Annotated in this window: 54 protein-coding genes and 4 tRNA genes; 57 read left to right on the top strand and 1 reads right to left on the bottom strand. The window is 61.7% G+C overall.

What is annotated here, in order from left to right; genetic code table 11:
* The first annotated feature begins 222 nt into the window (after positions 1-222).
* The 49 genes from birA (at position 223) to OGL92_RS19515 (ending at position 36262) form a co-directional block, all read left to right on the top strand.
* Positions 223-1179: a bifunctional biotin--[acetyl-CoA-carboxylase] ligase/biotin operon repressor BirA gene (gene birA, locus OGL92_RS19755; RefSeq protein ID WP_263146972.1), complete on the top strand. Its 957-nt coding sequence runs from the start codon at positions 223-225 to the stop codon at positions 1177-1179.
* Entirely contained in the window at positions 1169-1918 is a 750-nt protein-coding gene (locus OGL92_RS19750) for a pantothenate kinase (protein ID WP_263146969.1), read from the top strand. Before birA ends, OGL92_RS19750 begins: the two co-directional genes overlap by 11 nt.
* 7 nt (positions 1919-1925) lie before the next feature.
* Positions 1926-2600 carry an SPOR domain-containing protein gene (locus tag OGL92_RS19745; protein ID WP_263146967.1) on the top strand — a complete coding sequence of 225 codons (675 nt, stop codon included), beginning with the start codon at positions 1926-1928 and terminating at the stop codon, positions 2598-2600.
* Positions 2601-2742: 142 nt separating this feature from the next.
* Positions 2743-2827, top strand: a tRNA-Tyr gene (locus OGL92_RS19740).
* 26 nt (positions 2828-2853) lie between these two features.
* Positions 2854-2927, top strand: a tRNA-Gly gene (locus OGL92_RS19735).
* Positions 2928-2953: 26 nt separating this feature from the next.
* A tRNA-Thr gene (locus OGL92_RS19730) sits at positions 2954-3029 on the top strand.
* 86 nt (positions 3030-3115) lie between these two features.
* On the top strand, positions 3116-4309 hold the full coding sequence (tuf, locus tag OGL92_RS19725) for an elongation factor Tu (protein ID WP_263146937.1): 1194 nt from the start codon (positions 3116-3118) through the stop codon (positions 4307-4309).
* 54 nt (positions 4310-4363) lie between these two features.
* Positions 4364-4439, top strand: a tRNA-Trp gene (locus OGL92_RS19720).
* A gap of 49 nt (positions 4440-4488) precedes the next feature.
* Positions 4489-4860, top strand: coding sequence for a preprotein translocase subunit SecE (gene secE, locus OGL92_RS19715; RefSeq protein ID WP_263146964.1), 372 nt, complete (start codon positions 4489-4491; stop codon positions 4858-4860).
* A gap of 7 nt (positions 4861-4867) precedes the next feature.
* A complete protein-coding gene (gene nusG, locus OGL92_RS19710) occupies positions 4868-5401 on the top strand; it encodes a transcription termination/antitermination protein NusG (protein WP_263146960.1) in 534 nt (177 codons plus the stop codon).
* Between the two features lie 117 nt (positions 5402-5518).
* On the top strand, positions 5519-5950 hold the full coding sequence (gene rplK / locus OGL92_RS19705; RefSeq protein ID WP_263146957.1) for a 50S ribosomal protein L11: 432 nt from the start codon (positions 5519-5521) through the stop codon (positions 5948-5950).
* A complete protein-coding gene (gene rplA, locus OGL92_RS19700; RefSeq protein ID WP_263146955.1) occupies positions 5951-6646 on the top strand; it encodes a 50S ribosomal protein L1 in 696 nt (231 codons plus the stop codon).
* A gap of 193 nt (positions 6647-6839) precedes the next feature.
* Positions 6840-7340: a 50S ribosomal protein L10 gene (gene rplJ / locus OGL92_RS19695; protein WP_263146953.1), complete on the top strand. Its 501-nt coding sequence runs from the start codon at positions 6840-6842 to the stop codon at positions 7338-7340.
* 72 nt (positions 7341-7412) lie between these two features.
* A complete protein-coding gene (rplL, locus tag OGL92_RS19690) occupies positions 7413-7781 on the top strand; it encodes a 50S ribosomal protein L7/L12 (RefSeq protein WP_263146950.1) in 369 nt (122 codons plus the stop codon).
* 221 nt (positions 7782-8002) lie between these two features.
* A complete protein-coding gene (rpoB, locus tag OGL92_RS19685; RefSeq protein ID WP_263146947.1) occupies positions 8003-12076 on the top strand; it encodes a DNA-directed RNA polymerase subunit beta in 4074 nt (1357 codons plus the stop codon).
* Between the two features lie 62 nt (positions 12077-12138).
* Positions 12139-16338 carry a DNA-directed RNA polymerase subunit beta' gene (rpoC, locus tag OGL92_RS19680; RefSeq protein WP_263146945.1) on the top strand — a complete coding sequence of 1400 codons (4200 nt, stop codon included), beginning with the start codon at positions 12139-12141 and terminating at the stop codon, positions 16336-16338.
* 157 nt (positions 16339-16495) lie between these two features.
* Positions 16496-16867, top strand: coding sequence for a 30S ribosomal protein S12 (gene rpsL / locus OGL92_RS19675; RefSeq protein ID WP_143490117.1), 372 nt, complete (start codon positions 16496-16498; stop codon positions 16865-16867).
* Positions 16868-16967: 100 nt separating this feature from the next.
* Positions 16968-17438, top strand: a complete 471-nt coding sequence (gene rpsG / locus OGL92_RS19670) for a 30S ribosomal protein S7 (protein ID WP_143490118.1) — start codon at positions 16968-16970, stop codon at positions 17436-17438.
* A 31-nt stretch (positions 17439-17469) separates the two neighbouring features.
* Positions 17470-19572, top strand: coding sequence for an elongation factor G (gene fusA, locus OGL92_RS19665; RefSeq protein ID WP_263146940.1), 2103 nt, complete (start codon positions 17470-17472; stop codon positions 19570-19572).
* A 30-nt stretch (positions 19573-19602) separates the two neighbouring features.
* Positions 19603-20796, top strand: a complete 1194-nt coding sequence (gene tuf, locus OGL92_RS19660) for an elongation factor Tu (protein WP_263146937.1) — start codon at positions 19603-19605, stop codon at positions 20794-20796.
* 146 nt (positions 20797-20942) lie between these two features.
* Positions 20943-21254, top strand: a complete 312-nt coding sequence (gene rpsJ, locus OGL92_RS19655) for a 30S ribosomal protein S10 (RefSeq protein WP_263146935.1) — start codon at positions 20943-20945, stop codon at positions 21252-21254.
* 85 nt (positions 21255-21339) lie between these two features.
* Positions 21340-21975 carry a 50S ribosomal protein L3 gene (gene rplC, locus OGL92_RS19650; RefSeq protein WP_263146934.1) on the top strand — a complete coding sequence of 212 codons (636 nt, stop codon included), beginning with the start codon at positions 21340-21342 and terminating at the stop codon, positions 21973-21975.
* 14 nt (positions 21976-21989) lie between these two features.
* Positions 21990-22592, top strand: coding sequence for a 50S ribosomal protein L4 (rplD, locus tag OGL92_RS19645; RefSeq protein WP_263146932.1), 603 nt, complete (start codon positions 21990-21992; stop codon positions 22590-22592).
* Positions 22589-22888, top strand: coding sequence for a 50S ribosomal protein L23 (gene rplW / locus OGL92_RS19640; RefSeq protein WP_143490122.1), 300 nt, complete (start codon positions 22589-22591; stop codon positions 22886-22888). Before rplD ends, rplW begins: the two co-directional genes overlap by 4 nt.
* A gap of 11 nt (positions 22889-22899) precedes the next feature.
* Positions 22900-23721 (top strand): 50S ribosomal protein L2, encoded by an 822-nt coding sequence (rplB, locus tag OGL92_RS19635; RefSeq protein WP_263146928.1) that lies wholly within the window; start codon positions 22900-22902, stop codon positions 23719-23721.
* A gap of 16 nt (positions 23722-23737) precedes the next feature.
* A complete protein-coding gene (gene rpsS, locus OGL92_RS19630; protein ID WP_263146921.1) occupies positions 23738-24013 on the top strand; it encodes a 30S ribosomal protein S19 in 276 nt (91 codons plus the stop codon).
* A gap of 13 nt (positions 24014-24026) precedes the next feature.
* Positions 24027-24359, top strand: coding sequence for a 50S ribosomal protein L22 (gene rplV, locus OGL92_RS19625; RefSeq protein WP_003103908.1), 333 nt, complete (start codon positions 24027-24029; stop codon positions 24357-24359).
* A 13-nt stretch (positions 24360-24372) separates the two neighbouring features.
* Positions 24373-25059, top strand: a complete 687-nt coding sequence (rpsC, locus tag OGL92_RS19620) for a 30S ribosomal protein S3 (RefSeq protein ID WP_143490125.1) — start codon at positions 24373-24375, stop codon at positions 25057-25059.
* Positions 25060-25070: 11 nt separating this feature from the next.
* On the top strand, positions 25071-25484 hold the full coding sequence (rplP, locus tag OGL92_RS19615) for a 50S ribosomal protein L16 (protein WP_111261956.1): 414 nt from the start codon (positions 25071-25073) through the stop codon (positions 25482-25484).
* Positions 25484-25675 carry a 50S ribosomal protein L29 gene (gene rpmC / locus OGL92_RS19610; protein ID WP_057433756.1) on the top strand — a complete coding sequence of 64 codons (192 nt, stop codon included), beginning with the start codon at positions 25484-25486 and terminating at the stop codon, positions 25673-25675. Before rplP ends, rpmC begins: the two co-directional genes overlap by 1 nt.
* A gap of 2 nt (positions 25676-25677) precedes the next feature.
* Positions 25678-25944 (top strand): 30S ribosomal protein S17, encoded by a 267-nt coding sequence (gene rpsQ / locus OGL92_RS19605; RefSeq protein WP_263146911.1) that lies wholly within the window; start codon positions 25678-25680, stop codon positions 25942-25944.
* Between the two features lie 11 nt (positions 25945-25955).
* Positions 25956-26324: a 50S ribosomal protein L14 gene (gene rplN / locus OGL92_RS19600; RefSeq protein WP_016490539.1), complete on the top strand. Its 369-nt coding sequence runs from the start codon at positions 25956-25958 to the stop codon at positions 26322-26324.
* 12 nt (positions 26325-26336) lie between these two features.
* Positions 26337-26651 carry a 50S ribosomal protein L24 gene (gene rplX / locus OGL92_RS19595; protein ID WP_263146908.1) on the top strand — a complete coding sequence of 105 codons (315 nt, stop codon included), beginning with the start codon at positions 26337-26339 and terminating at the stop codon, positions 26649-26651.
* A gap of 20 nt (positions 26652-26671) precedes the next feature.
* The gene (rplE, locus tag OGL92_RS19590) at positions 26672-27211 is read left to right on the top strand and encodes a 50S ribosomal protein L5 (RefSeq protein WP_263146906.1); all 540 of its coding nucleotides are present in this window, start codon (positions 26672-26674) and stop codon (positions 27209-27211) included.
* A 13-nt stretch (positions 27212-27224) separates the two neighbouring features.
* Entirely contained in the window at positions 27225-27530 is a 306-nt protein-coding gene (gene rpsN / locus OGL92_RS19585; protein ID WP_263146904.1) for a 30S ribosomal protein S14, read from the top strand.
* Between the two features lie 180 nt (positions 27531-27710).
* Positions 27711-28103 carry a 30S ribosomal protein S8 gene (gene rpsH / locus OGL92_RS19580; RefSeq protein WP_263146901.1) on the top strand — a complete coding sequence of 131 codons (393 nt, stop codon included), beginning with the start codon at positions 27711-27713 and terminating at the stop codon, positions 28101-28103.
* A 12-nt stretch (positions 28104-28115) separates the two neighbouring features.
* A complete protein-coding gene (gene rplF / locus OGL92_RS19575) occupies positions 28116-28649 on the top strand; it encodes a 50S ribosomal protein L6 (protein WP_263146900.1) in 534 nt (177 codons plus the stop codon).
* Between the two features lie 10 nt (positions 28650-28659).
* A complete protein-coding gene (gene rplR / locus OGL92_RS19570) occupies positions 28660-29010 on the top strand; it encodes a 50S ribosomal protein L18 (protein ID WP_263146898.1) in 351 nt (116 codons plus the stop codon).
* Positions 29011-29013: 3 nt separating this feature from the next.
* Positions 29014-29544 (top strand): 30S ribosomal protein S5, encoded by a 531-nt coding sequence (gene rpsE, locus OGL92_RS19565; RefSeq protein ID WP_263146896.1) that lies wholly within the window; start codon positions 29014-29016, stop codon positions 29542-29544.
* 2 nt (positions 29545-29546) lie between these two features.
* Positions 29547-29729, top strand: coding sequence for a 50S ribosomal protein L30 (rpmD, locus tag OGL92_RS19560; protein ID WP_263146893.1), 183 nt, complete (start codon positions 29547-29549; stop codon positions 29727-29729).
* A gap of 3 nt (positions 29730-29732) precedes the next feature.
* Entirely contained in the window at positions 29733-30167 is a 435-nt protein-coding gene (gene rplO / locus OGL92_RS19555; protein WP_263146890.1) for a 50S ribosomal protein L15, read from the top strand.
* A complete protein-coding gene (gene secY, locus OGL92_RS19550; RefSeq protein ID WP_263146887.1) occupies positions 30168-31496 on the top strand; it encodes a preprotein translocase subunit SecY in 1329 nt (442 codons plus the stop codon).
* A gap of 28 nt (positions 31497-31524) precedes the next feature.
* Entirely contained in the window at positions 31525-31641 is a 117-nt protein-coding gene (rpmJ, locus tag OGL92_RS19545; RefSeq protein ID WP_003281814.1) for a 50S ribosomal protein L36, read from the top strand.
* A gap of 132 nt (positions 31642-31773) precedes the next feature.
* Positions 31774-32130 (top strand): 30S ribosomal protein S13, encoded by a 357-nt coding sequence (rpsM, locus tag OGL92_RS19540; RefSeq protein ID WP_263146878.1) that lies wholly within the window; start codon positions 31774-31776, stop codon positions 32128-32130.
* Positions 32131-32160: 30 nt separating this feature from the next.
* The gene (gene rpsK, locus OGL92_RS19535; protein WP_003093689.1) at positions 32161-32550 is read left to right on the top strand and encodes a 30S ribosomal protein S11; all 390 of its coding nucleotides are present in this window, start codon (positions 32161-32163) and stop codon (positions 32548-32550) included.
* Between the two features lie 17 nt (positions 32551-32567).
* Positions 32568-33188 carry a 30S ribosomal protein S4 gene (gene rpsD, locus OGL92_RS19530; protein ID WP_263146876.1) on the top strand — a complete coding sequence of 207 codons (621 nt, stop codon included), beginning with the start codon at positions 32568-32570 and terminating at the stop codon, positions 33186-33188.
* A 22-nt stretch (positions 33189-33210) separates the two neighbouring features.
* A complete protein-coding gene (gene rpoA, locus OGL92_RS19525; RefSeq protein WP_263146874.1) occupies positions 33211-34212 on the top strand; it encodes a DNA-directed RNA polymerase subunit alpha in 1002 nt (333 codons plus the stop codon).
* A 44-nt stretch (positions 34213-34256) separates the two neighbouring features.
* Positions 34257-34643, top strand: coding sequence for a 50S ribosomal protein L17 (gene rplQ, locus OGL92_RS19520; RefSeq protein WP_263146871.1), 387 nt, complete (start codon positions 34257-34259; stop codon positions 34641-34643).
* Positions 34644-34804: 161 nt separating this feature from the next.
* Positions 34805-36262 (top strand): catalase, encoded by a 1458-nt coding sequence (locus OGL92_RS19515; protein ID WP_263146869.1) that lies wholly within the window; start codon positions 34805-34807, stop codon positions 36260-36262.
* A 65-nt stretch (positions 36263-36327) separates the two neighbouring features.
* On the opposite strand, the gene uvrA is transcribed toward OGL92_RS19515, so the two are convergent.
* Positions 36328-39162 (bottom strand): excinuclease ABC subunit UvrA, encoded by a 2835-nt coding sequence (gene uvrA, locus OGL92_RS19510; RefSeq protein ID WP_263146866.1) that lies wholly within the window; start codon positions 39160-39162, stop codon positions 36328-36330.
* A 131-nt stretch (positions 39163-39293) separates the two neighbouring features.
* Here uvrA and OGL92_RS19505 point away from each other — a divergent pair, with 131 nt between their 5' ends.
* The 8 genes from OGL92_RS19505 (at position 39294) to OGL92_RS19470 (ending at position 49089) form a co-directional block, all read left to right on the top strand.
* Positions 39294-40679 (top strand): MFS transporter, encoded by a 1386-nt coding sequence (locus OGL92_RS19505; protein WP_263146865.1) that lies wholly within the window; start codon positions 39294-39296, stop codon positions 40677-40679.
* A 160-nt stretch (positions 40680-40839) separates the two neighbouring features.
* Entirely contained in the window at positions 40840-41337 is a 498-nt protein-coding gene (locus tag OGL92_RS19500; RefSeq protein ID WP_263146864.1) for a single-stranded DNA-binding protein, read from the top strand.
* A gap of 118 nt (positions 41338-41455) precedes the next feature.
* The gene (locus OGL92_RS19495) at positions 41456-41992 is read left to right on the top strand and encodes a sigma-70 family RNA polymerase sigma factor (RefSeq protein WP_263146860.1); all 537 of its coding nucleotides are present in this window, start codon (positions 41456-41458) and stop codon (positions 41990-41992) included.
* The gene (locus OGL92_RS19490; RefSeq protein ID WP_263146859.1) at positions 41989-42990 is read left to right on the top strand and encodes a FecR family protein; all 1002 of its coding nucleotides are present in this window, start codon (positions 41989-41991) and stop codon (positions 42988-42990) included. The genes OGL92_RS19495 and OGL92_RS19490 overlap by 4 nt, the downstream gene beginning before the upstream one ends.
* Positions 42991-43074: 84 nt before the next feature.
* Entirely contained in the window at positions 43075-45534 is a 2460-nt protein-coding gene (locus OGL92_RS19485) for a TonB-dependent siderophore receptor (protein WP_263146857.1), read from the top strand.
* Positions 45531-47099, top strand: a complete 1569-nt coding sequence (locus tag OGL92_RS19480) for an alpha/beta hydrolase-fold protein (RefSeq protein ID WP_263146854.1) — start codon at positions 45531-45533, stop codon at positions 47097-47099. The genes OGL92_RS19485 and OGL92_RS19480 overlap by 4 nt, the downstream gene beginning before the upstream one ends.
* A gap of 183 nt (positions 47100-47282) precedes the next feature.
* On the top strand, positions 47283-48167 hold the full coding sequence (locus tag OGL92_RS19475; protein WP_263146851.1) for an NAD(P)-dependent oxidoreductase: 885 nt from the start codon (positions 47283-47285) through the stop codon (positions 48165-48167).
* Entirely contained in the window at positions 48160-49089 is a 930-nt protein-coding gene (locus OGL92_RS19470; RefSeq protein WP_263146847.1) for an NAD-dependent epimerase/dehydratase family protein, read from the top strand. The genes OGL92_RS19475 and OGL92_RS19470 overlap by 8 nt, the downstream gene beginning before the upstream one ends.
* Positions 49090-49232: the final 143 nt, after the last annotated feature.

Below are 49232 nucleotides of genomic sequence, written 5' to 3'. Positions count from 1 at the left end.
CGGGTCTGCTTACTAGGCTAACGCTGGTTGTGCCGCTGGCAGTGTTCCAGGGTCTGCGCTGACAATCGGTTCTGTAGAATAGCTCTTGTTGTTTGCATGCTGTGGCTAGGAATTGACCTAGACCGCGGACCAAATATTCCGGGTGTTTGAAGGTCTGCCGCTATATAGGCATCGAGCGTTTGCACCGATATCATGCAGCCTCTCTATATCGCGAGCCTGCATATGCTGTCGCTCTTAAAGCTTCTTGAAGATGGTCATTTCCATTCAGGGCAAGCGCTCGGTTCTCTGTTGGGAGTCAGCCGTACCGCCGTCTGGAAGCGAGTGCAGCAAGTGGAGGAGGAACTGGGCATCAGCCTCCACAAGGTGAAAGGGAAGGGCTATCGCCTTCCTTCCCCTTTGAGTTTGCTCAGCGAGGCTCTCCTGTCCGAACGGTTGAAACCTTGGCCCGTGACGGTACTGACCGAAGTCGATTCAACCAATGCCGAGGTGATGCGTCATCTGGAAAGGTCCGCCCAGCCGCCATTCTTGATTCTGGCGGAGCGTCAGACGGCAGGCCGGGGGCGCCGAGGGCGCAAATGGATCAGCCCCTTCGCAGAAAACCTCTACTACAGCCTGGCTATCCCCGTGGTGGGCGGCGCCCGCCAATTGGAAGGGTTGAGTCTGGTTGTAGGGTTGGCGGTGCTCAGGATCCTGCATGAGTGTGGGATTCGGAGAGCGGGCTTGAAGTGGCCCAATGACATCCTGGTCGCCGATAAGAAAATAGCGGGGATATTGCTTGAGCTGACTGGCGATCCGGCCGACGTCTGCAATGTCATCATCGGCATAGGCATCAACGTGAACATGGTGGCGTCCGCCGAAGCGATTGGACAACCTTGGACCTCCATGCGCGAGGAACTGGGTCAGCTCGTCTCTCGGGATCAATTGGCGTTGAAATTGAGCGAGTCCCTGCAGGGGCTATTGGAGCAGTTGAGAACTCAAGGCTTCGAGTCGCTGCGCCCTGAGTGGGAGCGACACCACCTGTGGCAACACAAGCAGGTCGATCTGGTCGCAGGTGAAAATCGAATCAATGGCGTTGCCCTCGGTATCGACGAGCGAGGCGCGCTACGCTTGGAGACCCCTCAAGGCATTTATCATTATAGTGCGGGTGAGCTGAGTCTGAGGCTGCGTGATGATTCTTGAGCTCGACTGCGGTAACAGTTTGATCAAATGGCGGGCCATCGAGGCGGTCGATGGTAGCGTCCACATGGAAGGCATCGCGGGTTCGGAGGACGAGTTATTCCACGCCCTCTCGAGCACCCGGGAGCTTCGTATTCGTCATTGCCGTCTGGTGAGTGTGCGCTCGGATGAGGAAGCTACCCAATTGGTGGCACGTCTGAAGGAGCGATTCGGTGTGGATGCCATATTGGCCTGCCCGGCAAAAGTACAGGCCGGTGTCACCAATGGCTACGAGGAGTATCAGAAGCTGGGGCTCGACCGCTGGTTGGCGATCCTGGGGGGCTATCATCTGGCAAAGCGAGCCTGCCTGGTGCTCGATCTCGGAACGGCTGTCACTTCGGATCTGGTCAATGCGCAGGGAGAGCATCTCGGCGGGTTCATCTGTCCAGGGATATTGATGATGCGCAATCAGTTGCGTACCCATACCCGGCGTATCCGCTACGACGATCGGGCGGCGGAACGCGCTCAACAGGCCTTGTCGCCTGGTCGGTCCACGGTTGAGGCGGTGGAGCGGGGCTGCTTGTTGATGTTGAGAGGTTTCGTGACTACCCAGGTGGAGTCGGCGAAGCAAATGTTTGGTGGCGAATTCGACATCTTCTTGACGGGAGGTGATGCGGTGTTGGCAAAGGAAATCCTGCCTCAGGCAAAGGTGTTGCCGGATTTAGTGTTCACAGGGCTTGCGATTGCATGTCCTCTGCCTTGAGGGTTTTATGCGCTGGTCCTTCCTGCTTCTCCTGGTTTTGAATCTTTTCTATTACGTCTGGCACCAACAGCAGGCGCCCTTGCGTACCAAGGACGTGGAATCGCTTTCCGCTCATAAAGACGCGAAGCAAGACATTCGCCTGCTCAGCGAGTCGACCCATCCAACGCGAAGAGAGGCGTCGACCGCCGAGGGTGCGGCGGAACAAGTGTGTCTGTTTTTGGGCGGCTTCGAGCGGGAGGAGGAGGCGCGCGAGGTCGAGCAGCGCCTACTCAGCCTGGATGTGCAGTCCAGGGTCCAGACAGTCGATGCGGCCGCGGGAATGGACTACTGGGTCTACCTCGCGCCTTTGGCCTCCCGGCAGGCTTCATTGCGCCAGTTGAGGGAGCTGCAAGCACGAAAGATCGACAGTTACATCATCACCCAAGGAGATCTGGCGAACGGCATCTCTCTGGGCATCTTTCCTCGTAGCGACTCGGCTGAGAGCGTCATGCAGCGTTTGCACGATGCAGGTTACGAGCCACTGATGCGCGAACTGTCGCGGGCGCATCGTAGTTTCTGGGTCAGAGTGGCTCCAGAGAGCCGTCGTTTGGCGGATGATGCGCTGCTCGGGCAATTGACCCAGCAATTCAAAGATTTGCAGCATCAATTAATGCCATGCGAAAGCGTTGCATCCTCTCGCTAGTTTGACTAGAATGGCGCCCGCTTCGCGGTACTGCTGATTTTCGTAGTTTTGTGAGGCGGCTGTCAAAATAGCTAAGCTCAGGTTTTTAATGAGAAAATGCTTGACAGTAGGGTGGCATGAAATGAAAATGCCGCCTCCTTTTGGAGGGATTCCCGAGTGGCCAAAGGGATCAGACTGTAAATCTGACGTCATAGACTTCGAAGGTTCGAATCCTTCTCCCTCCACCAGTTTAAAAGCGTGAGCTTCGGGCTCCGCGGGTATAGTTCAGTGGTAGAACCTCAGCCTTCCAAGCTGATGATGCGGGTTCGATTCCCGCTACCCGCTCCAAGTTCGATGTTCGGGCAATAGGTTTCGCTCATGTAGCTCAGTTGGTAGAGCACACCCTTGGTAAGGGTGAGGTCAGCGGTTCAAATCCGCTCATGAGCTCCATTACACGCAAAGGCAGATATGAAGATATCTGCCTTTGTTTTAATGGTGGCGTGACTCGCTCAATTCCATGATGGGGGACGGTCTCGATGGCAAAGGAAAAGTTTGAACGTAACAAGCCGCACGTCAACGTTGGCACCATCGGTCACGTCGACCATGGCAAAACCACGCTGACCGCTGCGCTGACCAAAGTGTGTTCCGAGACCTGGGGCGGCGCCGCTCGTGCGTTCGACCAGATCGACAATGCACCGGAAGAGAAGGCGCGCGGTATCACCATCAACACCTCCCACGTTGAGTACGATTCCGCCACTCGCCACTACGCGCACGTTGATTGCCCGGGCCACGCTGACTATGTGAAGAACATGATCACCGGTGCTGCCCAGATGGACGGTGCGATCCTGGTTTGCTCCGCTGCCGACGGCCCGATGCCGCAGACTCGCGAGCACATCTTGCTGTCCCGTCAGGTAGGTGTTCCCTTCATCGTCGTGTTCCTGAACAAGGCCGACATGGTGGATGACGCCGAACTGCTGGAACTGGTCGAGATGGAAGTTCGCGACCTGCTGAACACTTACGACTTCCCGGGCGACGACACGCCGATCGTGATCGGTTCCGCGCTGATGGCGTTGAACGGTCAGGACGACAACGAAATGGGCGTCAGCGCCGTTCGTAAGCTGGTTGAGACCCTGGACAGCTACATCCCGCAACCGGAGCGCGCGATCGACAAGCCGTTCCTGATGCCGATCGAAGATGTGTTCTCGATCTCGGGTCGTGGCACCGTGGTGACCGGTCGTGTCGAGCGCGGCATCGTCAAGATCCAGGAAGAAGTGGAGATCGTCGGTATCAAGGCGACCACCAAGACTACCTGCACTGGCGTCGAGATGTTCCGCAAGCTGCTCGACGAAGGTCGTGCCGGCGAGAACGTGGGTGTGCTGCTGCGCGGTACCAAGCGTGAAGACGTCGAGCGTGGCCAGGTTCTGGCCAAGCCGGGCACCATCAAGCCGCACACCAAGTTCGAATGCGAAGTGTACGTGCTGAGCAAGGAAGAAGGCGGTCGTCACACTCCGTTCTTCAAAGGCTATCGCCCGCAGTTCTACTTCCGGACCACCGACGTGACCGGTAACTGCGAGCTGCCCGAAGGCGTGGAAATGGTGATGCCGGGCGACAACATCAAGATGGTTGTCACCCTGATCGCTCCGATCGCGATGGAAGAAGGTCTGCGCTTCGCGATTCGCGAAGGCGGCCGTACCGTCGGCGCCGGCGTGGTTGCCAAGATCGTCGAGTAATCGATTGATCTTGATTCGTCGGGCCGGCATAATGGCCGGCCTGACTTCAGTTACAGGCCAGTAGCTCAATTGGCAGAGCGGCGGTCTCCAAAACCGCAGGTTGGGGGTTCGATTCCCTCCTGGCCTGCCAGATTTCAGGTCAAGTGAAGTCTGGCATTTCTCCAACAGGATCCATGCTGATGAATGCCAAGGCTGAAGCCAAAAATACCCGCTTCGATGCGCTGAAGTGGCTCGCGGTGGTTGTTCTTGTCGCGGTCGGCGTGGTCGGTAATCAGTATTTTTCTGCTGAGCCGATCCTGTATCGCGTCCTTGCTCTTCTGGTCTTGGCTTTGATTGCAGGCTTCATCGTTCTGCAAACGGCGAAAGGTCAGGCGTTTTTCGTGTTGGCCAAAGAGGCCCGCACCGAGATTCGCAAAGTAGTCTGGCCCACTCGCCAAGAAACCACGCAGACCACGCTGATCGTCGTGGCTGTTGTTTTGGTCATGTCGCTGCTGTTGTGGGGTTTAGATTCCCTGCTCGGTTGGCTTGTTTCGTTGATTGTTGGTCGATAGGTGCGCCGTGGCTAAGCGTTGGTACGTTGTGCATGCTTACTCGGGTTATGAGAAGCATGTCATGCGCTCGTTGATTGAGCGCGTCAAGCTTGCCGGAATGGAAGATGGGTTCGGCGAAATTCTGGTCCCCACTGAAGAAGTGGTGGAGATGCGTAACGGTCAGAAGCGCAAAAGCGAGCGCAAGTTCTTCCCCGGCTACGTGCTGGTGCAGATGGAGATGAACGAGGGGACTTGGCACTTGGTCAAGGATACGCCTCGCGTCATGGGTTTCATTGGTGGTACGGCCGACAAGCCTGCGCCTATCACTGATAAAGAAGCCGACGCCATTCTTCGTCGTGTCGCCGACAGTGGTGACAAGCCGAAGCCGAAGACGTTGTTCGAGCCGGGCGAAACCGTTCGAGTCATCGATGGGCCGTTCGCGGACTTCAACGGCGTGGTCGAAGAAGTCAATTACGAAAAGAGCCGGATCCAGGTGGCTGTGCTCATTTTCGGTCGCTCCACCCCGGTGGAGCTGGAGTTCAGCCAGGTCGAGAAGGCATAGCTGACAAAAGCATCTCATACCCCGCAGCCGCTGGTTGCGGGGTTTTTGCGTCATTGGGATAAACGCGAAAGCAACCGGGGAGCCGTCAGGCGTCCGTACCCGTAACTGGAGTAGCAAATGGCTAAGAAGATTCAGGCTTACATCAAGCTGCAAGTGAAGGCCGCTCAGGCCAACCCGTCGCCGCCGGTCGGCCCTGCTTTGGGTCAGCACGGCGTGAACATCATGGAGTTCTGCAAGGCGTTCAACGCCAGGACCCAAGGCATGGAGCCGGGCCTGCCGACTCCGGTGATCATCACCGTTTACAGCGACCGCAGCTTCACGTTCGAAACCAAAAGTACCCCCGCCTCCGTTCTGTTGAAGAAGGCTGCTGGTATCCAAAGCGGTTCGGCGCGCCCGAATACCCAGAAAGTCGGCACCGTGACCCGTGCTCAGCTGGAAGAGATCGCCAAGACCAAGAATGCCGATCTGACCGCCGCTGATCTCGACGCGGCCGTGCGTACCATCGCCGGCTCCGCGCGGAGCATGGGCCTGACCGTGGAGGGTGTGTAAATGGCTAAGTTGACCAAGCGCCAGAAGGCGATCGCCGAGAAGATCGAGGCGGGCAAGCAATACGGTTTCGAGGATGCCGCCAAGCTGTTGGCCGAGCTCTCGACCATCAAGTTCAAGGAATCGGTCGATATTTCGATCAACCTGGGCGTCGATCCGCGTAAATCCGACCAGGTCGTGCGTGGCGCCACCGTGCTGCCGAACGGCACCGGCAAAAGCGTTCGCGTCGCTGTGTTCACCCAGGGTCCTGGTGCCGAAGCCGCTCTCGCTGCGGGCGCCGATCGCGTTGGCATGGACGAGCTGGCTGCCGAGATGAAAGGCGGCGATCTGAGCTATGACGTCGTCATCGCTTCCCCGGACGCCATGCGCGTCGTCGGTCAGTTGGGTCAGATCCTCGGTCCGCGCGGCCTGATGCCCAACCCGAAGGTCGGTACCGTCACTCCCGACGTGGCCACTGCCGTGAAGAACGCCAAGGCCGGTCAGGTGCGTTTCCGTACCGACAAGAACGGCATCATCCACGCTTCCGTCGGCAAGATCGATTTCGAACCGGTCAAGCTGAAGCAGAACGTCGAAGCCTTGCTTTCCGACCTGAAGCGTCTGAAGCCTTCCACTTCGAAAGGCATCTATGTGCAGCGCGTGACCCTGAGCAGCACCATGGGTCCGGGCCTGCAGATCGATCAGGCTTCGCTGGACGCGTAACGAATCTGGCGTAGCGCACTCCGCTACGCCGCACTATTGGGGTCCCTGCCTGGCGGGGGCTATCCAAGACCGTAGGCGGCGCGAGCCTTAAAAGACAAGCCTACGCAGATGGTGCTCCCGATTCGTTATCGAATCAGACACCAAAGCCGTCCGGCTCCGGCTGGACGAAACGGTAACATCCAGGAGTAAACCCGTGGCAATTAAACTCGAAGACAAGAAGGCCATCGTCGCTGAAGTCAACGAGGCTGCCCAGGCTGCCCTTTCCGCTGTCGTGGCCGATGCCCGTGGCGTGACTGTGGGCGCCATGACCGGACTCCGTAAAGAGGCCCGTGCGGCCGGTGTGTACGTGCGAGTCGTGCGTAACACCCTGCTGCGCCGCGCCGTTGAAGGCACTTCCTATGAAGTGCTCAACGACGTGTTCAAAGGCCCGACCCTGATCGCCTTTTCCACCGAGCATCCCGGCGCCGCCGCCCGGATCTTCAAGGATTTCGCCAAGGGTCAGGATAAGTTCGAGATCAAGGCAGCCGCGTTCGAGGGCAAACTGATCGCAGCCAACCAAATCGACGTACTGGCTACCCTGCCGACCTACGACGAAGCGGTTTCTCAGCTGATGAGTGTGATCCAAGGCGCGACCAGCAAGCTGGCACGCACCCTCGCCGCCATTCGCGACCAGAAGGAAGCCGCTGCCGCCTGAGGCGCTCGGTAAGTTCTGTTCACATCAATTCAGGCGGCCCGCGGGCTGCCAAACGTACAGGAAATTAGAGTCATGGCTCTGAGCAACGAAGACATCATCAACGCCGTATCCGAAATGTCCGTCATGCAAGTGGTGGAACTGATCAAGGCGATGGAAGAGAAATTCGGCGTGACCGCCGCTGCTGCTGCCGCCGCTGGCCCGGCTGCCGCCGCTGCCGTCGTCGAAGAGCAAACCGAGTTCACCATCATGTTGACCGAAGCCGGCGACAAGAAAGTGAACGTGATCAAGGTCGTGCGCGAGCTGACCGGTCTGGGCCTGAAAGAAGCCAAGGCAGTGGTCGACGGTGCACCGGGCGTGGTCAAGGAAGGCGTCTCGAAAGAAGAAGCCGAATCCGCGAAGAAAGCCCTGGAAGAAGCTGGCGCCAAAGTCGAGCTCAAGTAAGCGACGACCTTGCGTCTACAGCCTGAGCGTCACGCGAAAGGCTGATGGCTGGTGGCTCATGCCACCGGCCTTTTTCCGTTATAGGCAAGCCGACGAAACGGCTTGCCTATAACGGAATCACCACCTCTAAGGGGTGGCGCAAACCAAGGGGTTTGCACGATTTTCTGGCTGCTTCCGTCGGGAGGAGCCAAACAAGCAGGTGACCAAGCTGGGGAACGCTGATGGCTTACTCATACACTGAGAAAAAACGTATCCGCAAAGACTTTAGCAAGTTGCCGGATGTCATGGATGTGCCCTACCTCCTGGCCATCCAGCTGGATTCGTATCGCGAATTCCTGCAGGCGGGGGCGAGCAAAGATCAGTTCCGCGACATCGGCCTGCATGCGGCCTTCAAATCTGTTTTCCCGATCATCAGCTACTCCGGCAACGCCGCTCTGGAATATGTCGGTTATCGCCTCGGCGAGCCGGCATTCGATGTCAAGGAGTGCGTGCTGCGCGGTGTGACCTTCGCCGTGCCGCTGCGGGTCAAGGTGCGCCTGATCATTTTCGACAAAGAATCGTCGAACAAAGCGATCAAGGACATCAAGGAGCAGGAAGTCTACATGGGGGAAATTCCCCTGATGACCGAGAACGGTACCTTCATCATCAACGGTACCGAGCGCGTCATCGTTTCCCAGCTGCACCGCTCGCCGGGCGTGTTCTTCGACCACGACCGCGGCAAGACCCACAGCTCCGGCAAACTGCTGTACTCGGCGCGGATCATTCCCTACCGCGGGTCCTGGCTCGACTTCGAGTTCGATCCGAAGGACGCGGTATTCGTCCGTATCGACCGTCGCCGCAAATTGCCGGCGTCCGTGTTGCTGCGCGCGTTGGGCTATAGCACCGAGGAAGTGCTCAACGCCTTCTATGCGACCAACGTTTTCCATGTCAAAGGCGAGTCCCTGAGCCTGGAGCTGGTGCCCCAGCGCCTGCGCGGCGAGATCGCGGTCTTCGACATCAAGGACGAGAAAGGCAAGGTCATCGTTGAGCAGGGCCGCCGTATCACCGCGCGCCACATCAACCAGCTCGACAAGTCCGGCATCAAAGAGCTGGAAGTTCCGCTCGACTACCTGCTGGGTCGCACCACGGCCAAGGCCATCGTGCACCCGGCGACCGGCGAGATCATCGCGGAGTGCAACACCGAGCTGACCACCGAGCTGCTGGCCAAGGTCGCCAAGTCGCAGGTCGTGCGCATCGAGACGCTGTACACCAACGACATCGATTGCGGTCCGTTCATCTCCGACACGCTGAAGATCGATTCGACCAGCAACCAGCTGGAAGCCCTGGTCGAGATCTACCGGATGATGCGTCCCGGCGAGCCGCCGACCAAGGAAGCCGCCGAGACCCTGTTCAACAACCTGTTCTTCAGCGCCGAACGCTACGACCTGTCCGCCGTGGGCCGGATGAAGTTCAACCGGCGTATCGGGCGCACCGAGATCGAAGGTTCGGGTGTGCTGAGCAAAGAGGACATCGTCGAGGTGCTGAAGACCCTCGTCGACATCCGTAACGGCAAGGGCATCGTCGACGACATCGACCACCTGGGTAACCGCCGCGTGCGTTGCGTCGGCGAGATGGCCGAAAACCAGTTCCGCGTGGGCCTGGTGCGTGTCGAACGCGCGGTCAAGGAACGCCTGTCGATGGCGGAAAGCGAAGGCCTGATGCCTCAGGACCTGATCAACGCCAAGCCAGTGGCCGCGGCGATCAAGGAGTTCTTCGGCTCCAGCCAGCTTTCGCAGTTCATGGACCAGAACAACCCGCTGTCCGAGATCACCCACAAGCGCCGTGTCTCCGCACTTGGCCCAGGTGGCTTGACCCGTGAGCGCGCCGGCTTCGAAGTCCGCGACGTACACCCGACCCACTACGGTCGCGTGTGCCCGATCGAAACGCCGGAAGGTCCGAACATCGGCCTGATCAACTCCCTGGCCGCCTATGCCCGCACCAACCAGTACGGCTTCCTGGAAAGCCCGTACCGCGTGGTGAAAGACGGCAAGGTGACCGACGAAATCGTCTTCCTCTCGGCGATCGAAGAGGCCGATCACGTGATCGCCCAGGCTTCGGCGACCCTCAACGAGAAAGGCGAGCTGATCGACGAGCTGGTGGCCGTACGTCACCTGAACGAGTTCACCGTCAAGGCGCCGGAAGACGTCACCCTGATGGACGTGTCGCCGAAGCAGGTCGTCTCGGTCGCCGCTTCGTTGATCCCGTTCCTCGAGCACGACGACGCCAACCGTGCGTTAATGGGCTCGAACATGCAGCGCCAGGCGGTTCCGACCCTGCGTTCGGACAAGCCGCTGGTGGGTACCGGCATGGAGCGCAACGTGGCGCGCGACTCCGGCGTCTGCGTCGTGGCTCGCCGTGGCGGCGTGATCGACTCGGTGGATGCCGGGCGGATCGTGGTGCGCGTGGTGGATGCGGAAGTCGAGACCGGTGAAGCCGGCGTCGACATCTACAACCTGACCAAGTACACCCGCTCCAACCAGAACACCTGCATCAACCAGCGTCCCCTGGTGCAGAAGGGCGACAAGGTGTCCCGTGGCGACATCCTGGCCGATGGTCCTTCCACCGACATGGGTGAGCTGGCCCTGGGCCAGAACATGCGCGTCGCGTTCATGCCCTGGAACGGCTACAACTTCGAAGACTCCATCCTCCTCTCGGAGCGTGTGGTCCAGGAAGATCGCTTCACCACCATCCACATCCAGGAACTGACCTGTGTGGCCCGGGACACCAAGCTCGGCCCAGAGGAAATCACCGCGGATATCCCCAACGTTGGCGAAGCCGCGTTGAACAAGCTGGACGAGGCGGGCATCGTGTATGTCGGCGCCGAAGTCCTGGCGGGCGACATCCTGGTCGGCAAGGTCACCCCGAAAGGAGAGACCCAACTGACGCCGGAAGAGAAACTGCTGCGTGCGATCTTCGGTGAGAAGGCGTCCGACGTTAAGGACACCTCCCTGCGCGTGCCGACTGGCACCAAGGGCACCGTCATCGACGTACAGGTCTTCACTCGCGATGGCGTCGAGCGCGACTCCCGTGCCCTGTCCATCGAGAAGATGCAACTCGACGAGATCCGCAAGGACCTCAATGAAGAGTTCCGCATCGTCGAGGGCGCCACCTTCGAGCGTCTGCGTTCCGCTCTGGTCGGAGCCAAGGCAGAAGGCGGCGTCGGCCTGAAGAAAGGCACCGAGATCGACGATGCTTTCCTCGACGGCCTCGAGCACGGCCAGTGGTTCAAGCTGCGCATGAGCGACGACGCCCTGAACGAGCAGTTGGAGAAGGCCCAGGCCTACCTCTCCGATCGCCGTCAGCTGCTCGACGACAAGTTCGAAGACAAGAAGCGCAAGCTGCAGCAGGGCGACGACCTGGCACCGGGCGTGCTGAAGATCGTCAAGGTCTACCTCGCCATCAAGCGCCGCATCCAGCCGGGCGACAAGATGGCCGGTCGCCACGGTAACAAGGGTGTGGTCTCGGTGATCATGCCGGTCGAAGACATGCCGCACGATGCCAATGGCACGCCGGTCGACATCGTCCTCAACCCGCTGGGCGTGCCTTCGCGGATGAACGTCGGGCAGATCCTCGAAACCCACCTGGGCCTCGCGGCCAAGGGGCTGGGCGAGAAGATCAACCGCATGCTCGAGGAGCAGCGCAAGGTCGCGGAACTGCGCAAGTTCCTGCACCAGATCTATAACGAAGTGGGTGGCCGCCAGGAGAGCCTGGACGACCTGAGCGATCAGGAAATCCTCGCCCTGGCGAACAACTTGCGCGCGGGCGTCCCCATGGCCACCCCGGTGTTCGACGGTGCCAAGGAACGCGAGATCAAGGCCATGCTGAAACTGGCGGACCTGCCGGAAAGCGGCCAGATGCGCCTGTTCGACGGCCGTACCGGCAACCAGTTCGAGCGCCCGACCACGGTCGGCTATATGTACATGCTCAAGCTGAACCACTTGGTCGACGACAAGATGCACGCCCGCTCCACCGGCTCCTACAGCCTGGTTACCCAGCAACCGCTGGGCGGCAAGGCGCAGTTCGGGGGTCAGCGCTTCGGGGAGATGGAGGTGTGGGCGCTGGAAGCCTACGGCGCCGCCTATACCCTGCAGGAAATGCTGACCGTGAAGTCGGACGACGTGAACGGCCGGACCAAGATGTACAAGAACATCGTGGACGGCGATCACCGCATGGAGGCCGGCATGCCGGAGTCCTTCAACGTGCTGATCAAAGAGATCCGCTCGCTCGGCATCGACATCGAACTGGAAACCGAATAACACGTGACCCCACGGGCCCGGCCGCTGCTGCGGTCGGGCCTGGTCCGTGAGGAGGAAAGGCCTTGAAAGACTTGCTGAATCTGTTGAAAAACCAGGGTCAACTCGAAGAGTTCGATGCCATCCGTATCGGTCTGGCCTCGCCCGAGATGATCCGCTCCTGGTCCTTCGGTGAAGTGAAGAAGCCGGAGACCATCAACTACCGTACCTTCAAGCCGGAGCGCGATGGCCTGTTCTGCGCCAAGATCTTCGGCCCGGTGAAGGACTACGAATGCCTGTGCGGTAAGTACAAGCGCCTCAAGCACCGCGGCGTGATCTGCGAGAAGTGCGGCGTCGAAGTCGCCCTGGCCAAGGTGCGCCGCGAGCGCATGGGCCACATCGAGCTGGCTTCGCCGGTCGCCCACATCTGGTTCCTCAAGTCGCTGCCGTCGCGTATCGGCCTGCTGCTGGACATGACCCTGCGTGACATCGAGCGCGTGCTCTATTTCGAGAGCTACGTCGTGATCGATCCGGGCATGACCACCCTGGAAAAAGGCCAGCTGCTGAACGACGAACAGTACTTCGAGGCCCTCGAAGAATTCGGCGACGATTTCGACGCGCGCATGGGCGCCGAAGCCGTGCGCGAGCTGCTCAACGCGATCGACCTGGAGCACGAGATCGGCCGCCTGCGCGAAGAGATTCCGCAGACCAACTCGGAAACCAAGATCAAGAAGCTGTCCAAGCGACTCAAACTCATGGAGGCCTTCCAGGGTTCCGGCAACCATCCCGAGTGGATGGTGCTGACCGTGCTGCCGGTGCTGCCGCCGGACTTGCGTCCGCTGGTGCCGCTGGACGGTGGCCGTTTCGCCACCTCCGACCTGAACGACCTGTATCGTCGGGTGATCAACCGTAACAACCGCTTGAAGCGCCTGCTGGACCTGGCCGCGCCGGACATCATCGTGCGCAACGAGAAGCGCATGTTGCAGGAAGCGGTCGACGCCCTGCTGGACAACGGTCGCCGTGGTCGCGCCATCACCGGCTCGAACAAGCGTCCGTTGAAGTCCCTGGCCGACATGATCAAGGGCAAGCAAGGTCGTTTCCGTCAGAACCTGCTCGGTAAGCGCGTGGACTACTCCGGTCGTTCCGTGATCACCGTGGGCCCGACTCTGCGCCTGCATCAGTGCGGTCTGCCGAAGAAGATGGCCCTGGAGCTGTTCAAGCCGTTCATCTTCGGCAAGCTGGAAATGCGTGGTCTGGCGACCACCATCAAGGCCGCCAAGAAGATGGTCGAGCGCGAGCTGCCGGAAGTCTGGGACGTGCTCGCCGAAGTGATTCGCGAACATCCCGTGCTGCTCAACCGTGCGCCGACCCTCCACCGTCTGGGTATCCAGGCGTTCGAGCCGGTGCTGATCGAAGGCAAGGCCATCCAGCTGCACCCGCTGGTCTGCGCCGCGTACAACGCCGACTTCGACGGCGACCAGATGGCCGTTCACGTGCCACTGACGCTGGAAGCCCAGCTCGAAGCGCGCGCGCTGATGATGTCGACCAACAACATCCTCTCGCCGGCCAACGGTGAGCCGATCATCGTGCCGTCCCAGGACGTGGTCCTGGGTCTGTACTACATGACCCGCGAGGCGATCAACGCCAAGGGTGAAGGTCGCGTGTTCGCCGACCTGCAGGAAGTCGACCGCGTGTTCCGCGCCGGCGAGGCGTCCCTGCACGCCCGCGTGAAAGTGCGGATCAACGAGACCATCAACGAGAAGGACGGCAGCGTCACCAAGAACACCCGCATCGTCGACACCACTGTCGGCCGCGCGCTGTTGTTCCAGGTGGTTCCGGCCGGCCTGCCGTACGACGTGGTCAACCAGCCGATGAAGAAAAAGGCGATCTCCAAGCTGATCAACCACTGCTACCGCGTGGTGGGTCTGAAGGACACCGTCATCTTCGCCGACCAGCTGATGTACACCGGTTTCGCCTACTCGACGATTTCCGGCGTGTCCATCGGGGTGAACGACTTCGTGATCCCGGACGAGAAGGCGCGGATCATCGACGCCGCCACCGAGGAAGTGAAGGAGATCGAGAGCCAGTACGCCTCCGGCCTGGTCACCCAGGGCGAGAAGTACAACAAGGTGATCGACCTTTGGTCCAAGGCCAACGACGAAGTGTCCAAGGCGATGATGGCCAACCTCTCGAAAGAGAAGGTCATCGACCGCGACGGCAAGGAAGTCGATCAGGAGTCCTTCAACTCCATGTACATGATGGCCGACTCCGGTGCCCGGGGTTCCGCCGCCCAGATCCGTCAGCTCGCCGGTATGCGTGGCCTGATGGCCAAGCCGGACGGCTCGATCATCGAGACGCCGATCACCGCGAACTTCCGTGAAGGCCTGAACGTACTCCAGTACTTCATCTCCACCCACGGTGCGCGTAAGGGTTTGGCGGATACCGCGTTGAAGACCGCGAACTCCGGTTACCTGACCCGTCGCCTGGTCGACGTGGCCCAGGACCTGGTCGTGACTGAGATCGACTGCGGCACCGAACATGGCCTGCTGATGACCCCGCACATCGAAGGCGGCGACGTGGTCGAGCCTCTCGGCGAGCGCGTGCTCGGCCGTGTGATCGCCCGCGACGTGTTCAAGCCGGGCAGCGACGAAGTCATCGTTCCGGCCGGTACCCTGGTCGACGAGCAGTGGGTCGAGTTCATCGAGCGCAACACCATCGACGAAGTGATCGTGCGGTCGCCGATCAGCTGCGAAACCCGCTATGGCATCTGCGCCAAGTGCTACGGCCGCGATCTGGCCCGTGGGCACCAGGTGAACATCGGTGAAGCGGTCGGCGTCATCGCCGCCCAGTCCATCGGTGAGCCGGGTACCCAGCTGACCATGCGGACCTTCCACATCGGTGGTGCCGCCAGCCGGACCTCCGCGGCGGACAACGTCCAGGTCAAGAACGGTGGCGTGATCCGCCTGCACAACCTGAAGCACGTCGAGCGTCTGGACGGCAACCTGGTGGCGGTCTCCCGCTCCGGCGAGCTGGCGATCGCCGACGACTTCGGTCGCGAGCGCGAGCGCTACAAGCTGCCCTATGGTGCGGTGATCTCGGTCAAGGAAGGCGACAAGGTCGAAGCGGGCGCCATCGTTGCCAAGTGGGATCCGCACACCCACCCGATCGTGACCGAAATGAAGGGTATCGTGACCTTCGTCGGCATGGAGGAGGGCATCACCATCAAGCGCCAGACCGACGAACTGACCGGTCTGACCAACATCGAAGTGCTGGATCCGAAGGACCGCCCGGCCGCCGGCAAGGACATCCGTCCGGCCGTGAAGATGGTCGACGCGAGCGGCAAGGAACTGCTGCTGCCGGGCACCGACGTGCCGGCGCAGTACTTCCTGCCGGCGAACGCCCTGGTCGGCGTGGCCGACGGCGTCGAGGTGGGTGTGGGTGACGTCATCGCGCGTATCCCGCAGGAAACCTCGAAGACCCGTGACATCACCGGTGGTCTGCCGCGCGTGGCCGACCTGTTCGAAGCGCGTCGTCCGAAGGAGCCGTCGATCCTGGCGGAAATCAGCGGCACGATTTCCTTCGGCAAGGAAACCAAGGGCAAGCGTCGCCTGGTGATCACGCCGACCGATGGCAGCGATCCGTACGAGGAGCTGATTCCGAAGTGGCGCCACCTCAACGTCTTCGAAGGCGAACAGGTGAACCGCGGCGAAGTGATTTCCGATGGTCCGAGCAACCCGCACGACATCCTGCGTTTGCTGGGCGTCAGCGCGCTGGCCAAGTACATCGTCAACGAGATCCAGGACGTGTACCGCCTGCAGGGCGTGAAGATCAACGACAAGCACATCGAGACCATCCTGCGGCAGATGCTGCGCAAGGTCGAAGTGACCGAGTCCGGGGATTCCAGCTTCATCAAGGGCGACCAGATGGAACTGACCCAGGTGCTGGAAGAGAACGAGCGTCTCAGCGGCGACGATCGCTTTATCGCGAAGTTCGACCGCGTGTTGCTCGGCATCACCAAGGCCTCGCTGTCGACCGAGTCGTTCATCTCCGCGGCGTCCTTCCAGGAGACCACTCGCGTCCTCACCGAGGCGGCGGTCACCGGCAAGCGCGACTACCTGCGTGGCCTGAAGGAAAACGTGGTGGTGGGTCGCTTGATCCCGGCCGGTACCGGTCTGGCCTATCACAGCGAGCGCAAGCGTCGCCGTGAAGTCGACAAGCCGGTGCGCGTCAGCGCCAGCGAAGTCGAAGCGGCGCTCACCGAGGCGTTGAACTCCAGCGGTAATTGAGTGCGAGGCCCGGGCGACTTTCGCCCGGGCCTCGCCTTGACTGGGCGCTACAGTCTCTTTAGACTCATGCACCCCTAAATTTGGCAGGGCATAACGCTCTGCCATTTTGCTTTCCTTGTAAGGCAATAGCGTCGAAAGACAACAGTGGAGCGTATAGATGGCAACGATCAACCAGCTGGTACGTCAGCCGCGCAAGCGTGTCGTCGAGAAATCCGACGTCCCCGCGCTGCAGAACTGCCCGCAACGTCGTGGCGTGTGCACCCGTGTGTACACCACCACGCCGAAGAAACCGAACTCGGCACTGCGTAAAGTCTGCCGCGTACGTTTGACCAACGGCTTCGAAGTCACTTCCTACATCGGCGGTGAAGGCCATAACCTGCAAGAGCACAGCGTCGTGCTGATCCGTGGCGGTCGTGTAAAAGACCTTCCCGGCGTGCGCTACCACACTGTGCGCGGTTCGCTGGACACCTCGGGTGTCAAAGGCCGTAACCAGGGCCGTTCGAAGTACGGTACCAAGCGTCCGAAGTAATACGTTGCATCCTATTTATTTGAGTCGATAAGAGTAAGGTCGGGCATGGCCGTAGCGTCAGCGTCCCGAGCTACCTGAAGACCGTTTTGAGGGCTTATCAATGCCAAGACGTCGTGTAGCAGCCAAGCGCGAGATCCTTGACGATCCGAAGTACGGAAGTCTGATCCTCGCCAAATTCATGAACCACGTGATGGAAAGCGGCAAGAAGGCCGTGGCCGAGCGCATCGTTTACGGTGCTCTGGACAAGGTCAAGGAACGCAAGAACAGCGATCCCCTGGAACTCTTCGAGAAAGCTCTCGACGCCATCGCTCCGCTGGTCGAAGTGAAGTCCCGCCGCGTAGGTGGTGCGACTTACCAGGTTCCGGTCGAAGTTCGTCCGTCCCGCCGCAATGCCCTGGCCATGCGTTGGTTGGTTGACTCGGCGCGCAAGCGCGGCGAGAAATCCATGGCTCTGCGTCTCGCTGGCGAACTGCTGGATGCCGCGGAAGGCAAGGGCGCCGCCGTGAAGAAGCGTGAAGACGTGCACCGCATGGCCGAAGCCAACAAGGCCTTCTCGCACTACCGTTTCTAAGTCCGGCGTTCCATAACTTTGCGAGGGCTTTATGGCTCGTACTACACCGATTAACCGCTACCGTAACATCGGTATCGTCGCCCACGTGGATGCTGGCAAGACCACTACCACCGAGCGCGTCCTTTTTTACACTGGCGTAAACCACAAAATGGGCGAGGTGCATGATGGCGCCGCGACCATGGACTGGATGGTGCAGGAGCAGGAGCGTGGTATCACCATCACCTCCGCTGCCACCACGGCCTTCTGGGCCGGCTCCGAGAAGCAGTTCGAAAAACACCGCTTCAACATCATCGACACCCCCGGCCACGTTGACTTCACCATCGAAGTAGAGCGTTCGCTGCGCGTGCTCGACGGTGCCGTCGTCGTGTTCTGCGGTACTTCGGGCGTCGAGCCCCAGTCGGAAACCGTATGGCGTCAAGCCAACAAATACGGCGTCCCACGTCTCGTCTACGTCAACAAGATGGACCGTGCCGGTGCGAACTTCCTCCGGGTCGTCGGTCAGATCAAGCAGCGCCTGGGTCACACCCCGGTGCCGATCCAGTTGGCCATCGGCGCAGAAGATAACTTCCAGGGTCAGATCGATCTGATCAAGATGAAGGCTATCTACTGGAACGACGACGACAAGGGCATGACCTTCCGCGAGGAAGAGATTCCTGCCGAGCTCCAAGAGCTCGCCGAAGAGTGGCGCAGCAACATGGTCGAGGCGGCCGCCGAGGCCACCGAAGAGCTGATGAACAAGTATCTCGAGGGTGAAGAACTCACCGTTGCCGAGATCAAGTCCGCTCTGCGTCAGCGCACCATCGCCGGCGAAATCGTGCTGGCCGTCTGCGGTTCTTCCTTCAAGAACAAGGGCGTGCCCCTGGTTCTCGATGCCGTCATCGATTACCTGCCTGCTCCGGTCGACATTCCAGCGATCAAGGGCACTGACATCGACGACGAGACCGTCGAGATGGAGCGTCACGCCGACGACGCCGAGCCCTTCTCCGCGCTCGCGTTCAAGATCGCTACCGATCCGTTCGTGGGTACTCTGACCTTCGCCCGCGTGTATTCCGGCGTCCTGAACTCCGGCGACGGCGTTCTGAACTCGGTCAAGGGCAAGAAGGAGCGCGTTGGTCGTATGGTGCAGATGCATGCGAACAGCCGCGAAGAGATCAAGGAAGTTCGTGCTGGCGACATCGCCGCCCTGATCGGCATGAAGGACGTCACCACCGGTGACACCCTGTGCTCTCAGGAAAAGCCGATCATCCTGGTTCGGATGGATTTCCCGGAGCCGGTTATCTCGGTGGCTGTCGAGCCGAAAACCAAGGACGACCAGGAAAAGATGGGCATCGCCCTGGGCAAGCTCGCTCAGGAAGATCCCTCGTTCCGCGTCAAGACCGACGAAGAGACCGGCCAGACCATCATCTCCGGCATGGGCGAGTTGCACCTGGACATCCTGGTCGACCGCATGCGTCGCGAGTTCAACGTCGAAGCCAACATCGGCAAGCCGCAGGTTTCTTATCGTGAGAAAATCACGAAGTCTTGCGAGATCGAAGGCAAGTTCGTTCGCCAGTCCGGCGGTCGTGGTCAGTTCGGTCATTGCTGGGTCCGCTTCGCGCCTGCTGACGAAGGCCAGGAAGGTCTGCAGTTCGTCAACGAAGTCGTGGGTGGTGTGATTCCGAAGGAATACATTCCGGCCATCCAGAAGGGCATCGAAGAGCAGATGAAGAACGGCGTCGTTGCCGGTTATCCGCTCATCGGCCTGAAGGCGACCGTGTTCGACGGTTCCTACCACGACGTCGACTCCAACGAGATGGCGTTCAAGGTAGCCGCTTCCATGGCGACCAAGCAGCTCTCCCAGAAGGGTGGTGCTGTAGTGCTCGAGCCGATCATGAAGGTCGAGGTGGTGACGCCTGAGGATTACATGGGCGACGTGATGGGTGACCTGAACCGTCGTCGCGGTCTGATCCAGGGTATGGAAGATACGGTTTCCGGTAAGGTGATTCGTGCCGAGGTCCCGTTGGGTGAGATGTTCGGTTATGCGACCGATGTCCGCTCCATGTCCCAGGGTCGCGCGAGCTACTCCATGGAATTCTCGAAGTACTCCGAGGCGCCGACGAACATCGTCGAAGCCATTGTCAAAAAACAAGGTTGATTCAGCCCTTTAAGTAAGAGGTTTACTGTCGTGGCTAAAGAGAAATTTGAACGTAACAAGCCGCACGTCAACGTTGGCACCATCGGTCACGTCGACCATGGCAAAACCACGCTGACCGCTGCGCTGACCAAAGTGTGTTCCGAGACCTGGGGCGGCGCCGCTCGTGCGTTCGACCAGATCGACAACGCACCGGAAGAGAAGGCGCGCGGTATCACCATCAACACCTCCCACGTTGAGTACGATTCCGCCACTCGCCACTACGCGCACGTCGATTGCCCGGGCCACGCTGACTATGTGAAGAACATGATCACCGGTGCTGCCCAGATGGACGGTGCGATCCTGGTTTGCTCCGCTGCCGACGGCCCGATGCCGCAGACTCGCGAGCACATCCTGCTGTCCCGTCAGGTAGGTGTTCCCTTCATCGTCGTGTTCCTGAACAAGGCCGACATGGTGGACGACGCCGAACTGCTGGAGCTGGTCGAGATGGAAGTTCGCGACCTGCTGAACACCTACGACTTCCCGGGCGACGACACGCCGATCGTGATCGGTTCCGCGCTGATGGCGTTGAACGGTCAGGATGACAACGAAATGGGCGTCAGCGCCGTTCGTAAGCTGGTTGAGACCCTGGACAGCTACATCCCGCAACCGGAGCGCGCGATCGACAAGCCGTTCCTGATGCCGATCGAAGACGTGTTCTCGATCTCGGGTCGTGGCACCGTGGTGACCGGTCGTGTCGAGCGCGGTATCGTCAAGATCCAGGAAGAAGTGGAGATCGTCGGTATCAAGGCGACCACCAAGACTACCTGCACTGGCGTCGAGATGTTCCGCAAGCTGCTCGACGAAGGTCGTGCCGGCGAGAACGTGGGCGTGCTGCTGCGCGGTACCAAGCGTGAAGACGTCGAGCGTGGCCAGGTTCTGGCCAAGCCGGGCACCATCAAGCCGCACACCAAGTTCGAATGCGAAGTGTACGTGCTGAGCAAGGAAGAAGGCGGTCGTCACACTCCGTTCTTCAAAGGCTACCGCCCGCAGTTCTACTTCCGGACCACCGACGTGACCGGTAACTGCGAGCTACCCGAAGGCGTGGAAATGGTGATGCCGGGCGACAACATCAAGATGGTTGTCACCCTGATCGCTCCGATCGCGATGGAAGAAGGTCTGCGCTTCGCGATTCGCGAAGGCGGCCGTACCGTCGGCGCCGGCGTGGTTGCCAAGATCGTCGAGTAATCGACGAGCGATGGAAAAGGCCCTTCGGGGCCTTTTTCTATTGGTTGATCAAATATTGACACCCTCTGAGGGCATCCGTACAATTGCGCCTCCTTTTATCGGGCGTATTGCGCTCGAGGGGAATGGCAACTTGGAGTCTGAGGCAAATGCAAAACCAACAAATCCGTATCCGGTTGAAGGCTTTTGACCATCGCCTGATCGATCAGTCTACCCAGGAAATCGTGGAAACCGCGAAGCGTACTGGGGCTCAAGTGCGTGGTCCGATTCCTTTGCCTACTCGCAAGGAACGCTTCACGATTCTGACCTCCCCGCACGTCAACAAAGACGCGCGCGATCAGTACGAAATCCGTACCCACAAGCGTGTGTTGGACATCGTCCAGCCGACCGACAAGACCGTCGATGCGCTGATGAAGCTTGATCTTGCAGCCGGTGTGGAAGTGCAGATCAGCCTCGGCTGAAATCCTTCGGGGTTTTAGTCGTGTAACGCTCTGAAATGGGCGGCCATAGCGGGTGAAAGCCCCGTACACTCATGAGGTTTACAACATGACTATTGGTGTAGTCGGTCGTAAATGCGGCATGACCCGCATTTTTACCGAAGAAGGTGTCTCTATTCCGGTTACGGTCATTGAGATCGAGCCGAATCGTGTCACCCAGTTCAAAAGCGAAGAGAGCGATGGCTATCGCGCCGTACAGGTTACTGTCGGCGAACGTCGCGCCTCCCGCGTGACCAAGGCGCAAGCCGGTCACTTCGCGAAAGCCAGCGTCGCTGCAGGTCGCAGCGTTTGGGAATTCCGCCTTGAAGACGGGGAATACAAAGCTGGCGATCAACTCACTGCCGAGTTGTTCCAGGCAGGGCAACTGGTGGACGTCACTGGTCAGTCCAAGGGTAAAGGCTTCGCCGGTACCATCAAGCGCTGGAATTTCCGTGGTCAAGACAACACCCACGGTAACTCGGTTTCCCACCGTGTCCCGGGCTCCATCGGCCAGTGCCAGACTCCTGGTCGTGTCTTCAAGGGCAAGAAAATGTCCGGTCATATGGGCGCTGAGCGCGTGACCGTGCAGTCCCTGGAAGTTGTGCGCGTCGATGCCGAACGTAATCTGCTGCTGGTCAAGGGTGCCGTTCCCGGCGCTACCGGCGGCGATGTCGTCGTGCGTCCGGCTGCCAAGGCTCGCGGTTAAGGGGGGATGCTGAGATGCAATTAAATGTAAATGGCGCTCAGGCGATCGAAGTTTCCGAAGCTACCTTTGGTGGCGAATTCAACGAGACCCTGGTTCACCAAGCCGTCGTGGCTTACATGGCTGGTGGCCGTCAAGGCACTCGCGCACAGAAGACCCGTTCCGAAGTTCGTGGCGGCGGCAAGAAGCCCTGGCGTCAGAAGGGTACTGGCCGTGCGCGTGCCGGTACCATCCGTAGCCCCATCTGGCGTTCCGGTGGCACCACCTTCGCTGCCAAGCCGCAGGATCATGCGCAGAAGCTCAACAAGAAGATGTATCGCGCAGCACTGCGCTCCATCCTCGCCGAGCTGGTGCGTCAGGATCGTCTGGTCGTAGTGCCCGAGTTCGCGGTGGATGCACCGAAAACCAAGGCTTTGCTGGGCAAGCTGGGTGATATGGGCCTGACTGACGTGCTGATCGTTTCCGACGCCGTTGACCAGAATCTGTATCTGGCTGCACGCAACCTGCCGCACGTTGATGTTCGCGACGTCCAGGGTTCCGATCCCGTCAGCCTGATCGCCTACGACAAGGTGTTGATCACCGTGTCTGCCGTGAAGAAATTCGAGGAGCTGCTGGGATGAACCAGGAACGCGTATTCAAAGTGCTGCTGGGCCCGCATATCTCCGAGAAGGCGACGGTCCTGGCGGATGGCAAGAGCCAATTCGTTTTCAAGGTTGCCACCGATGCAACCAAGCTGGAAATCAAGAAGGCGGTAGAAAGCCTGTTCAGCGTGAAAGTCGCCGGTGTCAGTACCTTGAACGTCAAGGGCAAGACCAAGCGCACTGCTCGCGGCCTGGGCAAGCGTAACGACTGGAAGAAAGCGTACATCGCCCTCCAGCCGGGCCAAGATCTCGATTTCGCCAGCAGCGCTGAGTAAAGGGGTGCATCATGGCAATCGTTAAATGCAAACCGACTTCCGCTGGCCGCCGTTTCGTGGTCAAGGTCGTCAACAAAGACCTGCACAAAGGTGCTCCTTACGCTCCGTTGGTCGAGAAGAAATCCAAGACCGGTGGCCGTAACAACAATGGTCGCATCACCACCCGTCATATCGGTGGTGGTCACAAGCAGCACTATCGTCTGGTCGACTTCCGCCGCAACAAGGATGGCATTCCTGCCGTCGTCGAGCGCGTGGAGTACGATCCGAACCGCACCGCGCATATCGCTCTGTTGAGATACGCCGACGGCGAGCGCCGCTACATCATCGCGCCGAAGGGTGTGGTAGCCGGCGATCAGCTGGTTTCGGGCGCTGGCGCTCCGATCAAGGCTGGCAACAGCCTGCCGCTGCGTAACATCCCGGTCGGTAGCACCGTTCACGGGATCGAGTTGAAACCCGGCAAAGGCGCGCAGATCGCTCGCTCGGCCGGTGCTTCCGCTCAGTTGGTCGCGCGTGAAGGCGTCTACGTGACGCTGCGTCTGCGCTCCGGCGAGATGCGCAAGGTTCTGGCCGAGTGCCGTGCAACCTTGGGCGAAGTCTCGAACTCCGAGCACAGCCTGCGTTCGCTGGGTAAAGCCGGTGCCAAGCGCTGGCGTGGTGTTCGCCCGACCGTTCGCGGCGTGGCGATGAACCCGGTTGACCACCCGCATGGTGGTGGTGAAGGTCGTACCTCTGGTGGCCGTCATCCGGTGTCTCCATGGGGCTTCCCGACCAAGGGCGCGAAGACCCGTGCGAACAAGCGCACCGATAACATGATCGTCCGTCGCCGCAAGTAAATAGAGGGATACGACAGTGCCGCGTTCTCTGAAAAAAGGTCCGTTTATTGATCTTCACCTACTGAAGAAGATCGAAGTGGCGGTGGAAAAGAACGATCGCAAACCGGTTAAGACCTGGTCGCGCCGTTCCATCGTTCTGCCGCAAATGGTCGGTCTGACCATCGCTGTACACAATGGCCGTCAACACGTCCCCGTTCTGGTGAACGAAGACATGGTCGGTCACAAACTGGGCGAGTTCGCCGGTACCCGCACTTATCGTGGGCACGCGGCGGATAAGAAAGCCAAGCGTTAAGGGGTAAGGAAAGATGGAAGTAGCCGCTAAGCTGTCGGGCGCTCGCATCTCCGCCCAGAAAGCCCGCTTGGTCGCCGACCAGATCCGCGGGAAGAAGGTGGGCGAAGCGCTCAACCTCCTGGCTTTCAGCAGTAAGAAAGCCGCCGAGATCATGAAAAAAGTGCTGGAGTCGGCCGTTGCCAACGCCGAGCACAACGAAGGCGCTGACGTGGACGACCTCAAGGTTTCCACGGTCTTCGTCAACGAGGGGCGTTCGCTGAAGCGCATCATGCCGCGTGCCAAAGGCCGCGCTGATCGCATCGTCAAGCGGTCTTGCCATATCACTGTCAAGGTTGCGGACAAGTAACGGAGTCGTTCAGATGGGTCAGAAAGTACATCCCACTGGCATTCGCCTGGGAATCGTCAAGGAGCACACCTCCGTTTGGTACGCAGATAAACGCACCTATGCGGATTACCTGTTCGCCGACCTGAAGGTCCGTGAGTATCTCCAAGACAAATTAAAAAGCGCGTCCGTCAGCCGTATCGATATCCATCGTCCGGCTCAAACAGCACGTATCACCATCCACACCGCTCGTCCCGGCATCGTGATCGGCAAGAAAGGTGAAGATGTTGAGAAGCTGCGTCAGGACCTGACCAAACAGATGGGTGTGCCCGTGCACATCAACATCGAAGAAATCCGCCGTCCCGAGCTCGACGGCATGCTGGTTGCGCAAAGCGTGGCTCAGCAGCTTGAGCGTCGTGTGATGTTCCGCCGTGCCATGAAACGTGCCGTGCAGAACGCCATGCGTATTGGTGCCAAAGGCATCAAGATCCAGGTAAGCGGTCGTTTGGGCGGTGCTGAAATCGCTCGTACCGAGTGGTATCGCGAAGGTCGTGTGCCTCTGCACACCTTGCGTGCCGATATCGACTATGCAACCTACGAAGCGCACACCACCTACGGTGTGATCGGTGTGAAGGTTTGGATCTTCAAAGGCGAGGTCATTGGTGGCCGCCAGGAAGAACTGAAGCCGGTAGCGCCCGCGCCTCGTAAAAAAGCTGCTAAGTAAGGAGTACGCACATGCTGCAACCTAAGCGTACGAAGTTCCGCAAGCAAATGACCGGCCACAACCGTGGCCTGGCTCAGCGCGGTAGCAAAGTCAGCTTCGGCGAATTTGCTCTGAAAGCTGTTGCTCGTGGCCGTCTGACCGCACGCCAGATCGAGGCCGCCCGTCGTGCCTTGACCCGTCACGTCAAGCGTGGCGGCAAGATCTGGATTCGTGTGTTCCCCGACAAGCCTGTCACCAAGAAGCCCCTCGAAGTTCGGATGGGTAAAGGTAAGGGTGGCGTCGAGTACTGGGTAGCCCAGATTCAGCCGGGCAAGGTCCTGTACGAGATCGAGGGTGTTTCCGAAGAGCTGGCGCGTGAGGCATTCGCCCTGGCTGCTGCAAAGCTGCCGCTCGCCACCTCCTTTGTTAAGCGGACGGTGATGTGATGAAAGCGAATGAACTTCGTGAGAAATCGGCGCAACAGCTGAGCGAGCAATTGCTCGGCCTGCTGCGCGACCAGTTCAATCTGCGCATGCAGAAAGCGACTGGCCAGTTGGGGCAGTCTCACCTGCTCTCGCAAGTTAAGCGTGACATCGCTCGCGTGAAGACTGTGCTCAACCAGCAGGCAGGTAAGTGATCATGGCTGAAGCTGAGAAAACCGTCCGTACGCTGACTGGCCGTGTCGTCAGCGACAAGATGGACAAAACCATCACCGTGCTGATCGAGCGTCGCGTCAAGCACCCGATCTACGGTAAGTACGTGAAGCGTTCGACCAAGTTGCACGCCCACGACGAGACCAACCAATGCCGCACTGGTGACCTGGTCACCATCCGCGAGACTCGTCCGCTGGCTAAAACCAAGGCTTGGGCCCTGGTGGAAGTCGTCGAGCGCGCCGTTGTAGTTTGAGGTGAGAAACCATGATTCAGACTCAATCCATGCTCGAAGTGGCCGATAACAGCGGTGCACGCCGTGTCATGTGCATCAAAGTCCTGGGTGGTTCGCATCGCCGCTACGCAGGCATCGGCGACATCATCAAGGTGACCGTGAAGGAAGCGATTCCGCGCGGCAAGGTCAAGAAAGGCCAGGTGATGACCGCGGTAGTGGTCCGTACCAAGCACGGCGTGCGTCGTCCGGACGGCTCCATCATCCGTTTCGATGGCAACGCTGCTGTTCTGCTGAACAACAAGCAGGAGCCTATCGGCACCCGCATCTTCGGGCCCGTGACTCGTGAGCTTCGTTCTGAGAAGTTCATGAAAATCGTCTCGCTCGCCCCTGAAGTGCTGTAAGGAGAAGCCGTCATGCAAAAGATTCGTCGTGACGACGAGATCATCGTCATCGCCGGCAAGGACAAGGGCAAGCGTGGCAAGGTGCTCAAGGTACTCGTGGACGACCGTCTGGTCGTCGCCGGGATCAACCTGGTGAAGCGCCATACCAAGCCGAACCCGATGTCGGGCGTTCAAGGCGGTATCGTCGAGAAGGAGGCGCCTCTGCACGTCTCCAACGTGGCCATCTTCAATGCCGAAACCAACAAAGCTGATCGCGTTGGTTTCAAGGTAGAGGAAGGCAAAAAAATTCGTGTCTTCAAGTCGACCCAGAAAGCCGTCGATGCTTGAGCACTGCTAGGTAGAACACCATGGCACGACTAAAAGAGCTGTATCGGAAAGAAATTGCGCCCAAGCTGAAGGAAGAACTTCAGCTGAACAACGTGATGGAAGTTCCGCGTATCACCAAGATCACCCTGAACATGGGTCTCGGCGAAGCGATCGGTGACAAGAAAATCATCGAGAACGCGGTTGCCGACCTGGAAAAGATCACCGGTCAGAAAGTCGTCGTGACTCACGCTCGGAAATCCATCGCGGGCTTCAAAGTTCGCGAAGGCTGGCCGATCGGTGTCAAGGTAACCCTTCGCCGCGATCGGATGTACGAGTTCCTCGATCGTCTGCTGTCCATCTCCCTGCCGCGGGTGCGTGACTTCCGTGGCTTGAATGCCAAGTCCTTCGATGGTCGCGGCAACTACAGCATGGGCGTGAAAGAGCAGATCATCTTCCCGGAAATCGATTACGACAAGATCGATGCGCTGCGTGGTCTGGATATCACCCTGACCACTACTGCCCGTACCGACGATGAAGGCCGCGCCTTGTTGCGCGCCTTCAACTTCCCGTTCCGCAACTGATTGGAGTAGGAATATGGCCAAACAGAGCATGAAGAACCGTGAGCTGAAGCGTCAGCAAACGGTGGCGAAGTACGCTAAGAAGCGTGCCGAGCTGAAAGCTACCATCGCCAATCCCGAAACCTCTGCGGAGCAGCGTTGGGAAGCCCAGGTAGCCCTGCAGAAGCAGCCGCGTGACGCCAGCGCCTCGCGCTTGCGCAATCGCTGCCGCATCACCGGGCGTCCGCATGGCGTCTATCGCAAGTTCGGTCTCGGCCGTAACAAATTGCGTGAAGCGGCAATGCGTGGCGATGTACCGGGTCTGGTGAAAGCCAGCTGGTAATTCGCCCTGGTGGAGAGATGTCCTCTCCACTCGAGCCGATGTGAATCAAGCCCCTTTTGGGGCTTGATTCATTTATGGCTGGTCTCTAGAATGACCGGCTCTCCAGAGCCTGCTCGTTTTCGGCGTCTGGATGACACGAAGCCGCAAGGCTGATTCTTTTGTATTAGGAGCTACTAGCCCATGAGTATGCAGGACCCGTTAGCGGACATGCTAACTCGTATCCGTAATGCCCAGATGGCTGAAAAGTCCGTCGTAAGCATGCCGTCCTCCACGTTGAAGGTGGCTGTGGCCAGCGTTCTCAAGAACGAAGGTTACATTTCGGGTTATCAGGTCACCAGCGACGCCAAGCCGCTGCTGTCCATCGAGCTGAAGTATTTCGAAGGCCGTCCGGTTATCGAAGAACTCAAGCGCGTCAGTCGTCCTGGCCTGCGCCAGTACAAATCCGTCGACCAGTTGCCGAAAGTCCGTGGCGGTCTGGGCGTGTCGATCGTGTCCACCAATAAAGGTGTGATGACCGATCGTGCTGCCCGCGCTGCTGGTGTCGGTGGCGAAGTGCTTTGCACAGTGTTCTAAGGGGGGATAAGCATGTCTCGCGTTGCTAAGAACCCCGTCAAGCTGCCTACAGGCGTCGAAGTAAAACTCGCCGGCCAGCAGCTCTCGGTGAAGGGTGCCAAGGGCGCTCTCGAACTGAACGTACATCCGTCCGTAGAGGTGATCCAGGATTCTGGTGAGCTTCGTTTCGCTGCCCGCAATGGCGATCAGCAGAACAGGGCGATGGCCGGCACCACGCGTGCACTGGTCAATAACATGGTAGTCGGCGTCAGCCAGGGCTTCGAGCGCAAGCTCCAGCTGGTGGGCGTTGGTTACAAGGCGCAGGCCAAGGGTCAAGTGCTGTCCCTCGCTCTCGGCTTCTCGCATCCGGTGGACTATGAACTGCCGCAAGGCGTTACCGCTGAGACTCCCAGCCAAACCGATATCCTGATCCGGGGCATCGACAAGCAGCTGGTAGGTCAAGTGGCCGCCGAGATCCGCGACTTCCGTCCGCCAGAGCCTTACAAAGGTAAGGGCGTACGTTACTCGGACGAAGTCGTCCGTCGTAAAGAAGCTAAGAAGAAGTAGGGCATAGCAAATGAGCGTAAAGAAAGAAACTCGTCTGCGTCGTGCTCGTAAGGCACGCCTGAAAATGCGCGAGCTGGAAACCGTACGCCTCTGCGTGTACCGCTCTTCCCAGCACATGTACGCCCAGGTCCTTTCGGCCGACGGCAGCCAAGTCCTGGCCAGCGCCTCGACTTTGGACAAAGAACTGCGTGACAGCGCCACCGGCAATGTCGACGCGGCCAAGAAAGTCGGTCAACTGGTCGCTGAGCGCGCGAAAGCCGCTGGCGTCACTCAGGTGGCGTTCGACCGTTCTGGCTTCAAGTACCACGGCCGTGTGAAAGCGCTGGCTGATGCTGCTCGTGAAGGCGGGCTGGAGTTCTAAGTTATGGCAAATAACGAGCAAAGACGCGACAGCCGCGACAGTCGTGACGATAACCGCGACGAAGGTTATGTCGAGAAGCTGATTCAGGTTAACCGCGTTGCCAAGACCGTGAAGGGTGGTCGTATCTTCACCTTCACCGCGCTGACCGTGGTTGGTGATGGCAAGGGTCGCGTTGGCTTCGGTCGTGGCAAGTCCCGCGAAGTACCCGCTGCGATCCAGAAGGCGATGGAAGCCGCGCGCCGCAACATGATCCAGGTCGACCTGAACGGCACCACCCTGCAGTATCCGGTGAAGTCTGCCCATGGCGCTTCCAAGGTCTACATGCAGCCTGCGTCCGACGGTACCGGTATCATCGCCGGCGGTGCCATGCGCGCCGTGCTGGAAGTGGCTGGTGTGCAGAACGTTCTGGCGAAGTGCTATGGCTCCACCAACCCGGTGAACGTCGTTTACGCCACCTTCAAGGGTCTGAAGCACATGCAGTCGCCCGAGTCCGTGGCCGCCAAGCGTGGCAAGAGCATCGAGGAGATTCTCTGATCATGGCTAACGCTACTGTCAAAGTCACGCTGATCAAGAGCGTGAGTGGCCGTCTGGCCAATCACAAAGCCTGCGTCAAGGGTCTCGGCCTGCGTCGTATCGGTCATACCGTCGAGGTTCAGGACACTCCTGAAAATCGCGGCATGATCAACAAGGCTTACTACCTGCTGCGCGTTGAGGGTTAATCCATGAAACTGAACGATCTGCGTTCCGCGCCGGGTGCCCGTCGCGAGAAGCACCGTCCGGGTCGTGGCATCGGTAGCGGTCTGGGCAAGACCGGTGGCCGTGGTCACAAAGGTCTGACTTCCCGCTCCGGCGGCAAGGTCGCTCCCGGCTTCGAGGGTGGTCAACAGCCGCTGCATCGCCGTCTGCCCAAGTTCGGCTTCGTTTCCCTCAAGGCCATGGATCGCGCAGAAGTGCGTACGTCCGAGCTGGCCAAGGTGGAAGGCGATGTCGTCACTCTGCAGGCGCTCAAGGATGCCAACGTGATCAACCAGAACGTGCAGCGTGTGAAAATCATGCTGTCCGGGGATGTTGCTCGCGCGGTAACCCTGAAAGGTATCGCCGCCACCAAAGGTGCGCGCGCGGCTATCGAAGCAGCTGGCGGCAAGTTCGAGGACTAAATGGCTAAGCAAGGTGCTCTCTCCGCGCTCAGCAATGGCGGGTTATCCGAGCTCTGGGCTCGACTGCGTTTCCTGTTCCTGGCGATCATCGTCTACCGGATCGGCGCACACATTCCAGTGCCTGGAATAAACCCTGACCGGCTGGCCGACCTGTTTCGACAGAACGAGGGGACCATTCTTAGCCTGTTCAACATGTTTTCCGGCGGTGCGCTTGAGCGGATGAGCATCTTTGCATTGGGGATCATGCCGTACATTTCGGCCTCGATCATCATGCAGCTGATGACAGCCGTGAGTCCGCAACTGGAGCAGTTGAAAAAGGAAGGGGAGTCTGGCCGTCGCAAGATCAGCCAGTACACCCGCTACGGCGCAATGATCCTCGCCTGCGTCCAGGCCATCGGCATGTCCCTTGGTCTGGCGGGGCAGGGGGTCGCGTTCTCGGCTGATTTCGGCTTCTACTTCGTGGCGGTCACCACTTTCGTGGCGGGCGCGATGTTCATGATGTGGTTGGGCGAGCAGATCACCGAGCGCGGCGTGGGCAATGGCATATCGATGCTGATCTTCGCGGGCATCGTGGCTGGATTGCCGAGGGCGATAGGGCAGTCTTTCGAGTCTGCCCGTCAGGGCGATATCAACATCTTCGCGCTGATCGCCATCGGGCTTCTGGCGGTTGCGATCATAGGTTTCGTGGTGTTCATCGAGCGTGGTCAGCGGCGTATCGCCGTGCATTACGCCAAGCGTCAGCAAGGCCGCAAGGTCTTCGCAGCGCAGACCAGCCACTTGCCTCTGAAGGTGAACATGGCTGGGGTCATCCCCGCGATTTTCGCCAGTAGCATCCTGCTGTTTCCGGCATCGTTGGGTTCTTGGTTCGGCCAGTCCGAAGGCATGAGTTGGCTGCAGGATCTTTCGCAGGCAATTGCGCCCGGGCAACCGCTGAACATCTTGCTGTTTAGTGCAGGGATCATTTTCTTCTGCTTCTTCTATACGGCATTGATGTTCAACCCCAAGGACGTAGCGGAAAACCTGAAGAAGTCCGGTGCCTTTATTCCGGGTATCCGTCCAGGCGAACAGTCCGCGCGCTATATCGATAACGTGCTGACTCGCTTGACCCTGTTCGGTGCTCTGTACATGACGGCCGTTTGCTTGCTTCCCCAGTTCCTGGTGGTTGCGGCCAACGTTCCGTTCTACCTTGGCGGGACCTCGTTGCTGATCGTTGTTGTGGTTGTCATGGACTTTATGGCCCAAGTGCAATCCCACCTCGTTTCGCACCAGTACGAATCCCTGATGAAGAAAGCCAACCTGAAGGGCTATGGCAGCGGCATGCTCCGCTGATTTGTCCGTAAGGTTAGAGGAGTTGGTGATGAAAGTTCGTGCATCGGTGAAGAAGCTGTGCCGCAACTGCAAGATCATCCGTCGCGACGGTGTCGTTCGCGTGATCTGCAGCGCGGAACCGCGTCACAAACAGCGCCAAGGCTGAGTGTGAACAACGCGTTTTGAGCCCGGTAGCTAGTGCGCTGCCGGGTTGATTATTTGTTATTACAGCGCTAATATCTCGCGCCCTTTTCTTGGCTTCCGGGGCGTAGGTAGCTGTCAATTGGAGTTTCACTGAATGGCCCGTATTGCAGGCGTCAACATTCCGGATAACAAGCATACTGTTATCTCGCTGACCTACATCTACGGTGTTGGTCGCACCAAGGCGCAGAGCATCTGCGCAGCCACTGGCGTGAATCCGGCGGCTAAGATCAAGGATCTCTCCGACGAGCAGATCGAGCAACTGCGCGGTGAAGTCGCGAAGCTGACCACCGAAGGTGATCTGCGTCGCGAAATCAACATGAACATCAAACGTCTGATGGATCTGGGCTGCTACCGCGGTCTGCGTCACCGTCGCGGCTTGCCGGTTCGTGGTCAGCGTACCAAGACCAACGCGCGTACCCGTAAGGGCCCGCGTAAGCCGATCCGCAAGTAATTGCGCCCGCGAATCGACAGGAATTAAGTCATGGCTAAGCCAGCTGCTCGTCCTCGTAAAAAAGTCAAAAAGACAGTGGTCGATGGGATCGCCCATATCCACGCGTCTTTCAACAACACCATCGTGACCATCACCGATCGCCAGGGTAACGCGCTTTCCTGGGCGACTTCCGGTGGTTCCGGCTTCCGCGGCTCGCGTAAGAGCACTCCGTTCGCTGCCCAGGTGGCTGCCGAGCGTGCCGGTCAAGCTGCATTGGAATACGGTCTGAAGAACCTCGACGTGAACGTCAAGGGTCCCGGTCCGGGTCGCGAATCCGCCGTGCGTGCACTGAACGCCTGCGGTTACAAAATCGCCAGCATCACCGACGTGACGCCCATCCCGCACAACGGGTGCCGTCCGCCGAAGAAGCGTCGCGTGTAATCAGGAGACAGTGAGAAATGGCTCGTTACATTGGTCCCAAATGCAAACTGTCCCGTCGCGAAGGCACTGACCTCTTTCTGAAGAGCGGTGCGCGTGCGCTCGAATCCAAGTGCAACATCGAGCAGGCTCCCGGCCAGCACGGCGCTCGTCGCGGTCGCTTGTCCGACTACGGCACCCAGCTGCGTGAAAAGCAAAAAGTGCGTCGTATCTACGGTGTGCTGGAGCGTCAGTTCAGCGGTTATTACAAGGAAGCGGCCCGTAAGAAGGGCGCTACCGGCGAGAACCTGCTGCAACTGCTGGAATGCCGTCTCGATAACGTGGTTTATCGCATGGGCTTCGGTGCCACTCGCGCCGAATCGCGCCAGCTGGTTTCCCACAAGACCATCAGCGTCAACGGTCAGACCGTGAATATCCCGTCCTACCAGGTGAAGCCGGGTGACGTGGTCGCTATTCGCGAGAAGTCCAAGAACCAGCTGCGCATCGCTCAGGCTCTCGAGCTGAATGCCCAGCGCGGTCGCGTTGAGTGGGTCGAAGTGGACGCCGAGAAGAAGTCCGGCGTGTTCAAGAGCGTGCCGGCTCGTGGCGATCTGTCTGCCGACATCAACGAAAACCTGATTGTCGAGCTCTACTCCAAGTAAGGGCTAGAAAATAGGTGCATCCATGCAGAGTTCGGTAAATGAGTTTCTGACACCCCGTCATATCGACGTGCAGGTAGTCAGTCCGACCCGCGCCAAAATCACGCTCGAGCCTCTCGAGCGCGGATTTGGCCATACCCTGGGCAACGCGCTGCGTCGCATCCTGTTGTCCTCCATGCCTGGCTGTGCAGTAGTCGAGGCCGAAATCGATGGCGTGCTCCACGAGTACAGCGCCATCGAAGGCGTGCAGGAAGATGTCATCGAGATCCTGCTCAACCTGAAAGGTCTGGCTATCAAGCTGCACGGCCGTGACGAAGTAACGCTGAACCTGGTGAAGAAGGGTTCGGGCGTGGTCACTGCTGCCGATATTCAGCTGGATCATGATGTCGAAATCGTCAATGGCGACCACGTCATTGCCAACATGGCGGAAAATGGTTCGCTGAACCTGAGGCTCAAAGTCGCTCGTGGCCGTGGCTACGAACCGGCCGATGCGCGTCAGAGCGATGAAGACGAAAGCCGCAGCATCGGTCGCTTGCAGCTCGACTCTTCCTTCAGCCCGGTCCGTCGTGTGGCTTACGTGGTGGAAAACGCCCGTGTCGAGCAACGCACTAACCTGGACAAGCTGGTTATCGATCTCGAGACCAACGGTACCCTGGATCCCGAAGAGGCCATCCGCCGTGCCGCGACCATCCTGCAACAGCAGTTGGCCGCGTTCGTCGACCTCAAGGGTGACAGTGAGCCGGTCGTGATCGAACAGGAAGACGAGATCGATCCGATCCTGTTGCGTCCTGTCGACGATCTCGAGCTGACCGTGCGTTCGGCCAACTGCCTGAAAGCAGAAAACATCTATTACATCGGCGACCTGATTCAGCGTACCGAAGTGGAGTTGTTGAAGACGCCGAACCTGGGCAAGAAGTCCCTGACCGAAATCAAGGACGTTCTGGCTTCCCGTGGTCTGTCCCTCGGTATGCGCCTCGACAACTGGCCGCCGGCAAGTCTGAAGAAGGACGACAAGGCGACTGCCTGATCGTCGTAATCACCGAACTCAAGGTTTGGTAAGGAATTTCAATCATGCGTCATCGTAAAAGTGGCCGTCATCTGAGCCGCACCAGCGCACACCGCAAAGCGATGTTTCAGAACATGGCAGTGTCGCTGTTCGAGCACGAACTGATCAAAACCACCCTGCCGAAAGCCAAGGAACTGCGTCGCGTCGCCGAGCCGCTGATCACCCTGGCCAAGGAAGACAGCGTGGCCAACCGTCGCCTGGCATTCGACCGTACCCGTTCGAAAGCCATCGTCGGCAAGCTGTTCAACGACCTGGGCAAGCGTTACGCCAATCGTCAGGGCGGCTATTTGCGCATCCTGAAGTGCGGCTTCCGTGCAGGCGACAACGCGCCTATGGCGTACGTCGAGTTGGTCGATCGTCCGGTTACCGGGCAGGTCGAAGCAGCGGAATAAGACTTCGCGTCTTGAGAAACCGGACCTAGGTCCGGTTTTTTTATGTTCATTTTTTGTGTTTTAACTATTGATTCGTTTTGTTTAATAAATTTTCTATTTAGAGCGGCGCTTTCGATAATTCCTCCATATCCGGTCAAGCACAACGGTAAGAGGAAGTACGTATGACGCATCAGCCCACGCTCACCCTGGCGAATGGAGCGCCTGTCGCCGACAACCAGAATTCACGCACCGCGGGCGAACGCGGCCCGCTGCTGCTCGACGACTTCCACTTGGTGGAAAAGCTCGCGCACTTCAATCGCGAAGTGATCCCCGAGCGGCGCGTGCATGCCAAGGGTTCGGGCGCCTACGGTACCTTTACGGATACCCGTGACATATCGCGGTTGACCCGGGCCCGACCGTTCCAGGAAGTCGGCAAGCAGACCCCGGTGTTCCTGCGCTTCTCCACCGTGGGCGGCGAGCGTGGCTCGGCGGATACCGAGCGCGATCCGCGGGGCTTCGCGTTGAAGTTCTATACCGAGGAGGGCAACTGGGATCTCGTCGGTAACAACACGCCGGTGTTCTTCATTCGCGATCCGCTCAAATTCCCGGACTTCATTCATACCCAGAAGCGCCTGCCGCAAACCAACCTGAAGAGCGCCGAGGCGATGTGGGACTTCTGGTCGCTGTCCCCCGAGTCGCTGCACCAGGTGACCATTCTTTTCTCTGACCGCGGCATACCGGATGGTTATCGCTTCATGCACGGGTTCGGCAGCCATACGTTCAGTCTGATCAATGCAGAGGGCGAACGGCATTGGGTGAAGTGGCACTTCAAGACTCGCCAGGGCATCCGCAACCTGTTGCCGGCCGACGCCCAGCGCTTGGCCGGCAGCGATCCCGATTACGCCCAGCGCGATCTGTTCGAGGCCATCGAGCGCGGCGATTATCCGAAGTGGCGAGTCTGCGTGCAGGTGATGAGCGAAGCCCAGGCGGCGGCCCACCCCGAGAATCCTTTCGATGTGACCAAAACCTGGTCGCAGAAGCATTTTCCCTTGATCGAAGTCGGCGAACTCGAGCTCAACCGTAACCCACTGAATTATTTCGCCGAGGTGGAGCAGGCGGCGTTCGCGCCGAGCAACCTGATTCCCGGCATTGGCCTGTCGCCGGATCGCATGTTACAGGGCCGCGTGTTCGCCTATGCGGATGCCCACCGCTACCGCATCGGCACCAACCACCAGCAGTTACCGGTGAACGCGCCGCGCTGCCCCTACCAGAACTATCAGCGCGACGGCGCCATGCGTTTCGACGGAAATGGCGGCGCAGCACCCAATTACGAACCCAACAGCCAGGCCGGCACGCCGCGTCAGGCGCCTGAATTCCGCGAGCCGGCATTGGCGCTGAAGGGGGCGGCGGATCGATATGACCATCGTGAGGACGACGATTACTACAGCCAGGCCGGTGCGCTGTTCCGCCTGATGACGGTGGAGCAGAAGAACCTGCTGATCGGCAACCTGGTGGCGGCGATGGGCGGGGTGTCGCGATCGATCCAGCTTCGCCAGATCGGGCATTTCCTCAAGGCGGACCGGGCCTATGGCGAGGGCGTGGCGCGGGGACTGGGGATCGAACCCAACGAAGTGCAGTGAATCGGGCCGCTCCGGGCATGAAAAAGCCGGACCTGGATCCGGCTTTTCAATCGGCTATCGAGGGCTCATGCCTTGTCCCGCTCCAGCAGCGGTTTGAGGAAGTGCCCGGTGTAGGACTTGGCATTCGCCGCCACTTGCTCCGGCGTGCCGGTGGCGATGATCTGTCCGCCCTTGGAACCGCCTTCGGGGCCGAGGTCCACCAGCCAGTCAGCGGTCTTGATCACGTCCAGGTTGTGCTCGATGACCACCACGGTATTGCCGTGATCGCGCAGGCGGTGCAGCACGTCGAGCAACTGCTGGATGTCGGCGAAATGCAGGCCGGTGGTGGGTTCGTCGAGGATGTACAGGGTCTTGCCGGTGTCGCGCTTCGATAATTCCCGCGACAGCTTGACCCGCTGCGCCTCGCCACCGGAAAGGGTGGTCGCGCTCTGCCCCAGCTTGATGTACGAAAGCCCGACGTCGATCAGGGTTTGCAGCTTGCGCGCCAAGGCCGGCACGACGTCGAAGAACTGGCGGGCTTCCTCGATGGTCATGTCGAGCACCTCGGTGATGCTCTTGCCTTTGTACTTCACCTCCAGGGTTTCGCGGTTGTAGCGTTTGCCCTTGCACACGTCGCAGGGCACGTAGATATCGGGCAGGAAGTGCATTTCCACCTTGATCACGCCGTCGCCCTGGCACGCCTCGCAGCGCCCACCCTTGACGTTGAAGGAGAAACGCCCCGGTCCGTAGCCCCGCGAACGCGCTTCCGGAACCCCGGAGAACAGCTCGCGGATCGGCGTGAACAGGCCGGTGTAGGTCGCCGGGTTGGAGCGAGGCGTGCGACCGATGGGGCTCTGGTCGATATCCACCACCTTGTCCAGGTGCTCCATGCCGGAGAAGCTGTCGTAGGCCGCCGCTTCCAGGGTGGTCGCGCCGTTGAGGGCAGTCGCGGTGATCGGGAACAGCGTGTTGTTGATCAGCGTCGATTTGCCCGAGCCGGACACCCCGGTGATGCAGGTGAACAGCCCTACCGGGATTTCCAGGTCGACCTTCTGCAGGTTGTTGCCCCGCGCGCCCTTGAGCTTGAGCACCAGTTTCTTGTCGCGCGGCGTACGCTTGGCCGGCACCGCGATCTTCACGCGCCCCGACAGGTATTTGCCGGTCAGCGAGTCGGGATGGTTCATCACCTCGTCCGGCGTGCCCTCGGCGACGATCCGTCCGCCGTGCACGCCCGCGCCGGGGCCGATGTCCACCACGTAGTCGGCCAGGCGGATGGCGTCCTCGTCGTGCTCCACCACGATCACCGTGTTGCCCAGGTTGCGCAGGTGGGTGAGGGTGGCCAGCAGGCGTTCGTTGTCGCGCTGGTGCAGGCCGATGGAGGGCTCGTCGAGGATGTACATGACCCCGACCAGGCCCGCGCCGATCTGGCTGGCCAGACGGATGCGCTGCGCCTCGCCGCCGGACAGGGTATCGGCGCTGCGGTCGAGGGTCAGGTAGTCGAGGCCGACGTTGACCAGGAATTGCAGGCGTTCGCGGATTTCCTTGAGGATCTTGTCGGCGATCTCGCCGCGCCGCCCGGTCAGGGCGAGGCCGGCGAAATAGCCGCTGGCCTCGCCCACCGGCAGGCCGGTCACCGCCGGCAGGGTCTTCTCGCCGACCCACACGTGGCGGGCCTCGCGGCGCAAGCGCGTACCGCGGCAGTCCGGGCAGGGCTGGGTGCTGAGGAACTTGGCCAGCTCTTCGCGCACGGTCTGCGACTCGGTTTCCCGGTAGCGGCGTTCCAGGTTGGGGATGATGCCCTCGAAGGGGTGGTTACGCTTGACGATGTCGCCACGGTCGTTGAGGTAGCGGAAGCCCACGCTTTCCCGGCCGGAGCCGTAGAGCAGGGTCTTCTGCTGCTCTGCCGGCAGGCTTTCGAAGGGTTCCTCCAGGCTGAAGCCGTAGTGCGCGGACAACGAGCCGAGCATCTGGAAGTAGTAGACGTTGCGCCGGTCCCAGCCACGGATCGCGCCTTCCGCCAGCGTGAGCTCGCCGTTGACCAGGCGCTTGGCGTCGAAGAACTGCTTCACGCCGAGGCCGTCGCAGGTGGGGCAGGCGCCGGCGGGGTTGTTGAAGGAGAACAGCTTGGGTTCCAGCTCGCTGATCGAATGACCGCAGATCGGGCAGGCGAAGCGCGCGGAGAAGATCGTTTCCTCTCCGGTCTCGTCGTCCATGGGCGCGACCAGGGCGATGCCATCGGCCAGGTTCAGCGCGGTCTCGAAGGATTCCGCCAGGCGCTGCTGCAGATCGGCGCGCACCTTGAAGCGGTCGACCACCACGTCGATGGAGTGTTTCTTTTGCTTGTCGAGCTTCGGCAACTCGTCGAGTTCGTAGAGCTTGCCGTTGACCCGGGCGCGCACGAAGCCTTGGGCGCGCATTTCCTCGAACACCGAGAGGTGCTCGCCCTTGCGCTCGCGGATGATCGGCGCCAGCAGCATGCGCTTGCTGCCCTCGGGGAGGGTCAGGACCTGGTCGACCATCTGGCTGACGGTCTGCGCTTCGAGCGGGGTGTCGTGATCGGGGCAGCGCGGGATACCCACCCGCGCGTAGAGCAGGCGCAGGTAGTCGTAGATTTCGGTGATGGTGCCGACGGTGGACCTTGGGTTGTGGGAAGTGGACTTCTGCTCGATGGAGATCGCCGGGGAAAGGCCTTCGATGGTGTCGACGTCGGGCTTTTCCATCATCGAGAGGAACTGCCGCGCATAGGCCGACAGCGATTCCACGTAGCGGCGCTGGCCCTCGGCATACAGGGTATCGAACGCCAGCGAGGACTTCCCTGAGCCCGACAGTCCGGTGATCACGATGAGTTTGTCGCGCGGCAGGGTCAGGTCGATGTTTTTCAAATTGTGGGTTCGCGCCCCACGGATCAGGATCTTGTCCAAAACAGCCTCGCTGTGGCGGGCGGGAAACCCGCGAGTATAAGGGTTTGCCCAAGGTCTGCGGCAAAGCGACGCTGCTGTGCCAGCGTAAGTTGGACTGCTAGAATCGCCGCCGGTTTTGATGAGGTTATTCCATGCACGATCCGCACATCGAACGCATGAGCGCCGGCGAGACCCGCGCGGCGGGTGGGTTGGCCCTGGTGTTCGCCTTCCGTATGCTCGGCATGTTCATGGTGCTTCCGGTCCTTGCTACATATGGGCAGGACCTCGCCGGTGCAACCCCTGCGCTGATCGGCCTGGCCATCGGCGCCTATGGCCTGACCCAGGCGGTGCTGCAGATTCCCTTCGGCATTCTGGCCGATCGGGTCGGCCGCCTGCCGGTGATTTACCTCGGCTTGCTGGTCTTCGCCGCCGGCGCGGTGCTGGCGGCGAACGCCGATTCCATCTGGGGCGTGATCGCCGGTCGGGTGCTGCAAGGGGCCGGCGCGATCTCCGCGGCGGTGATGGCGCTGCTTTCCGACCTCACCCGCGAGCAGCACCGGACCAAGGCGATGGCGATGATCGGCATGAGCATCGGCCTGTCCTTCGCCGTGGCGATGGTGGTCGGTCCGCTGCTGACCCGCGCCTTCGGCCTCGCCGGGCTATTCTGGGCAACCGCCGCCATGGCCCTGTTCGGCATGGGCGTGGTGGCGCTGGTGGTGCCGCGGGCGGCCGGGCCGCTGCAACATCGCGAGTCGGGCGTCGCGCGCCAAGCCTTGCTGCCGACCCTGCGCCACCCCGACCTGCTGCGCCTGGATTTCGGCATCCTGGCCTTGCACGCCGTGCTCATGGCCAGCTTCGTCGCCTTGCCGCTGGCGTTGGTGGAGCGCGGCGGCCTGCCCAAGGAGCAGCACTGGTGGGTCTACCTGACTGCCTTGCTGGTGGGGTTCTTCGGCATGGTGCCGTTCATCATCTATGCCGAGAAGAAACGCCGGATGAAGCGCGTGCTGCTCGGCGCGGTGAGCGTACTGGTGCTGTGCGAGCTGTTCTTCTGGGCCTTCGGCGATAACCTGCGGGCGCTGGTGCTGGGCACCATCCTGTTCTTCACCGCGTTCAACCTGCTCGAAGCCTCGTTGCCATCGCTGATCAGCAAGGTCGCGCCGGCCGGCGGCAAGGGCACGGCGATGGGGGTCTATTCCACCAGCCAGTTCCTCGGCGCGGCCCTCGGCGGCATCCTTGGCGGCTGGCTGTTCCAGCATGGTGGGCTGGCGACGGTGTTCCTCGGCTGCGCCGCGCTGTCCCTGCTCTGGTTGGTTTTTGCTGCTACTATGCGCGAACCGCCCTATGTCACCAGCCTGCGTCTGCCACTTTCCGTCGTGGCGCTTCAGGACGTTGGGCTCGCCGAGCGCCTACGGGCGGTACCGGGCGTTGCGGATGCCGTGGTGGTGGCCGAAGAGGCCGCCCTGTACATCAAGCTGGATACCCAACAAGTGGATCGCGCGGCCCTGGATCGCCTGATCGAACCGACCGGCGCACACTGACGGCCGGTCCGCTGCCGAGCCCTCGAGCACGGCGGCGACATGGGCCAGCCGCTCTTTCGAACCCATACGAGGCGACAGGCCTCGAACGATCAACAGCACTGCCTGAGCCGGACTTCCCGTCAGCATCGGTCGAAGCGCGGCAGGCACACAGGAGAACGCTATGGCCCGTGGGGTTAACAAAGTCATTCTGGTCGGCAACGTCGGCGGCGATCCCGAGACCCGCTACCTGCCGAACGGTAACGCGGTGACCAACATCACCCTGGCCACCAGCGACAGCTGGAAGGACAAGCAGACCGGCCAGCAGCAGGAACGCACCGAATGGCACCGCGTGGTGTTCTTCGGCAAGCTCGCCGAGATCGCCGGCGAGTACCTGCGCAAGGGCTCGCAGGTGTACGTCGAGGGCCGCCTGCAGACCCGCGAATGGGAAAAGGACGGCGTCAAGCGCTACACCACCGAGATCGTCGTCGACATGAACGGCAGCATGCAAATGCTCGGCGGTCGTGGCGGCAACGAGGGCGACGCAGCGCCTCAGCAGCGTGCCCCGCGCCCGCAACGCGATCCCCAGCAGCAGGCCCCGCAGTCGCGCCCGGCCCCGCAAGCCGCGCCGCAACAGCCTGCGCCCGACTACGACAGCTTCGACGACGACATTCCGTTCTGACGGTTTTCGTTCCGGAAAGCCCGCCTCGCGCGGGCTTTTTCGTTTCCGGGACGAATTGCGCGGCGGCTGAGCGAATGGATAGAATTGAGAATTATTCTTGATTGATTTCGGAGCTGCCGTGCCCGCATCGCCCCCAGCCGAAACGTCGGCGAGTCACGACGTCGGTTCGCTCTATTTTCATCATCACCGGTGGCTGTGCGGCTGGTTGCAGGCGCGTATCGGCAATGTGTGCGAGGCGGCCGATCTGGCCCAGGACACCTTCGTGCGGGTGCTGGTGGCCGTCGCCGCGACGGAGCGGCCGCTGCGCCTGGACACCCTGCACGAACCCCGGGCCTATCTCACCACTGTGGCCAAGCGGGTACTGTGCAACCATTACCGGCGGCAAGCGCTCGAGCGCGCCTGGTTGCAGGCGCTGGCGCAGGTCCCGGAGGCGGAACAGCCATCCCCTGAGCGGCAACTGATCATCGTCGAGGCACTGCACGCGATCGACGTGATGCTCGACGGGTTGTCCGGGCGCGTGCGCGAGGCGTTCCTGCTGGCCCAGCTCGAGGGCCTGAGCTACGGCGAGATCGCACGGCGGCTGGCGGTCTGCGAACGCAGTGTGAAACGCTACGTGGCCCAGGGGCTGGCGCATTGCATGCGGGTTTCCCCGTGAGCACGACCCTGGACCCCGGGGTGATCCAGCAGGCCGCCGAATGGTTTCTTCTGCTCCAGGAGCCGGAGGCCACCGCCACCGATCACGAGGCCTGCATCCGCTGGCGCGCCAGTCATGCCGACCACGAGGCGGCCTGGCAGCGTGCGTTATGGGTCAGCCAGCGTTTCGGGCAGGTTCCCCTGGCGTACGCCAGGCCGGTGCTCGGCCGGCGCCGCCTGGCCCGGCGCGAGGTGCTGAAATCGCTAATGATCGCTGCCGGTGTCGCAGGCCTGGGTGGACTGGGGTATCGCCAGGCGGCCTCCCAGTATTGGCTGGCCGATTACCGCACGGTGACCGGCGAGCAGGCGAACCACATGCTCGACGACGGCTCGAGGCTGTACCTGGATACCGCCAGTGCGGTGGACGTGCGCTACGACGCGCGCTGCCGTCGCGTGAGGCTCTGGCGTGGAGCGGTGCTCGTCGAAGTCGCCCAAGCGGGCGCGGGAGGCGCGGGAGGCGCGCGGGCGCGCGGCGCGAGCCCGGTGCCGGACGACGCGACTCGTCCGTTCGTCGTGGAGAGCGACGATGGATGCGTGCGCACCCAGGCGGGACGCTTCAGCCTGCGCCAGGAGGCCGGCGGCAGCCTGCTCAGGGTGTATGCGGGGCAAGTCGAGGTATGGGCCAACGGCGGCACGCGTGCGCTGGCCGCGCTGACCGCCGGGCAGGCGCTGTCCTTCGCCGGCGGCAAGGTCGGGGCGCCGTCCCCGGCTGCCCGGCACACGGATGCCTGGACCCGCGGCGTGCTGCATGTCGAGCGCATGCGCCTGGGCGATTTCGTCGCGGAGTTGCAGCGCTACCGCCCCGGCGTACTGACCTGCGATCCCGCCGTGGCCGACCTGCCCCTCACCGGCAGCTACCAGTTGGCCCAGACCACTGCGGTCCTCGACAGCCTGTCCCAGGTGTTGCCGGTCCGGGTGCGTTACCTGACGCGCTATTGGGTCAGCCTGTTGCCCGCCTGAAAAAATTCACGCCGTGCTGTCCCCTTTGCGGTTCTCGCGTGTCAAGGCAGCGAATACCTGCCCTCACGCCACCACGAGCCCTTCATGTTGCCGATCATTCTTCGACCGACCGTTGCCCGGTCTGCTTTCACCCTGTGTCCGACCTCCATCGCGGTTCGCCGTGGCGTGCTGCTGACCCTGCTGTCGAGCGGGCTTCCGCTCGCCCTGCCGTCGGCCCTGGCGCAACCCTCGTCGCAGGTGGCCGAGCGGCGCTATTCGATTCCCGCCGGCCCGCTGGACGACGCGCTGGCGACCTACGCCGAGCAGGCCGGGGTCAGCCTGTCGCTGCCGCCGGGCCTGGTCGGCGGCAAGCGTACCGCCGGCCTCGCGGGCCAGTGGCCGGTCACCGATGGCTTCCAGGCGCTTTTGCGTGGCACCGGCCTGGAGGCCGTGCCCAGCGGCGGCGGGGTCTACATCCTGCGCGAGATCCCGCCGAGCGGCGGCGCGCTGGAGGTGGACGCGACCGCAGTGCACGCCAGCGGACAAAGCGCCGGCGGGCCGCTGGAGGGTTACCTGGCGGAGCGCAGCGCGGCCGCGACCAAGACCGATACGCCACTGGTGAAGACCGCACAGAGCATCTCGGTGGTCACCCGCGACCAGATGGACGATCAGGCCGTGACCGACGTGGCCCAGGCGTTGCGCTATTCCAGCGGTGTGTTCAGCGAATACCGCGGGTCGTCGCGGCGGGTGGACGAAGTCTTCGTGCGTGGTTTCGGCTATGCGCCCACCTACCTGGATGGCCTCAGCTTCGGTGGCGAATCGCGCTCGCAGATCGATCCCTGGATGCTCGAGCGGGTCGAGCTGATCCACGGCCCGGCCTCGGTGCTCTATGGCCAGGCCAACCCCGGCGGCCTGCTGAGCATGGTCAGCAAGCGGCCCTCGACCCAGGCGCGCAACGCCTTGCAAGTGGGCGTCGGCAGCGATTCGCGGGTGCGCGGCGCCTTCGACCTCAACGGCGGCCTTGGCGCTGAGGGTTCGCTGCTGTATCGCCTGAATGGCGTGCTCAGCAAGGGCCAGGCGGAAGTCGACCATGTGGACGAGGAGCGCCAGGCTTTCGCCCCCTCGCTGACCTGGCAGCCCGACGAGGATACCCGTCTGACCCTGCTGGGTTACTACCAGCACGATCCAGACGCCGGCTACCGCAACTTCTGGCCCACCGAAGGGGTGGCCAACGATGGGCGCAACGGGCGCCTGCCCCGGCACTTCGATGTCGGCGATCCGGACTTCTACCACTCCAGGCGCGAGGAGTCGTCCCTCGGCTACCAGTTCGAGCATCGCTTCAACGACCTCCTGAGCGTCCGCCAGAACCTGCGCTATCTGCGGGAACGGGGCGACTACAAGCAGATGGTGTTCATGGCCATGACCGCCGACGGCAGCGCCTTGCGACGGGCGCCCTCGGCTTCCACGGAGGACCTCGAGCAATTCGTGGTGGATAACCAGGTGCAGCTCGACCTGCAGACCGGGCCCTTGACCCACACGCTGTTGGCCGGGGTCGACTACAAGCGTACCCACCTGGACACCGACACCACTCGCGACCTGAACTGGCGCGACCGCTACCTGCTCGACGTGCGCAACCCGGTGTATGGCGTGCCGGTCGGCGCGCTGAGCCTGATCGGCGACGATACCCAGCGCGCCGAGCAACTGGGCGGTTACCTGCAGGACCAGATCGAGCTGGGCGCTTGGAGCCTGATGCTCGGTGGTCGCCACGATCGCTCCGAAGTGACCACCGACAACCACCTGGCCGATACCCGGGTCCGGGTGAAGGACGACGAGTTCACCGGCCGCGCCGGCCTGCTCTACGCCTTCGATAACGGCGTTTCGCCCTATGTCAGCTACAGCACCTCCTTCGAGCCCGAGCTGAGCAGCGGCGCACCCGGCAGCGCGCCCTTCAAGCCCACCACCGGCAAGCAGACCGAGGTCGGCGTGAAGTATCAACCGGTGGGTACCGATAGCCTGTTCACCCTGTCCTGGTTCGACCTTACTCAGCGCAACGTCAGCGCCTGGGACAGCAACCTCGGCTACAACGTGCAGAACGGCGAGGTGCGCTCCCATGGCCTGGAGTTCGAGGCCCGTGGCCAGCTCGGCGAGGCCCTGGACCTGGTCGGCTCCTACACCTACGTGAAGCCGGAGGTGACCGAGACCGCCCAGTCCGGCGTGAAAGGCAAGCAGCCGGCGCGCCAACCCAATCACCTGGCCGCCCTGTGGGGCACCTACCACCTCGACGGGTTGGGCCTGGCCGGCCTGTCCATCGGCGGCGGCGCGCGCTACGTGGGTTCCAGCTTCGGCGATGCGCGCAACACCTACAAAGTGGACGCGGTGACCCTGTTCGACGCCATGCTCGGCTACGAGCTGGATCGCCTGGCGCCCGCCCTCCGGGGGACCTCGCTGCAACTCAATGCCAGCAACCTGACGGACAAGCGCTACGCCGCCTCCTGCGCCGGCAGCGACTCCTGCTTCTATGGCTCGAGCCGCATCCTGACCGCCAGCCTGAGCTACGCCTGGTGAGCCGGCCGTCCATTGGCGTCGCCCTGCTGCTGGGGGCGCTGGCCGGCATGGCCCAGGCGGGCGAGCCCGCGCCTGTCTACGAAGGCCATCTCGACGACGAGGGAACGCAGCGGCTGACCCTGTCCCTGAGCCGGGACGACTACCTCAGCGGCGAATTGCCCGAACGCGGCCTGCAATTGGATGTGCGCGATGCCGGGGATCGGCACCTGCGCCGGCTGGTCGGCGCCGACGACGGCCGTCGGGCGTTCCAGATGGTCGCGCCGGCCGATGGCGCCTATCGCCTGCTCCTGAGCGGGGCACCGGGCGCGGCCTACCGCCTTGCCCTGGCCGCGCCGGTGCCGCTGGCGGCGCAGCAGGCGCCCCTGGCGGAACTCGACAGCCCGCGCCTGCGCGCCTTGCGCACCGAGTTGCTGAAGGGCGGCGGCAGTGCCGCGTTCTGGCAGGAGATGCGGGCGCGGGGCACGCCCCTGGTCGAGCCGGCCGGTGCGAACGAGGACTGGGTGACCTTCCTCTGGCGCGGTGCCCGGCGCAACGTGCGCCTGTTCGGCGGGCCGGGCTACGACCATGCAGCGCTGCGTCGCCTCGGCGACTCGGACGTCTGGTACGTCACCTTCCGCCTGCCGCGGCAGACCCGGCTGTCCTACCAACTGGCGCCCGACGTGCCCGAGCTGAACGCCGATCCCGGCACGCGGCGCCGGGCCATCCTCGCCACCGCCCAGGCCGATCCGCTCAACCCGCAGGCCTATCCGGCGCGCGGGGCGGACCCGTTCCAGTTCGACTCGGTGCTGGCGCTCGCCGACGCGCCGCCGCAGCCCTGGGTGGCGGCGCGGCCGGGAGTGGCGAAGGGCAGCCTGGAGCGGCATCTGTTCGACAGCCGACTGCTGGGTAACCGGCGGGCGGTCTACCTCTACCGGCCCGCTGGCTACCGCCCCCGGGCGCGCGACAACCACCTGCTCTACCTGTTCGACGCCGAGGCCTATCTGAACAAGGTGCCGACGCCGACGATCCTCGACAACCTGATCGCCGCCGGCGAATTGCCACCGACCGCCGCGGTACTGATCGACAATCCCAGCCCCGAAGCGCGGGCCGCCGAGCTGCCCGGCAATCCGACGTTCGCCCGTTTCCTTGCCGAAGAACTGCGGCCCTGGTTGCGCACGCAAGGCATCGAGGCGCCCGCGGCGCGGACGGTGGTGGCCGGTTCGAGCTATGGCGGGCTGGCGTCGTCCTATGTCGCCCTGGAGTACCCGGCGGTATTCGGCAACGTCCTCAGCCAGTCGGGTTCCTATTGGTGGGCGCCGCCCGAGCAGGAGCCGGAATGGCTGACCCGGCGCTATGTCGAGGCGCCGCGGCTGCCGATTCGCTTCTACCTGGAAGCCGGGCAGTTCGAACAGGGCCACGGCCAGGCCGGGATCTTCGACACCACCCGCCACCTGCGCGACGTGCTGCGCGCCAAGGGCTACTCCGTGGTGCATCGCGAATGGGCCAGCGGCCACGACTACCTGAACTGGCGCGGCACGCTCGCCGAGGGGTTGCTGGCGCTGATCGGGAATTCCCGGCCGCGCTGAGTCCGTAGCCCCGGCTGCGCAGCGCCAGGGCGCAGCCGGGCACTTAGCGGATGACGAGTAGGCGCAAAATCCGCACAATACCGCTCTTTCGGGCCGCTTTCCGCGGTCCCTTCATCATCCATTCATGCCACCGTCGCCGCGCTTGCCGCGCGCCGGTCCAGCGTTGGAGTGACCCGCACCACCATGCGAATGCGCCTGATGTTATTGGGTGGCGGCAATGCCCTGGGGCAGGCGCTGATCCGCTTGGGAGCCGAGGAGGATATCGGCTTCCTCGCCCCGCGCCCGCCCGAGGGCGGCTGGGACGCGCCCAGCCTGACCCAATTGCTCGACGACACCCGCCCCGACGTGGTGATCAACCTCGCCTACTACTTCGACTGGTTCCAGGCGGAGACGGTGAGCGAGGCGCGCTGCCGCAGCCAGGAGCTCGCGGTCGAGCGGCTCGCCGAGCTTTGCCAGCATCACGCGATGGTCCTGCTGCAACCCTCCAGCTACCGGGTATTCGACGGCGCCCGCGCCACCGCTTACAGCGAGAAGGACGAGCCGGCGCCGCTGGGTCTGCGCGGGCAAAGCCTGTGGCGGATCGAGCAGACCGTGCGCGCCGCCTGCCCGAAGCATGTGCTGTTGCGTTTCGGCTGGCTGCTCGACGACAGCCGCGAAGGCGTGCTCGGCCGCCTGCTCGACTGCGCCGAGGCCCATGAAGACGTATCCCTGGCCGATGACCGGCGCGGCAACCCCACCCCGGTGGACGATGCCGCGCGGGTGATGCTGGCCGTACTCAAGCAGCTCGACTGCCAGGCGCCGCTCTGGGGGACCTACCACTACGGGGGCCAGGAAGCCACGACGCCCCTGGCGCTGGGCCAGGTCATCCTCAGCGAGGCCCGCGACCTGCGCCCCCTGAGAGCGCAGGAAATCGGCGCCCAGGCCCACGCCGAGCGCCCCGATGCCGGCGAGGAACCGCAGCACGCGGTGCTGGCCTGCAAGAAAATCCTGCATACCTTCGGCATCAAACCGCGCGCCTGGCGCAGCGGCTTGCCGAGCCTGCTGGACCGCTATTACCGCCATGTCTGACGCGCCCATCCTGATCACCGGCGGAGCCGGTTTCATCGGCTCGCACCTGGCCGACGCGCTGTTGGCCGGCGGCCTTCGGGTACGGGTGCTGGACAACCTGTCCACGGGCCGGCGCGGCAACCTGCCGCTGGACGACCCGCGGGTCGAGCTGATCGAAGGCGACATCGCCGACGCCGCCCTGGTGGCCCGCGCGGTGGAGGGTTGCCGGGCGGTCGCCCATCTGGCGGCGGTGGCCTCGGTGCAGGCCTCGGTGGACGATCCCGTGGCCACCCACCAGAGCAACTTCATCGGCACCCTCAACCTCTGCGAGGCGATGCGTCAGGCCGGGGTGAGGCGCGTGCTGTTCGCCTCCAGCGCCGCGGTCTACGGGCAGAACGGCGAAGGCCTGGCGGTGGACGAGGACACGCCCAAGGCGCCCTTGACGCCCTATGCGGCGGACAAGCTGGCCAGCGAGCACTACCTGGACTTCTATCGCCGCCAGCATGGCCTGGAGCCGGCGATCTTCCGCTTCTTCAACATCTTCGGCCCGCGCCAGGACCCGTCCTCGCCGTATTCCGGGGTGATCAGCATCTTCGCCGAGCGCGCCCTGGCGGGTACGCCGATCAGCATTTTCGGCGACGGCGAGCAGACCCGCGATTTCGTCTACATTGGCGATCTGGTGGACGTGCTGCGGCAGGCGCTGCTCAATCCGCGGGTCGAGCCCGGCGCGGTGAACGTCGGGCTCAATCGCAGCATCAGCCTCAACCAATTGCTTGAGGCGGTGAAGGATGTGCTTGGCGAATTGCCGGCCATCGAGCATCGACCGGCGCGTCCCGGCGATATCCGTCATTCCCGCGCGGACAACCGGCGCCTGCTGGCGCGCTTCGACTTCCCCGAACCCACCCCCTTGGCCGTCGGCCTGGCGCACCTGCTGGGCCGTTGAGGCGCTTCCGCACCGGGTCCGTTGAGACCTGGTTGCGCCTTTACGTTGACCGTGAATCAAGAAGCGGAAGGCCATCACAGACCTGCTGTGCCCTTCCGCAGTAGCATGGCGCCATCATTTTTCAGGGTCGCGGCGAGCCCACT

Source organism: Pseudomonas sp. RIT-PI-AD (assembly GCF_025642785.1).
In the GTDB taxonomy this organism is placed as follows: domain Bacteria; phylum Pseudomonadota; class Gammaproteobacteria; order Pseudomonadales; family Pseudomonadaceae; genus Pseudomonas_T.
Note: the sequence above shows the minus strand (reverse complement) of the source record. Positions and strands in the feature narration are given on the sequence as shown.

Bases quoted from the DNA above. Each gene is read 5' to 3' on its own strand.
- rpsC (WP_143490125.1), top strand. From the start codon at position 24,373: ATGGGTCAGAAAGTACATCCCACTGGCATTCGCCTGGGAATCGTCAAG.
- OGL92_RS19745 (WP_263146967.1), top strand. From the start codon at position 1,926: ATGCGCTGGTCCTTCCTGCTTCTCCTGGTTTTGAATCTTTTCTATTAC.
- rplF (WP_263146900.1), top strand. From the start codon at position 28,116: ATGTCTCGCGTTGCTAAGAACCCCGTCAAGCTGCCTACAGGCGTCGAA.
- OGL92_RS19475 (WP_263146851.1), top strand. From the start codon at position 47,283: ATGCGAATGCGCCTGATGTTATTGGGTGGCGGCAATGCCCTGGGGCAG.
- rpsL (WP_143490117.1), top strand. From the start codon at position 16,496: ATGGCAACGATCAACCAGCTGGTACGTCAGCCGCGCAAGCGTGTCGTC.
- rpsM (WP_263146878.1), top strand. From the start codon at position 31,774: ATGGCCCGTATTGCAGGCGTCAACATTCCGGATAACAAGCATACTGTT.
- rpsK (WP_003093689.1), top strand. From the start codon at position 32,161: ATGGCTAAGCCAGCTGCTCGTCCTCGTAAAAAAGTCAAAAAGACAGTG.
- OGL92_RS19485 (WP_263146857.1), top strand. From the start codon at position 43,075: ATGTTGCCGATCATTCTTCGACCGACCGTTGCCCGGTCTGCTTTCACC.
- rpoB (WP_263146947.1), top strand. From the start codon at position 8,003: ATGGCTTACTCATACACTGAGAAAAAACGTATCCGCAAAGACTTTAGC.
- OGL92_RS19750 (WP_263146969.1), top strand. From the start codon at position 1,169: ATGATTCTTGAGCTCGACTGCGGTAACAGTTTGATCAAATGGCGGGCC.
- rpmJ (WP_003281814.1), top strand. From the start codon at position 31,525: ATGAAAGTTCGTGCATCGGTGAAGAAGCTGTGCCGCAACTGCAAGATC.
- rplL (WP_263146950.1), top strand. From the start codon at position 7,413: ATGGCTCTGAGCAACGAAGACATCATCAACGCCGTATCCGAAATGTCC.
- rplX (WP_263146908.1), top strand. From the start codon at position 26,337: ATGCAAAAGATTCGTCGTGACGACGAGATCATCGTCATCGCCGGCAAG.
- fusA (WP_263146940.1), top strand. From the start codon at position 17,470: ATGGCTCGTACTACACCGATTAACCGCTACCGTAACATCGGTATCGTC.
- rpsE (WP_263146896.1), top strand. From the start codon at position 29,014: ATGGCAAATAACGAGCAAAGACGCGACAGCCGCGACAGTCGTGACGAT.
- rpsD (WP_263146876.1), top strand. From the start codon at position 32,568: ATGGCTCGTTACATTGGTCCCAAATGCAAACTGTCCCGTCGCGAAGGC.
- rpmD (WP_263146893.1), top strand. From the start codon at position 29,547: ATGGCTAACGCTACTGTCAAAGTCACGCTGATCAAGAGCGTGAGTGGC.
- OGL92_RS19515 (WP_263146869.1), top strand. From the start codon at position 34,805: ATGACGCATCAGCCCACGCTCACCCTGGCGAATGGAGCGCCTGTCGCC.
- rplB (WP_263146928.1), top strand. From the start codon at position 22,900: ATGGCAATCGTTAAATGCAAACCGACTTCCGCTGGCCGCCGTTTCGTG.
- rpsN (WP_263146904.1), top strand. From the start codon at position 27,225: ATGGCCAAACAGAGCATGAAGAACCGTGAGCTGAAGCGTCAGCAAACG.
- rplC (WP_263146934.1), top strand. From the start codon at position 21,340: ATGACTATTGGTGTAGTCGGTCGTAAATGCGGCATGACCCGCATTTTT.
- rpsH (WP_263146901.1), top strand. From the start codon at position 27,711: ATGAGTATGCAGGACCCGTTAGCGGACATGCTAACTCGTATCCGTAAT.
- OGL92_RS19500 (WP_263146864.1), top strand. From the start codon at position 40,840: ATGGCCCGTGGGGTTAACAAAGTCATTCTGGTCGGCAACGTCGGCGGC.
- rplP (WP_111261956.1), top strand. From the start codon at position 25,071: ATGCTGCAACCTAAGCGTACGAAGTTCCGCAAGCAAATGACCGGCCAC.
- birA (WP_263146972.1), top strand. From the start codon at position 223: ATGCTGTCGCTCTTAAAGCTTCTTGAAGATGGTCATTTCCATTCAGGG.
- secE (WP_263146964.1), top strand. From the start codon at position 4,489: ATGAATGCCAAGGCTGAAGCCAAAAATACCCGCTTCGATGCGCTGAAG.
- tuf (WP_263146937.1), top strand. From the start codon at position 3,116: ATGGCAAAGGAAAAGTTTGAACGTAACAAGCCGCACGTCAACGTTGGC.
- rplN (WP_016490539.1), top strand. From the start codon at position 25,956: ATGATTCAGACTCAATCCATGCTCGAAGTGGCCGATAACAGCGGTGCA.
- rpmC (WP_057433756.1), top strand. From the start codon at position 25,484: ATGAAAGCGAATGAACTTCGTGAGAAATCGGCGCAACAGCTGAGCGAG.
- rplE (WP_263146906.1), top strand. From the start codon at position 26,672: ATGGCACGACTAAAAGAGCTGTATCGGAAAGAAATTGCGCCCAAGCTG.
- rplW (WP_143490122.1), top strand. From the start codon at position 22,589: ATGAACCAGGAACGCGTATTCAAAGTGCTGCTGGGCCCGCATATCTCC.
- rplD (WP_263146932.1), top strand. From the start codon at position 21,990: ATGCAATTAAATGTAAATGGCGCTCAGGCGATCGAAGTTTCCGAAGCT.
- rplR (WP_263146898.1), top strand. From the start codon at position 28,660: ATGAGCGTAAAGAAAGAAACTCGTCTGCGTCGTGCTCGTAAGGCACGC.
- secY (WP_263146887.1), top strand. From the start codon at position 30,168: ATGGCTAAGCAAGGTGCTCTCTCCGCGCTCAGCAATGGCGGGTTATCC.
- rplV (WP_003103908.1), top strand. From the start codon at position 24,027: ATGGAAGTAGCCGCTAAGCTGTCGGGCGCTCGCATCTCCGCCCAGAAA.
- rplK (WP_263146957.1), top strand. From the start codon at position 5,519: ATGGCTAAGAAGATTCAGGCTTACATCAAGCTGCAAGTGAAGGCCGCT.
- rpoA (WP_263146874.1), top strand. From the start codon at position 33,211: ATGCAGAGTTCGGTAAATGAGTTTCTGACACCCCGTCATATCGACGTG.
- OGL92_RS19505 (WP_263146865.1), top strand. From the start codon at position 39,294: ATGCACGATCCGCACATCGAACGCATGAGCGCCGGCGAGACCCGCGCG.
- rplA (WP_263146955.1), top strand. From the start codon at position 5,951: ATGGCTAAGTTGACCAAGCGCCAGAAGGCGATCGCCGAGAAGATCGAG.
- rplO (WP_263146890.1), top strand. From the start codon at position 29,733: ATGAAACTGAACGATCTGCGTTCCGCGCCGGGTGCCCGTCGCGAGAAG.
- rplQ (WP_263146871.1), top strand. From the start codon at position 34,257: ATGCGTCATCGTAAAAGTGGCCGTCATCTGAGCCGCACCAGCGCACAC.
- rpsG (WP_143490118.1), top strand. From the start codon at position 16,968: ATGCCAAGACGTCGTGTAGCAGCCAAGCGCGAGATCCTTGACGATCCG.
- rpsJ (WP_263146935.1), top strand. From the start codon at position 20,943: ATGCAAAACCAACAAATCCGTATCCGGTTGAAGGCTTTTGACCATCGC.
- OGL92_RS19470 (WP_263146847.1), top strand. From the start codon at position 48,160: ATGTCTGACGCGCCCATCCTGATCACCGGCGGAGCCGGTTTCATCGGC.
- rpsQ (WP_263146911.1), top strand. From the start codon at position 25,678: ATGGCTGAAGCTGAGAAAACCGTCCGTACGCTGACTGGCCGTGTCGTC.